The sequence below is a fragment of the Actinophytocola glycyrrhizae genome (genome assembly GCF_042653545.1).
Classification (GTDB): Bacteria; Actinomycetota; Actinomycetes; order Mycobacteriales; family Pseudonocardiaceae; genus Actinophytocola; species Actinophytocola glycyrrhizae.
Genome location: NZ_JBHSIS010000026.1, coordinates 1 through 45,440, shown reverse-complemented (window position 1 = coordinate 45,440; position 45,440 = coordinate 1). Strand labels below are relative to the sequence as shown.

The following is a 45,440-nucleotide window of genomic DNA, read 5'->3' as shown; positions in this document are numbered from 1 at the left end:
CCCAAGAGAAACTCACCCTGCTACTGTCCTAACAGAACATGGTGCGACGACCGCATGAACCCGCCACGCTTTCGGGACACTCAACGCCCTGAAAGCGCCTTTCGGGACATGACACCGCGCCCGCGCAGCGGGCGCCGGGCGCGCAGCGCCCCGCAGGCCCCGACCGCAGGGCGGGCCGCCGTGAAAGGCGCGTTCACGGCACATCCAGTGCTGTGAAAGGCACATTGACGGCATTGAGCGCCGTGAACGGCCCATTCACGGCATCCCGAATGCCGTCAACGCGCCTTTCACAGCACCAAAACCAGGGCGCCACGCCCCCGGCCCGCGAAGCGGGGCCCGCACCGAGCCCGCGAAGCGGGCCCAGGACTACGCAACCCCAACGGTGGCGCAAGCCCACCACAAAGGGACTCCCTGCCATCCCGTCGACCTGGCAACGCCCGATCACACCGCGCCAAGGGGGGCCAAAAGCCCGAATCACAACACACCAAAGCTGGCCCCCCTTGGCGCGGTGTGATAGCCCGCAGGGAGGTCGACGGGATGGCAGGCAGACCCGCCCAAACCGGAACCGAACAGCCCCTCCGCCACCCCAGAGACCTGCCCGTCCGGCGAGGACAAACAACGCGAAAAGACGCAAACCGCCCGGAACGCAACCCCCACCCGAACCCGGGGGCGTCCCGCCATGCCGGTCTACCGCCCCCCGCCGACAAAACAAGCCCCACAAGCCAATCTGTGGACAACCGAGTCGGTTGTGGACAACTGCGGTCGTACGTCAGTACCAGGACCAGAAGCCGCTCCAGGCCGACGACGAGGCCGCCGTTGGTGGACGCGACCACTAGGGTTGACCCCGTGGAGTTCGGCGATTACCTCGAAAGAACGCGGCAGCAGGCGACGGCGTTGCGGGCGGCGGCGGTGGCCGCCGGGCCGGAGGCCGAGGTGCCCACGTGTCCAGGGTGGACGGTGCACCGGCTGGTGCGGCACATCGCGCGGGTGCAGGCCCAGGTCGTGCTGGCGCTGGACGCCGACGCGGCCGGGGAGGCGCCGAGGACCGAGCGGCCGCCCGAGGACTGGGACGAGCTGCTCGCGTTCTGGGACGGGCAGGTCGACACGATGCTCACCGAGCTGGCGCGGCGTGGTTCCGGCGCGCCAGCCTGGGCGTTCGCCGGGTTCTCCGGCACGGCCTTCTGGGCGCGGCGGCAGGCGCACGAGACCGCGATCCACCGGCTCGACGCCGAGCACGCGGCGCACGGCGACGACGTGCCGCATCTCGTGTTCGACTCCGAGTTCGCGGCGGACGGTGCCGACGAGGTGCTCACGATCATGGTCGCCCGGTTCCCGGCGCAGGTCACGGGCACGGTGCTCGTGCACGCCGCGGACGCGGGCCGGGCCTGGCTCGTGACCCTCACCACCGGCGCGCCGCCGGTGGTCGGCAAGGCCACCGACATCGACACCGACGCGTCGCTGGTCGGCACCGCGGACGCGGTCTACCGTGCGCTGTGGAAGCGGCCGAGCACCGCTCTGGTCAACGGGGATCCGGCGCTCGTCGCCGCACTGCGCACTCCCTGAAAGGACGGCCATGGCCCGCCGCTACGTGATCACCTTCGGCTGCCCGGACCAGATCGGCATCGTCGCGACGATCGCGTCGTTCCTCGCCGACGCGGGCGGCACGATCGTCGCGGCCGCGTACCACACCGACCCGGACACCGGCTGGTTCTTCACCCGGCAGGAGGTGGCCGCCGACTCGCTGCCGTTCGACGCGGACGAGCTGCGGACCCGGTTCGGGGCGACGGTGGCGCCGCTGGGCGGGGAGTGGCGGATCCTCGACACCGGGGAGCGGCGCCGCGTGGTGATCCTCGTGTCGAAGGAAGGCCACTGCCTGTACGACATCCTCGGCCGGGTCGCGGCCGGGGAGCTGGACGTGGACGTGTCTGCGGTGATCGGCAACCACACCGACCTCGCGACGATCACCGAGGCGCACGGCATCCCGTTCCACCACATCCCGTTTCCCCGCGAGGACAGGGAAACGGCGTTCGCCAAGGTGTCCGAGCTGGTCGAAGCGGCGGACCCGCACGCGATCGTGCTGGCGCGGTTCATGCAGATCCTGCCCGCGCAGCTGTGCGCGCGGTGGACGGGCAGGGCGCTGAACATCCACCACAGCTTCCTGCCGTCGTTCGTCGGCGCGAAGCCCTACCACCAGGCGCACCGGCGCGGTGTGAAGCTGATCGGCGCGACCTGCCACTACGTCACCGCCGAGCTGGACGCCGGGCCGATCGTCGAGCAGGACGTGATCCGCGTCGACCACGGCGACTCGGTGCCGGACATGGTGCGCAAGGGCCGCGACATCGAGAAGGTCGTCCTGTCCCGCGGCCTGCGGTGGCACCTGGAGAACCGGATCCTGGTGCACGGCAACAAAACGGTGGTGCTGTAGGTGCTGCCGGTCGTCGACCTGACCGGGCCGGACGTGCCGGCGCGGATCGAGGCCGCCTGCCGCGACACCGGCTTCTTCTACGTCACCGGGCACGGGGTGTCGCGCCGGCTCCGCGAGTCGCTGGACGCGGCCGCGCGGACGTTCTTCTCCTTGCCGGACAACGAGAAGGACGAGATCGCGATGGTCCGCGGCGGGCGGGCGTGGCGAGGCTGGTTCCCGGTCGGCGCCGAGCTGACCGCGGGCGAGCAGGACCGCAAGGAGGGCCTGTACTTCGGCACGGAACTGCCCGCCGGGCACCCACTTCCCTTGCACGGCCCCAACCTCTTCCCCCGGCAGGTCCCGGAGCTGCGCCCGCTCGTGCTGTCCTACCTGGACGAGCTGACCCGGGTGGCCCAGGACGTGCTGCGGGGCGTGGCGGGCAGCCTCGGGCTCGCCGAGGACTACTTCGCCGCCGGGTACACCGCGAACCCGACCGTGCTGTTCCGGATCTTCCACTACCCGCCCGCCCCGGCCGGTGACCCCGGCTGGGGCGTCGGCGAGCACACGGACTACGGGCTGCTGACGTTGCTGCTGCAGGACGACAACGGTGGTCTGCAGGTTCACACGCCCGACGGGTGGCTCGACGCGCCGCCGCTGCCGGACACGTTCGTGTGCAACATCGGTGACATGCTCGAACGGCTGACCGGCGGGTGGTATCGGTCCACTCCGCACCGGGTGCGGAACACGTCCGGGAAGGACCGGCTGTCCTTCCCCTTCTTCTTCGACCCGGACTTCGGCGCCGAGGTGCCGCCGTTGCCCGACCGGGCCGCGGTCGCCGGGGACGGGCGGCGCAGGTGGGACGGCCGGTCGCCGCTCGCGTTCGACGGTACCTACGGCGACTACCTGACCGCGAAGGTCGCGAAGGTCTTCCCGCGGCTGCGTTCCGAACTGGACACGCAACCTTCCTGACCGCCGCGGCGTCTTATGTGTTGGGGGATCGAGCAACTCATCCAGGGCGGGGAGTCCGTGTGGCTCCCCGCCCGCCCATTCACCGGCTCAGCCCCAGGGTGCTCTGCCGCGGCAACAGACCCGTCTGGACGACCGCCATGGTGACCGGCATGACGAGCTGCGCGAACCGTCCCGCCCGTTCCGCGCCCAGCGCCCGGTAGGCCGGTGCCGCCAGCTCGTCGGTCATCCGTTCCACCTCGTCGCGGCCGTCGCGGCCGGCCTCGGTGGCGGTGCCGTCCTCGTTCAGCCAGCCCCGCTCGACGAGCCGCCCGGTGGCGGCGGCCCACTCGTCCTCGGACCAGCCGCGGCTGGCGAACACCTCCTTCGGTGCGGCGCCCACACCGGCGAACGACACCAGCGACTCGACCGGGTCGAGGCCCGCGGTGAGCAGCGCGGCCACGTGGCCGTCGCCCCGGACCTCGCGCAGCACCGTGACCGCGTGCCACAGCGCGAGGTGCGGCTCGTCCGGCCACGGCAGGTCGGCGTTGGCCGCGCCGAGCGGACGGCCGACCGTGCGGGCGCCGTCGACCAGCCGGTGCGCAAGGTCGACGGCCTCGCGCAGGTCCACGTCGGCGGTGAGCCTGCCCAGCGCCTCGTCGATCCCGTCGCGCCGGGCGGCGAGCACGTCGTCGGGGGTGGCGACCTGCCAGGCGGCCGGGATGTGCTCGCGGACCATGGCCGGGTCGAAGCTGTAGAACGTGGCCGCGACCAGCTCGGGGCCGACCGCGCCCAGTGGGGCCGCGCGGAGCGGGAAGTAGCTCGGCCAGCGCGCCGCGGTGTCGAAGCCCAGCTTCGCGAAGCGCGCGGACACCTCCGGTGCGTAGTAGCCGATCGCGTGCACGGGCTCGGCGAGCCGCCACAGCTGCCGGACCAAACCCAGGTCGACACTCATTCATGGCCTCCAGTCTTGTCAGTGACAAGATAGCGGCACATGTTTCCACTGGCAAGTTGGTTGCCAGGTGCCCGGCTGGACGTCAGCGGCCGAGGCCCTCGATGACTTCCGCGTTCGGGAGGGACGCCAGCGTGGCGCCGGTGATCAGGAGCTTGCTGCCGCGGACGCCGCTGCCGATGACCAGCTCCGGTGCGGCCGCGACCGCCGCGTCGACCAGCACGGGCCACTGCGCGGGCAGGCCGAGCGGGGTGATGCCGCCGTACTCCATGCGGGTCAGCTCGACCGCGGTGTCCGTGGGCGCGAACGACGCCTTCCTGACGTCGAGCCGCCTGCGCACGACCCCGTTCACGTCGGCGCGGGTGGTGGCCAGCACCAGGCACGCGGCGAACCGCTCCTCGCCTGCCCGCTTGCCGGTCACGACCACGCAGTTCGCCGACGCGGTGAGCGCCGCGCCGTACGCTTCGCAGAACGCGGCCGTGTCGGCCAGATCCGGGTCGATCGCGGCGACGCCGACGTCAGCCGGGTCGGGCAGCGCGGCGAGTGCCTTGGCGACGGGATCGGCAAGCAGACCGGGGTGCTCGACGGCCGGTTCGACGGTCAGCGACCCCGCGATGGACCACCTCACCAACGGTTCCCCCGCTGCACCTCGATCAGCCTCGGCCGCACGTCGACGAGGTACACGAGCACGGCCACCAGACCAGCGATCCAGAACATCAGGCCGATGCTCGCCGCGTCGAAGAGGATCAACGCGACGGTGCCGCCCGCCGTGATGCCGAGCCAGGCCGGTTTCGTCATCCTGTCGATCGCGGTGTACGCGTCCGGACGTTGCATCAGTGCGTGGATGAACGCGTAGACCCCGACGGGGACCGCGAGCCACTTGATGATCCAGAGGATCCACAACGCTTCTGCCGGCACGCCCCCAGACTACGTGCGGACGCCGGGATGTGACCAGCGGACCCGTTCCGCACACACGGCGCCCCCGGTGCCGTGACCGGCCGCCGGGGGCGCTGAACTGGGGTGTTACTTGGTGGACTTGGCCGAGCCGTTGGTCTTGCGGGTGGTGGCCGCCGTGCGCGGCGCGGACTTGCGCGGCGCGGTGTCGCCCGTGGCGTTGCGGGTGGCGTTGCGCACGTCCTCCGCGACCTCGCCGCCCACCTCCTCCACCGTCAGCGCGGTGTCCTCGGTGACCCGCTCCAGCGCGCTCGCGGTCTTCTCGCCGACCGCGCGGGTCCGGCGGGTGACCTTCGCGAGGACCTCCTCGGTCAGCTCGCGGGCGTCCCCGGCCACGTCGCCGACGCGCTCCTGCAGCGTGGCGATGGCCTCCTCCAGCTGGTCCATCGCCTTGCCGACACGCGGGTCGGCCTTCAGCTTCGTCAGCGCGTCCTCGCCCTGGTCGGCCAGCTTCTGGTACAGCTTCTGCGCGGCGTCGGTGTACTCGTCGACGAGCTTGCGCAGCTCGGCCGGGTCGACCCGGTCGCGAAGGCCGGCCAGGTCCCTCGGCAGCGTGTCGACGGTCCCCCTGGCCGAGGTGGTGCCCTCGCCGACCCTGGTGCGCGCCTTGTTCACGGTGTCGACCAGAGCCCTGGTGGCCAGGTCACCGGCGCCCAGCGCGGCGAGCAGCGGCGTGCGGATGCCGTCCGCGGCGGTGTTGAGGACGGCGACGGCCTGCTCGCGGGCCTTGCGCACGTCGTCGGTCTTCGGCAGCGAAACCATGGTGTTCACTCCTTGTTGTCAGGCTCAGGCTGTTCGGTGGTGGCCGTTCCCGCGGCTGCTGTCGCGGCGTTCTCGCGGCGGAACGACTCGTAGACGTCGAGCAGCACCTGCTTCTGACGTTCGGTGAGCGTCGTGTCCGCGCGCACCGCGTCGACCACCGGTCCGCCCTGCGGCAGGTCGAGGATCCCGGCCTGTACGTAGAGCGCCTCCGCCGAGATCCGCAGACCCTTGGCGATCTGCTGCAGGATTTCCGCGCTCGGTTTGCGCAAACCCCGCTCGATCTGGCTGAGGTACGGGTTGGAGACCCCGGCGAGCTTCGAGAGCTGGCGCAGCGAGATCTTCGCGTTGCTGCGCTGCTGCTTGATGTACTCGCCGATGTCCCGTCCGAGGTCGGCGACCTTGTCGATGGGGCTCTCGTTCAACTCCGGCCACCTCCTCGTGACGTCTTCGACGGTACGCCCAAGTGCTAGCAGTTGCAAGCACGCTGCTTGCGGCCGTGGCCCATGTCGCAAGTAGGGCTGGAACTGACCTACATGGCCGCTAGCGTTGCCGCCATGAGCGAAGTGAACGAGAACCAGCCGCTGGGAACGCCCACGTGGGTGGACCTGCGGGTGCCCGACGTCGCCGCGGCGAAGCACTACTACGGCACGGTCTTCGGCTGGTCCTTCGAGGACGACGAACTGGGTGCCATGTGCTTGCTGCGGGGCGTGCCGGTGGCCGGGATCCGGGAGGGCAGCGGTGGCTGGACGGTGCACCTGGCGACCGACGACTGCGACACCACCGCCAAGGCCGTCGCCGCGGCGGGCGGCACGGTCACCGAGGAGCCGCACGACGTCGGCGGCCTCGGCCGGGCCGCGCTCGTGACCGACCCGAGCGGCGCGGTGTTCGGGCTGTGGCAGGGCGCGAGGTTCCCCGGCTGCCGCCTGGTCAACGAGCCGGACACGTTGGTGCGCAACGATCTCGTGACCGGCGAACCCGGTCCGGCGCGCGCGTTCTACCCCGCGGTCTTCGGCTTCACCCTCGACGGGAACCCGGACCTGCCGGAGTTCGACTTCACGTTCCTGCGCCGCCAGGACGGCCACGAGGTCGGCGGGATCATGGGGATGCCGGGCGCGGCCTCGGCGTGGGGCACGTGCTTCGAGGTCGCCGACACCGACGCGACACTGGCACGGGCGGGCGGCGGCACGGTCGACGACACGCCCTACGGCAGGTCAGCGGTGTTCCGCGACCCGTTCGGCGTCGAGCTGTCGATCATCGCCCGGCCGTAGCCGCGCGCGGACCCACTCCTCGATCACGTCGGCGGTGCCCGCGACGGACCGGGTCGTGGTGTCCAGCAACGTCATCGGGGGCCGCGTGCGCGCCGTGCGGACCCACTCGGCGAAGTCGAGCATCTCGTCGATGCGGTCGGCGTCCCAGCCGCGCCAGGCCGGACGCGCCAGCAGCCGCGCACGCAGCACGTCCGCGTCGCACACCAGCGCCAGGTAGTGGATGTCGCCGAACAGCACGCGTTCGGGCAGCAGCTCGAACTGCGGCGGCGCGACCGTGCCGCACAGCACGACGGGACGGCCGGACTGCTGCAGGCTCGCCGCGAGCCGCAGCCAGGTCTCCCGGAAGGCGGTCGAGTCACCGGTCGGGTCGCGCAGCGCGCCGACCCACAGCAGGTCCTGCTCGACGACGACGCAGGAGTCGGCGAGCCGGTCGACCAGCAACCGGCCCACGGTGGACTTGCCCGTGCCGGAGGGACCGGTGACGGCGAACAGCGGCAGGCGCCGGTACGGCTCCCGGTGTCCACATGAGACACACACGAGAACCGTGCCGGCGCCGTCGGCCTCGACCCGCGGTTCGTCGGTCCAGCGACCGCATCCCGCGCAGATCATCGGGTTCACGGGCGGGAAACCTCAGTCGAACAGCTGCTCCAGGAAACTCTTGCGGCGGCGTTGGCCGTAGGCGCCGTGGCCACCGTGGTGACCACGGGGCGAGTCGGAGTACCCGCCGTGTCCGTAACCGCGAGGGGAGTCCGAGTAGCCGCCGCGGGCGTGACCGCGGGGTGAGTCGGAGTACCGTCCCGGCGGCGGCGCACCCTGGTAGGGCGCCGTCGGCACCCCTCCCTGGTACGGCGGGGGCGCGGCCTGTGCCGAGTACTGGCGCTCGGCGTTCAGGATGGCCTCCAGCTCACCGCGGTCGAGAAAGATCCCACGGCAGCTGTCGCACTGGTCGATGTGGATGCCTTGGCGGTCCACGGTGCGCATCGTGTTCTGGCACTTCGGGCAAATCACACGGCAACAGTAGCGACGTCACGGTTGCCGCGGCCACCTGTGGCCCGGGTCACCACCCGAATGCCGCGTGCTATGTCCGGTTCGCACATGGTTCGCGCACCGCCGCGAAACCTACCGTTCATCCATGACCAGTGGCCGCGCGCACACCCCGCCCCGCTCCCTCGCCAGGCTCGGCCCGCTCGTCCCGGGGTCGCACAAGTGACACGATGACCGGCGTGGATGTGGCGGTCAACGACGCCGTGCGCAAGCTGCTCGACCTGCTCGCCTCCGACGCGAGCGGCGAGCAGCTCGCGCACGTCCCGGTGGCGGCGCGGTCGGCCGGGCTGTCCGACGCCGAGCACCAGGAGCTGGCGCGGGCGACCGAGGTGGCGCTGCGGATCCGGCACACGCTGACCGAGCACCGCAGGCGTGAGGCCGAGCTGCGGGCGCTGTTCGACACGGCGAGCGACCTGTCGAAGCTGCGGGACCTCGACGCGGTGCTGCGCTCGATCGTGCACCGCGCGCGGATGCTGCTGCGGGTGGACCTGTCCTACCTGTCGCTCAACGACGAGGCCGCCGGGACCACCTACATGCGGGTCACGGACGGCTCGGTGTCCTCACTGCTGCCGCGGCTGCGGATCGGCCACGGCGAGGGCCTCGGCGGGCTGGTCGCGCAGACGGCCCACCCGTACGCGAGCGCGGACTACCTGTCGGACCCGAGGTTCGCGCACCGGTCGGCGATCGACGACGCGGTGTCGGCCGAACGCATGGTCGGCATCCTCGGTGTGCCGCTCATGCTGGGCAGCAAGGTGATCGGTGTGCTGTTCGCCGCCGACCGGCAGCGCCGCGAGTTCACCGCGGAGGAGGTCGCGCTGCTGGCGTCGCTCGCCGACCACGCCGCGATCGCCATCGACAACGCGCAGCTGCTGGAGGAGACCCGGCGCGCGAACGAGACGATCAGCGCGGGCAACGAGTCGATGCGCCGCGCGGAGGACGCCCACGACCGGCTGATGGAGCTGGTGCTGCGCGGCGGTGACGTCGCGGAGGTGGCGGCCGAGGTGGCCGCGGTCCTCGGCGGCGGCATCGTGTTCTTCGACGCGGCCGGTGCGGAGCTGGCGCGGGTCCCCGTGGCGGCCCCGCCGGTGGTCGGGACCGGCAACGCGGCGACCCGCTCGGGATTCGCCGCTGCGATGACGTCCGGGATGGCGTCGGCGGTGGTGTGGCCGGCGGAGGCGGTGGCCGCGTCGCGGGCCGCGGGCCGGGCGGTGCGGGTCGGCGACCAGTGGGTGTGCGCGGTGCTGGCGGGCCCGGAGCTGCTGGGCAGCCTGGTGCTGACCGGCCGGGCGGCACTCGACGAGGCGGACCGGCGGCTGTTCGAGCGGGCGTGCGTGGTGGCGGCGCTCCTGTTGCTGCTGCGGCGTTCCGTCGCCAAGGCCGAGGACGAGGTCCGCGGCGAGCTGCTCACCGACCTGCTGACCACCCCCGACCGCAACCCGGCCGCGCTGCTCGCCCGGGGGCGCCGCCTGGGCATCGACCTGGCCGCGCCGCACGCGGTGCTGATCGCGCACGTCGACGGGGTGCCCCGGCGGCGGCTGGCGATGGCGTGCGGCCGGTTCGCGACGCTCGTCGGGTTGCACGCCGAGCAGGTGGTGGCACTGGTGGCCGACGGTGACCCGTCGGAGCTGGCCGGGCGGCTGGCGACGTCGCTGAGCACGTCGGTCGAGGCGCCGGTGACGGTGGGCGCGTCGGGACCAGCCGCCGGACCGCCCGCGCTGGCGGCCGCGGCCGACGAGGCACGCCGGTGCCTCCGGTCGTTGCTGGCGCTCGGGCGGGTCGGGCACGGGGCCGCGCTGGCGGACCTCGGTTTCGTCGGCCAGCTCATCGGGGACCGGACCGACCTGGCCGGGTACGTGCGGGCCACGCTCGGCCCGGTGCTGGACTACGACCAGCGGCGCGGCACCGACCTGGTGGCGACGCTACGGGCGTACTTCGAGTGCGGCACCAACCTGACGCGGGCCAAGGACGTGCTGCACGTCCACGTGAACACGGTCGTCCAGCGGCTGGACCGGATCGCGTCGCTCCTCGGCGACGACTGGCAGGCCCCCGAACGGGCCCTCGAGATCCAGATCGCGTTGCGGCTCCACCAACTCCACGAGTAAAGCGCTCATTCGGTGCGCACTTTGCCCAGGAGCATGGCCGGCATGGACATCATCGAGGTGCGCGACATCGGCGAGTGGCGGTCATGGCTGGCGGAGCACCACGGGTCGGCACACGAGGTGTGGCTGGTCATCGGCGCCGTGCGGCACGCGGAGGCCGTCGAGCAGGCGTTGTGCTTCGGCTGGATCGACGGGCTGCGCCGCGGCCCGCGGCAACGGTTCACCCCGCGCGGGCCGAGGAGCTCGTGGAGCGCGCTCAACCGGGAGCGGGCCGCGCGGATGACCGCGCGGGGGCTGATGACCGAGCGCGGCCAGGCGGCGATCGACCGCGCGAAGGCCATGGGGCGGTGGGAAACCGACGTCATGCCCGCCGACCTGCGTGCGCTGCTGGCGGCGAACCCGGTGGCACAGGGCCATTTCGCGGCGTTCCCGCCGTCGACGCGGCGGCTGATCCTCGAGTGGATCGGCGACGCCCGGCGCGCGCAGACCCGGGCCCGCAGGCTCGCGACCACGGTCGCGATGGCCGAGGTGAACGCCCGCGCCCGCTGATCACCGGGCGGAGAGCACCTGTTCCGGCAGCCGGGTGCCGAGCACGGCGAACACCGCCGCGCCCGCGGCCGCGCACCCCGCCACCACCGCCCACGGCGCCCACACACCCGCCGCGGACAACGCCACCACCGCGGGCGCGAGCACCCCCGGCACCGTGAACGCGTACTGGAACGCCGCAAGGTGCCGCCCCCGCGACCCGGCGGGCGCCATCGCGACGGCGAGGGCGTTGGCCCTGGTGCCGAACAGGACCGCGGAGGCGGCCAGCACCAGCGCCGACCCCAGGAACCACGCCGTGCGCCAGGCGGGCGGGAGCGCCGAGGCGGCCAGGCACAGCCCGCACCACACCACGACCAGCCAGGCGGCCCTGGCCAGGGTCGTCGTGCGCGGCAGGTGGCGGGTGGCCCGCACCGCGAGCGTGGCGCAGGTGCTCGTGACCGTCGTGTGAAGCGCGAGGACCACCCCGGGCAGCCACGGCGGGGCACCCAGGTCCAGCACGTAGACGGGCAGGCCGACGAGGAAGAAGTCCGCCGACAGCGCGACGAGCCCGGTGCCCGCCACCAGCACCACGAACCGCCGGGAGATCCGGCCCCCGCGGGCGGGCGCCGCGGTGTGCGGTGCCCGGACCCCGACCGCCAGCACGAGCGCGGCGACCACGAAGCTCGCCGCGTTCACCGCCACCGCCGCGTCGAGCGCGCCCACGGTCAGCAGACCGCCCGCGGCGAGCGCCCCCAGCCCGAAGCACGCCGACCGCACCATGCCCACCACCGCGAACGGGTGGTCCTTGCGCCGCGCACCGACCACGTCGGAGATCAACGCGAACAGCGAGCTGTAGAACAACTGCTGTCCGGCGGCGAGCAGGCAGGTGGCGACCGCGACCACCACGACCCCGTCCGCGACGAGGAACCCCGTGGTCCCGGCCGCCTGCACCACCTGCGCGGCGATCACCACCGGCCGGGGCCCCAGCCGGTCCACGAGCCGCCCGGCGACCGGCGGCACGAGCAGGCCCACCACGGTCCCGACGGTGACCGTCAGCCCGGCCACGGCGAGCGGCAGCCCGACCTCCCTGGTCACGTACACCAGGACCATCGGCAGGAACAGCCCCGACCCGAAGTTGTCGGCACCCAGCGCTATCAACAGCGGCAGCACCCGGCCACGATGCCACGGGTGCCGCGTGGGTCAGCGCAACCAGTTCTCCAGTTCGGTGACGGCCTTCTGGAACTCCGGGGCCAGCGGGACGAGCCGGTCCGGGAACGCGTCCACGAGCCCGTCGGTGTGGGTGGCGTTCGCGACGCGGTGGTAGCGGTGCAGCGGGCCGCGGCCCTTGTCCCGGACCATCCGCGCGTACACGTCACCGCTCGCCGCGATCGGGAGCAGGGTGTCGAGGGTGCCCTGCAGGGTGATCAGCGGTTTGCCGATGCGGCCGGTCAGCGCGACCTTCGCGACCGCCGCCTTCACCGAAGCCGGGCGGGACGCGTAGTCGTAGTCCGCGTCGCAGTCCGGGGTTCCGCTCGCGCAGTACGGGACGCCCGCGTCGAGGTCGCCGTCGAACGACGGGTCGAACTCCTCGCGGTAGGTGCGTTGCGTGAGGTCCCAGTAGTACTGGTGGTGGAACGGCCACAGGAACTCCGACTCCGGCGCGTAGCCCGCGGCGACGAGCGCCTCGCGGGCCTGCGGCGACCCCGCCGCGTAGGCCGGGAAGTGCTTCATGGCCGGGGGCAGGAAGGTCAGCAGGTTCGGGCCGTTCGTGGTCCAGAGCGTGCCTTCCCAGTCGACGCCGCCGTCGTAGAGCCACGGCACGTTCTCCAACTGCCAGCGCACCAGGTAGCCGCCGTTGGAGATGCCCGCCACCAGTGTGCGGTCGGGGAGGCGGCCATACCGTTGCGCAGCAACGGCTTTCGCGGCGATCGTCAGCTGGGTGACGCGGGTGTTCCACTCGGCGACGGCGTCGCCGGGACGGCGGCCGTCGTGGTAGAAGGTGACGCCGGTGTTGCCCTTGTCGGTCGCGGCGAACGCGTATCCCTTGGACAGCACGAAGTCCGCGATCGCGCGGTCGTTCGCGTACTGGCGGCGCGAGCCCGGCGAGCCGGTCACGACCAGGCCGCCGTTCCACCGGTCGGGCAGCCGCAGCACGAACTGCGCGTCGTGGTTCCAGCCGTGGGTGGTGTTCGTGGTGGAGGTGTCCCGGAAGTACCCGTCGACCTGGATGCCCGGCACCCCACTCGGCTGCGGCAACGACGCCTGTGTGAGCCCCGCCCAGTCGGCGGCGACCGTGTGCCCCGACTCGACGGTGCCCGCGGTCGTCAGCTCGTCGAGGCACGACACCACCTGACGCTCCGCCATGGGCACGTGGAGCCGGGCGCAGTCCCGGGGTGCCGCCGCCGCGACGGCGGGAGCGGAGAAGGCGACCAGGGCGGTGACGGCACCGGCGACCAGGGCAGCACGCATACCGCAGAACGTAGAACCCTTCCGCGCGCACGGAAATGAGTGCGGCCACCACAAACCGGACGGCGAATGTGGTGACGACCACCCTCAACAACCAGCGACCACACATTTACCATGAGTGAGGAACGCCCGAACACAACGAGGTGGTGACGGCATGTTCCGACCAGTGTCAGTGGCCGTGGTGGCCACACTCCTGCTCACGATCGTCGGTGCGACACCGGCGGCAGCGGCCATCGAACCGGTACCGAGCTTCGGCACCAACCCCGGCAACCTGAAGATGTTCCGTTACGTGCCAACGGGTCTGCCCGCGAACAGACCCGTCGTGGTGGCGCTGCACGGCTGTACGCAGAACGCGTCCGGGTACGGCACCGGCGCCGGCTGGACGGAGCTGGCGGACCGGATGGGGTTCGCCGTGGTGCTGCCGGAACAGCAGAGCGGCAACAACTTCAACCGGTGCTTCAACTGGTTCGAGCGCGGCGACACCACCCGGGGCCAGGGTGAGGCGGAGTCGATCGCGCAGATGGTGCGGAAGACGATCGCCGACACCGGCGCGGACTCGGCGCGGGTGCACGTCACCGGGCTGTCGGCGGGTGGCGCGATGACAGCGGTCATGCTGGCGGCGTACCCGAACATGTTCGCGGGCGGCGGCGTGGTCGCGGGCATCGCCTACCGGTGCGCGGCAAGCATGATCGACGCGTTCTCGTGCATGAACCCCGGCAGGAACCAGACCCCGGCCGCGCTGGGCGACGCGGTCCGGGCGGCCTCGTCGCACAGCGGCCCGTGGCCGGTGGTCAGCATCTGGCAGGGCACCGCCGACTACACGGTGGCGCAGGCGAACGCGACCGAACTGGTCGAGCAGTGGACCAACGTGCACGGCATCCCCGCGACCCCGACCAGCACCGACACGGTCGCGGGTCACCCGCACGCCGTGTACGCGGCGAACGACAGGCCGGTCGTCGAGCGGTACACGATCACCGGCATGGGCCACGGCCAGCCGCTCGACCCCGGCGCCGGGCCCGAGCGGTGCGGCACCGCGGGCGCCTACCTGCTGGACGTCGACATCTGCGCCGCCTGGCACATGGGTGCGGCCTGGCGGCTGGCGGCATGACCGGTGCCGGGAGAGGCAGCGACGCCTCTCCCGGCACACCCCCGGCTCACTCGGTCCGCAGTGCCGACAGGCGTGTCGCGTTGCGGAGGAAGGGCATGGTCATCGCGCTCACCATGAGGCTCAGCGCGACCGCACCGGCGCACAGCAGCACGACCCCGCCCCAGTCGACGACCAGCGGATCCTCCGACAGCCGCATGACCAGTGCCGCGAGACCGAGCCCGGTGGCGAGCGCGACCACCACGCCGAGCGCGATCGGCAGCGCCACCTGCCACAGCAGCGACCGAGCCAGGACCCCGCGCGGCACCCCGCTCGCCGTGAGCATGGCGAGGGTGCGGCGGCGTTCCCGGATGTGCTCCAGCGCCAGCACCAGCAGGCTCACCCCGGCCAGCAGCAGCGTGAAGATCGACCCCGCGTACAGGCCGGTGCGGATCGCCACGTAGGTCTGCTGGTTGCTGCTGAGGTCGGGTCCGGTGTTGGACGAGTACACGTTCGTCTCGATGCGGTGCGCGGCGACCGAGTTGCGGATGCCTTCCAGCTGGTCCCCGGTCAGGCCGTCGTCGACCATCGCGTACACCGTGGTCATGTCGTCCTCGGGCAGCGTCGCGGGAGCGATCGCACCCGGGGTCACCACGATCTGCCCGTAGATGGTCGAGTTCTCCCGCCGCGAGAAGGACCGCGCGTCCGCCGGCACCGTCCACGAACCGGTGACCTCGTAGTTCCGCGGGTCCCAGTCCTGGTTCGACGTGTTCAGGTACTGGCGCTGCTCGAGCACGGTGCCCGGCCCGGGCGGTGCCTGGTACTCGTCCCGCAACAGGAACACGTCGCCGTCCGCGCAGTCGCCGAGGTGCATCAGGTCCACCGCCGCGGCGCAGTCCAGCACGACGGCGCCGAACGCGTTGTCCGTCCCGCCCGTCTCGTAGAACGACGTGTACCGCATGGTGTGCACGCTCTCCACCCCGTCGGCGGCGGCCAGGTCGTGCGACACCGTCTCCGCGAGCGCCGGGGGGCTGTACACCTCGACCGAGCCGCGTGGCTCGGCCGGGCTGCCGGGGAGCCCGACCACGCCCTCGACCGACATCAGCACGGTCTGCAGCGTGATGGCGCCCGCCAGGACGACCGCGACCCCGCCGACGACCCGCGCGGACGTGCCGCTGTCCAGCTGCAGCCTGCGGATCGCGAGCAGCCACGACGGCGGCCCGCCGGCCACCCGCCCGGCGACCCGCTCGACCAGCCACGGCAGCAGCACCGGCACACCGACCAGCAGCAGCGCCGCCCCGCCGCTCACCGCCCACGCCCACAGGTCGCTGTTGTCCGGCGCGCCGAGCTGCGTGGTCAGCAGCACGATCCCCAGCACGATCAGAGCCAGCCGCCACCACAGGCGCCTGCGCACCGGCTTGCTCTGCCGCACGACGCCCAGCGGCTCGATGATGGTGCGCCGCAACGCGAACAGCGCGGTGAGCACCGACAGCGCCGGGATCAGCAGCACGACCAGCACGGTCAGCACCGGGTCGGGCACCACGTCGGAGACGTACGCCCGCTCACCGAACAGGTCGACCCGGTCGGCGAACCGGCGGGCCACCAGGAACACCGCGAACCCCAGCACCAGCCCGGCCATCGCGCCCGTCAGCGACTCCGCGGCCGCGATCCTGCGGACCTGCCGCGAACCGGACCCGACGAGCCGCAGCGCGGAGAGCCTGCGATCCCGCTCCGCGCCCGCGATCCGGCTCGCGGAGGTCACGAAGATGAACACCGGCAGCAGCAGCACCACAGCGCCGATCAGCAGGAGCGTCAGCAACCCGGGGTTCAGTAAACCGGGGTCGGCCGCGGCGCCGAACCCGTACGCCGCGGTCACGCTTTCGACGTCCTCGATCACCGCGGCGTCGACGCCGATCCACGCCGTCAGGTCCCCCGGCAGCTCCACCAGGTCCTGGGGGAGCGTGCCGACGACCTTCTCCGGCAGCCGGGGCACCAGCAGCTCGCCCTCCGGCGACGCCAGCAGCTCGGCCAGCGCGGGCGACGCGTACATCTCGCCCGCGTCGGGCAGCGCGGGCAGCCCGGCCGGTTTCGGTGCGGCCGGCCCACTCGCCGCGACGTAGGTGATCCTGATGCCCTCGCCGCGGTACTCCGTGTACTTGCGTTCGACGTAGGTCGGGTCGACGCCGTCGACGGGCTGGTCGGACACGATGTCCGCGGCCTGCCGCGCCTCGCGTTCGGCGTGCATGGTGCCCGCCGACGCGCCGACCAGCAGCACCGCCGTCGCGATCGCGATCCCCACCGCGCTGAGCGCGAGCCTCGCCCACGAGGTCCGGCCGCCCCCGACGGCCAGCCGGACCCCGAGGACGAGGTCGCTGATCCACCCCCGGACGTTCACGCCCGTTCCTCCCCCGCTTCGAGGACGCACGGGGTGCGCCCGGAGTTGCCCGCACTCACGCGAACTCCACCTGCCTCGTGTGGCCGTCGCGCACGATGACCTCGCGGTCGGAGTACGCGGCGACGCGGGGCTCGTGGGTCACGAGGATCACGGCGGCGCCGGTGTCCTTCGCGGCCTCGGTGAGCATCCGCATCACGTGCTCGCCGTTCAGCGAGTCCAGCGCGCCGGTCGGCTCGTCCGCGAAGATCACCTTCGGCCCGGTGACCAGCGCGCGGGCGACCGCGACCCGCTGGCCCTGACCGCCGGACACCTCGCCCGGCCGCTTGGCCGCGACGTCGTCGACCTCGAGCCGGTCCAGCCAGACACGGGCCCTGGCCTCCGACTCCTTGCGCTTCATGCCGCCGAGGCGCATCGGCAGCGCCACGTTCTCGATGCAGGTCAGCTCCGGCACCAGCTGCCCGAACTGGAACACGAACCCGAACTCGGTGCGCCGCAGCGCGCTGCGCGGCTGGTCCGGCATGGCCGACAGCTCCCTGCCGTCGTAGCGCACCGTGCCGGCGTCGGGCTGGATGATGCCCGCGAGGCAGTGCAGCATCGTGGACTTGCCGGACCCGGACGGGCCCATCACGGCCACGACCTCACCGGCGCGGACCGACATGTTCGCGCCGTCGAGCGCCTTGGTCGGACCGAAGGACTTGACGACATCCGTCGCCACGAGCAGGGGCTCGGTCATGAGGTCACCTGTTTCCTTAGTTCGTCGACGCGGGCCGCGGTCAACTCCAGCCAGCGCAGGTCGGCCTCGAGGTGGAAGATCGCGTGGTCGCAGATCAGCTGGTCGGCGAGGTCACCGCCGGACTTGCGGGTGGTGAGCTCACGCATGGTGCGCAGGTGCGCGTGCCGCTGGGCGTCGAGCACGTCCTGGGCGTCGCGCCCGGACATGAGCGCGATCACGACCTTCGTGTAGAGCGTGCTCTGCAGGTACGGCTCCGGCTTCTCCGGTGTGCCGAGCCACTTGTCGACGTCGGTGACACCCTCCGCGGTGACCGCGTAGCGCCTGCGGTCCGGGCCGCTGCCCTGTTCGACCCCGCTCTCCTCGATCAGGCCGTGCTTCAGCAGCCGCGAGAGGGTCGCGTAGACCTGCCCGTAGTGCAGCGGCCGGTCGTGACCGAAGCGCTCGTCGTAGGCGCGCTTCAGGTCGTAGCCGTGTCTCGGCCCGCTTTCGAGGAGACCTAACAGAGTGTGTCCGATCGACATGGCAGCGAACTGTACACGCGGTGTATAGCCACGGTCTATACACCCGGCGAATAGCATCCTGAGCAGGCTTTCCTGTCTACAACCGGTGTTCGGCCTACAGTGGTTGCCGTGACCGACGTTGACCTGGTGGTCGACTTCCTGAACACCGTCGACCACGACGCGCACACCGACGTCCTGTCCGATCCGGACGCCTGGCGGCGCTGGCTCGCCGACCGCGGCCTTGCCGACTCGACGGCCGTTCGCGCCGTGCGCTCCGCGCTGCGGGCCGCGGTCGGCGACCCGGTCGGCTCGCCAGCCGGGGCCGCCGCCGCCGTCACCGTCGAACTGGCAGCGGACGGGGTGCCCCGGCTGGTGGCGGCCGACGTGGTCGGTGCGGTGCTCGCCGCCGCGAGCCGGCTGGCCGTGCTCGGGCAGTGGGCGCGGGTGAAGATCTGCCCTGCCGGTGACTGCCGGTGGGCCTTCTTCGACCGGTCGCGCAACCGGTCGCGCACGTGGTGCTCGATGCAGGTGTGCGGGAACCGGGAGAAGGCACGTGCCTGGCGTTCACGTGGCCAGGTCCCTCGGTGATCCGCTTCGCGGGGCCGCTCGGCGTCGGCAATGCCCTGAAAGGCGCGTTCAGGACGCTCAGCGCCCTGAACGGCCCATTCACGGCATCGGCCCTGATGACGGGTTCGTACGCCAAGCCACTTCACATGATCTTCACGGAATCAGTCGTCTAGAGGAACAGGTGGGCGATCGTGTAGATCAGCAGCCCTGCCAGTGCGCCCACGACCGTGCCGTTGATCCGGATGAACTGCAGGTCGCGGCCCACCTGCAGTTCGATCTTGCGGGAGGTCTCCTCGGCGTCCCAGCGCTGCACGGTGTCGGTGATCAGCGTGGTGATCTCGGCCCGGTAGTTGACCACCACGTACGCGGCCGCGCCCTCGACCCAGCTGTCGACCTTGTCGCGCAGCGCGTCGTCGGTGCTCAGCTTGCGGCCCAGTGCGGTCAGGCCCTCGCGTACTCGTTTGCGCAGCTCGCTGGAGGGGTCCTCGGCCGCGTCGAGCAGCAGGCGCTTGGCCGTCGTCCACGCCGAGCCGATCACGTTCTGCACCTCGCGGTGTGCCAGCACCTGCTGCTTCACGGCCTCGGCGCGTTCCATGGTCTCCGGGTCGGTCTGCAGGTCGGCGGCGAACTCGGCGAGGAACTTGTCGACCGCGAGCCGCATCGGGTGGTTCGGGTCGGTCTTGACCAGCCACGCGAACGACAGCACCTCGCCGTACACCTTGTCGGCGACCATCGAGTCGACGAACTTCGGTGACCAGGTCGGGGCCCGGTCCGACACCACGCGCAGCACGGAGGAGTGGTTGTTCTTCACCCACTCGTAGGCGCGGTCGCAGACCAGGTCGACGAGCTTGTGGTGCGAACCGTCCTCGAACACGCCGGCCAGCAGCTTGCCAAGCGGCGGCCCCCACGGCACCGCGACCACGCGCTTGACCACGGCCTGCTCCATGACCTCCTGCACGTCCTCGTCGCGCAGCACGGCGACCGCGCCGCGCACCACGGTCGCCAGTTCGGCGGTCACGCGTTCCGCGTTGTCCGGCTGGGCCACCCACGCGCCCAGCCGCGCCGCGATGCCGACGCGCCGCAGTCGTTCGCGCACGACCTGCTCGGACAGGAAGTTCGCGCCGACGAAGTCGCCGAGGCTGTTACCGATCGCGTCCTTGCGGGTCGGGATGATCGCCGTGTGCGGGATCCTGATCCCCAGCGGGTGCCGGAACAGCGCCGTGACCGCGAACCAGTCGGCCAGCGCGCCGACCATGCCCGCCTCGGCGGCGGCCTTCACGTAGCCGGTCCACGCCGGCTCACCCGGCCACAGTGACATCACCACGAACAGCACGGCCGCGCCGAGCAGGAACGACAGCGCGACGAGCTTCATCCTGCGCAGCGCGCGCCGCTTCTCCTCCTCGTTCGGGATGGGGGCCGCGATGTTCTTGCTCTCGGTCAGTTGCCGCACCTCCCCATTGTCCGTGAGGATGGCTGACCGTGCGTCGTCCTCCTCTCGTATCCCGCCTGACCCCGTTCACGTCGACGATCTTCGCGGAGATGACCGCGCTCGCGACCAGGACCGGGGCGGTGAACCTCGGGCAGGGCTTCCCCGACACGGACGGCCCGGCCCGCATGCTCGAGGAGGCCAGGAACGCGATCTCGGCCGGCGTGAACCAGTACCCGCCCGGCCCCGGCCGCCCGGAGCTGCGGGCCGCGATCGCCGCGCAGCGGGCCGCGTACGGGATCGAGTTCGACCCGGACACCGAGGTCCTGGTGACCGTGGGCGCCACGGAGGCCGTCGCGGCGGCTCTGCTGGCACTGACAGAACCGGGTGACGAGGTCATCCTGTTCGAGCCCTACTACGACTCGTACGCGGCTTCTGTCGCGATGGCGGGAGCGACCCGCAAGGTCGTCTCACTGGTCGACGGCGAGCGGTTCTCCGTCGACCTCGACGCCGTGCGGGCCGCGATCACCCCGGACACGCGAGCGATTCTCGTGAACTCGCCACACAATCCGACCGGCACCGTGTTCACGCGCGCGGAACTGGCCGGGATCGCGGCGCTCTGCGTCGAGTACGACCTGATCGCGATCACCGACGAGGTGTACGAGTCGCTGACCTACGACCTCGGCTCGGGAGGGGTGCCGCACCTGCCGCTGTGCACGTTCCCCGGCATGGCGGAACGCACGGTGACGATCTCGTCGGCCGGGAAGATGTTCAACTGCACCGGCTGGAAGATCGGCTGGGTGTGCGCGCCGAAGGAGCTGGTGTCCGCGGTCCGCGCGGCCAAGCAGTTCCTGACCTTCGTGGGCGGCGCACCGTTCCAGCCCGCCGTCGCCTACGCGCTGAACCACGAGTCCGCGTGGGTGACCGCGCTGCGCGACGACCTCGCCGTGAAGCGGGACCGGCTCTCGGAAGGGCTGGCGGCGGCCGGTTTCGGCGTGCGGCCGAGCGCGGGCACCTACTTCGTGTGCGCGGACGTGCGGCCGCTTGGTTTCGCCGACGGCGCGGAACTGTGCAGGCAGCTGCCGGAACGCATCGGCGTGGCCGCGGTGCCGGTGCAGGTGTTCACCGACACACCCGACGCGTGGAAGCACATCGTCCGCTTCGCCTTCTGCAAGAAGGACGACGTGCTGGACGCCGCGATCGAACGGCTGCACAAGCTGGCCTGACGGGAACGACGACCGCTTCACGAAGCTTGCCCTGAAAGGCGCGTTCAGGGCGCTGGGTGCCCTGAACGCGCCTTTCAGGGCATCGACCACGCCGTCTACGCGTCCGGGCGATGACGCTGCGTTGCCCGGAAATCTCGTCTCTCGCCCGAAATGGGTAGGGCCCGTGGTGGTGGCCACAAAGGATCACCTCATGTGATCAACATTGCCCCATCCGGCCGATACGGTGCGCTTTCCCGGTCTTTCCGGGTGGAACTCGCGCGGCTAGGGTGCACATTGTCGGTGTGGTGCTAGATAGTGTGCACTGTCGGCACGGGCACTCTGCCGGCTGACTCGCGTTGACGGACGGTGGTGGTCGCGGTGGAGCTTGTTCGCCTGCTGCGCCGCGGGCTGCTCGTCGCCGCGATCGCGGCCGCGGGGTGGCTGATCGGTGCCGTGTTCGCCGGTTCGGCAAGTGCGGACACCGGGCCCGGCAGCCGGCCACCGACCCAGCCGCCGACCCAGCAGCAGCCTTCCGGCGACCTGCTCGGCGGTCTGCTCGGCGGCGTCACGAACACGCTCACCGGCCTGACCGACTCGGTCGCCGACTTCACCAGGCCGGTCGTCGACCTCACCAGGCCGGTGGTCGACACGACCACGGACTTGCTGACGCCGGCCACCCAGCCGGTGCGGGAGCCCGACGTCGACGTGCCGGAGCAACTGCCCGGTGCGGGCTTGGCGGGCGACTGGGCGGGCGGCTGGAGCGGCTTGAACGGGACGGACCGCGCCGACGCGGCGCCCGCCCCGGTGCCGGTGCCAGTACCCGCGGCGGCCCCTGTCGCGCCGGTGCCGCGGCAGGCCACCGCCCCGGCGCCGGTTCAGGTCACGCGGGCGGCACCCACGCCGGAGGCCGCGCCCGCCCCGCAGCGGGCGGCGCCCCGCGGCGTCGTCAGGAACGACACCGGCCACCAGGCGGGCACGGGCTCCACGCCGGAGCCCGCGAAGGCGCCAACGGGCCCGGGGACCCCGGGGACGTCGGCGTCCGCCGCCCACGACAACTCGGGTGGTGCCCGCGGTGCGGCAGGCGCCCCTGCCGCGCACGCCACCCCGGCCCACCCGGCCGACGCCGGGTTCACCACTCGCAGCCGCGCGGTGAACGCCGCGGGCCGTGACGTCGGTTTACCGGTCGCCACACCTGACTGAATGGGCACCGGACACCGGACACCTGTGTCTCCAGCCCAGAACGACCTTTGACGTGGCCCATCCGGCCAACCAGCTGGCCCGAACGACTTCTCCGGCGGTCCCCGAACCGCACAAGCTACCCGACCTGCCGACCGCGCCCGGTCAGGTCGGGACCTGGCCCCGGCGCCGCGATGCCCCCGCGGCGCCGGGGCTCCCCCTCTGGCAGCTCGTCCGGCCGGCGCAACGAGGGGCTGTGCCGGCCGGCCCCTGCCGAGCACCAGAGGCGAACAGTGCGCTGGATGGCTTCCGCCCGGCCGATCGGCCGAAGCGGGCTAGGCCATCCAGCGCACTGCTTTCTACCCTGTATACAGTCCTCCGGTCCAGTCATGTGACCGGAATGGACCCGTTCTCCGCCATCGGGGCACGACTTTCAGCCACTGAGGCGGCGGCGGCCGCGAGTCGGCGCACCGCTTCGGTCAGCACGTCGACCGGTTGGGTGTAGGGCACCCGCAGGTAGCGCTCGAGTCCCCCGTGCGGGGTGAAGAACGAGCCGGGGGCGACCCGCACCCCGAAGTTCAGCGCCGTCGCCGCGATCCGGGTGCTGACCGGCGCGGGCAGTCGGCACCACAGGCTCAGTCCGCCGCCCGGCACGTCGAACGTCCAGTCCGGGCAGTGCTCCCGCAGCAGCCCGGCCAGCGCGTCGCGGCGTTCGACCAGCATGCGGCGGCGGTCGAGCAGCGGCTCGCGTGGGTGTTCGAGCAGCTCGCTCAGCACGAGCTGCTCGAACACCGGCGAGCCGAGGTCGAGACCGCGGCGGGCGACGGTGAGCCTGCTGATGATCTCCGCGGGCGCGCGCACCCAGCCGAGCCGCAGCCCGCCCCAGTAGGACTTGCCCGCCGAGCCCGCGGCCAGCACCACGTCACCGAACGCGCCGAACGGCGCGACCGGCTCGTCGGTGAAGTCCAGGTCGACGCTGGTCTCGTCCACGACGACCGGGGTGCGGGCGCGGCGGAACATGGCGCCGAGGGCCCTGCGGCCCGCCTCGTCGAGGCGGGCGCCGGTCGGGTTCTGGAAGTCGACGATCAGGTAGGCGAGCCGGGGCGCGGCCTGGCGGAGGGTGGCCTCGATGCCGTCGAAGTCCCAGCCGCCCACTTCTGTCATGGCGACCGGCACGGGGATGGTGTGCGCGCCGCGGATGGCGTCGATCGCGTTCGGGTAGGTCGGCTGCTCGATCAGGACCCGGTCGCCGGGCCCGGTGAACAGGCGCAGCGCGATGGCGAGCGCGATGTGCGCGCCGTTGGTGACGAGGATCTGCTCCGGCGTGGTGGACAGGCCTCGTGCGGTGTACCGGTCGGCGAGGCGGGCCCGCAGGTCGGGCATGCCCTGTTCGTAGTAGCCGTGCGAGCACAGCTCGGCGGCGAGGCGGGGGACGGCGGCCTCGGTGGCGGCCGCGATCCCGGCGATGGCCGGTGGCACGGCCCGCGCGAGGTCGATGTTCTCCTGGTCCGCCTCCGGTTCGCCGCCGCCGCCGGCAGCGGGGATCGCGGTCCACGACCCGGCACCGCGGCGGCTGACCACGAGCCCGTCGGCCTTCAGCCGTTCCCAGGCGGTGGCGATCATGGTGCGGCTGACGTCGAGCGCCGCGGCCAGCTCGCGCTCCGGCGGGAGGGCGGTGCCAGCGGGGACGCGGCCGTCGAGGATGAGGAGCCGGAGCCCGGCGGCCAGGTCCACGGCGCCGTGCCGCGAGCCGTGGCGGCGCCAGTTGCCGAGCAGGTGTGCCAGACGTCTCGCGTTCACCAGGCCAATTTATGGTGATTGGTTATTGATGACAAGCCAATGCGTTGTCGAGCATGGCCACATGTCGACGATGGATCTTTTGCCGGTGCCGGTCACCACCTCGCCGGTGCGGCGCCTGCCCCAACTGCTCGGCGGGCTGGTCCTGTACGGCGCGAGCATGGGCCTGATGATCAGGTCCGGACTGGGCCTGGACCCGTGGGACGTGCTGCACGAGGCGCTCGCCGAGCGGACGGGTCTCACGTTCGGCACGGTCACCGCGATCGTCGGCGCGCTGGTGCTGCTGTGCTGGATCCCGCTGCGGCAGCGCCCCGGGGTCGGGACGGTGGCGAACATCCTGGTGATCGCGGCGGCGGTGGACCTCACGCTCGCCGTGCTCACGCCCCCGTCGGCACTGGCGCCGAGGATCGTGCTGATGGTGGCCGGGGTGGTGCTGAACGGCCTCGCGTCGGCGGCCTACATCGGTGTCCGCCTCGGCCCTGGACCACGCGACGGGCTGATGACCGGCCTGAACGCGCGGGCGGGCTGGTCGATCCGGATCGTGCGCACCGCGATCGAGCTGACCGTGCTCACGGCGGGCTGGCTCCTCGGCGGCACGGCCGGTGTGGGCACGGTGCTGTACGCGCTGGCGATCGGCCCGCTCGTGCAGGCGTTCCTGCCGTACGTGACATGGCGCGGGCGGGCGTGAGCAGACCGCCTACGTGAAGTTCACGACCACCAGCGCCTGGTCGTCGTGTGGTTTGGCGCGGGGCCAGCGGGTGCCGCGGGGGTCGTCGAGCTCCGCGGCGCGGACCCGGTCCAGCACGGCCTCCGGGCCCTGCGCCGCGGCCAGGTCCCGAACCGCCGTCCAGTCCGGGAACACCTGGTAGGTCTCGACGCCGCACGAGACGCCGTCGCTGGCCATCAGGACCGTGGTCACCGCCGCCCGTGGCCAGGTCGCGCGTTGCGCGTAGTGGGCCGCGTCCGGATCGGCCTCCGCGACCCAGAAGCCGTCCTCGGTGTTGCGTCTGCGGCTCATGGAGGTGGCGGCGGCGCGCAGTGCGACCAGGTGGTCGTCGCCGTAGCCCGCGCCGGCGGCGAGCCGGTCGCGGTAGCCCGCGCCTCTCGGCATCGACGCGAGCCTGCCGTCGATCAGCGGGGCCGGGCCGTCCGCGGTGAACGCGACGATGGGGCTGTCGGCCAGGACCAGGCCCTCGACGACGCGGTCGTTCCAGCGCAGCACCGCCACCGTGCTCGACGGGGACTCGCCGGGTATCAGACCGTTGTCCCTGGCCAGGGCCTTGATCGCGGCGGCGAGCAGGTCGGCGAGGTCGGCGTCGGGATAGCCGACGAGCCTGCCGGACAGCTCACCGGCCAGTCGCGTCGCGTACCAGCCGCCGGTGGGCAGGTCGGGGTCGAGGGTGGTCGCGCCGTCGAGCAGCACCACCGCGTTCGGCAGCACGGCGACCACGTCCTCGCTGGGGCGGACCGCGCCGTCGAGCCCGACGCCGGGCCGTTCCGCCACCTCGATGCGGGGCATCATGATCAACATGATAGATGTCAACGAGAGTTGACACCTGCCGAAATGTCAACCTACGTTGACGTCATGACCGAAGCGACACACCTCGCCGCCGCCGCGGGCGACCGGGACCCCCGGGTCGGCCTCCGGGCGGTCGCGGCACTGCGCAAGCTCCTCGAACGACTGGAGGCGGTGCAGGTCCGCAACGCGCGGACGAAGGGATGGTCGTGGCAGGAGATCGCCGCCGAGCTGGGCGTTTCCCGCCAGGCGGTGCACAAGAAGCACGGGAGGGCCTGACATGTTCAACCGGTTCACCGACGTCGCGCGGCGGGTCGTGCGCGACGCGGCGGAGCGGGTGACCGCTCCCGCACGCGAGCGGTGCCCCGAAAGGCGCTTTCAGGGCGTTGAGCGTCCCGAACGCGCCTTTCAGGGCACCGGCCCGAGCCGCTAGCGGCGGCCGAGGCCGTTCCACTCGAAACCGGCGCGGCGCAGCACGTCCGGGTCGAGCAGGTTGCGGGTGTCGACGACCACGGGGCGGTTGACGACGGCGGCGAGCTTGGCCCAGTCGAGGCCGCGGAACTCGGGCCACTCGGTGAGCACGATCAGCGCGTCGACGCCCTCCGCGGCGCGGTACGGGTCGTCGACGACGGTGATGCCGTCCAGGTCGGAGCGAGGGTCGCCGGAGCGCAGCGCCGGGTCGTATGCGGTGAGCTTCGCGCCTGCCTGGCGCAGCAGCGCGGACACGGCGAGCGCGGGGCTGTCACGCAGGTCGTCGGTGCCCGCCTTGAACGTGAGACCGAGCACACCGAGCCGCACCTTCGACAGCGAGCCGCCGCGCTTGCCGGTCACGGCGATGCGGACCTTCTCGACCATGCGCTGGCGCTGGCGGTTGTTGGTGTCGATGGTGGCGCGGATGAGCCGGAACTCGAAGTCGGCGGCGTCGGCGAGCTGCAGCATCGCCGAGGTGTCCTTCGGCAGGCACGAGCCGCCCCAGCCGGGGCCGGGGTTCAGGAACGCCTGGCCGATGCGCTTGTCGTAGCCCATGCCCTCGGTGACGTCGGAGATGTCCGCGCCGAGCCGGTCGCACAGCTCGGCGACGGCGTTCACGTAGGACAGCTTCATCGCGAGGTAGCAGTTCGCCGCGTACTTCACCAGCTCGGCGGACGCGGCGTCGGTCAGCACGGTCGGGGCGCCCAGGCGCGCGTACAGCGCCGCGACCTTCTCCGCCGCGTCCTGCTTGTCGCAGCCGACGACGATGCGGTCGGGGTGCAGGAAGTCGTGGACGGCGGAGCCCTCGCGCAGGAACTCGGGGTTGGACACGACGGCGATGTCGTCGCGTTCGAGCAGCTCGGCGGTGCGTTCCGCGGTGCCGACGGGCACGGTCGACTTGTTGACCACGACCGCCCCGGGCGGCAGCAGCGGCGCGACCTCCTCCAGCACCGACTCGACGACGGACAGGTCGGCGACGCCGCCCACCCCCATCGGTGTCGGCACGCACAGGAACACGACCTCGCTGCCGTCGACCGCGGCGGCCGCACCGAGCACGAACGAAAGGCGCCCGGCCGCGAGGCCCTCGGCGACCAGGTCGGCGAGGCCCGGTTCGAGGATGTCGACCTCGCCGTTCGTGAGCCGCTTGATCTTCTCCGCGTCGACGTCGGCGCACACCACGTGGTGTCCGAGCGACGCGAGACACGCGCCGGTCGTCAGCCCGACATACCCGGTTCCCACCACCGCAATCCGTCGTACGAACACGGGCCGGACTCCCCTCCTGATCCCTGACACGTCGAGAAGAACGCTACATGCGTCGTAACGGGAGCCCCCCGACGGCCGACTCACTGTCTGAACCGGTGCGGATGTCGGGGCCCCCGCACGTGTGCAGATTCCCCAACGGAGGAACGCGTGGTGACCTCACGCCTCTTTTGTGCTGCCTCCAGACGGACGGACGGCCGATGAGGATCAGTGTTTTCGGACTCGGCTACGTCGGCTGCGTGTCCGCCGCGTGCCTCGCCTCCCAGGGCAACGACGTCGTCGGCGTCGACGTCAACCCCACGAAGGTCGACCTCGTCATGGGCGGGCACGCGCCCGTGGTGGAGGAGCGGATCGGCGAGCTGACCGCGGAGGTGGTGGCGACCGGCCTGCTCCGCGCGACCACCGACGTCGCCGACGCGGTCGCGAACAGTGACGTGTCGCTCGTCTGCGTCGGCACGCCCTCGGCGCCGAACGGCAGCCTGTCCACCGTCTACCTTGAGCGGGTCGCCGAGCAGATCGGTGAGGCGATCGCCGGCCGCGACACCCGCCACACCGTGGTGTTCCGCAGCACGATGCTGCCCGGCACCTGCCTGAACCTGCTGGTGCCGATCCTGGAGAAGGCGTCCGGCAGGACCGCGGGCGTGGACTTCGGCGTCGCGGTCAACCCGGAGTTCCTGCGGGAGGGCTCCAGCGTCCGCGACTTCTTCGACCCGCCGAAGACGGTGATCGGCGAGCTGGACGCCGCGAGCGGGGACGTGGTCGCCGCCCTGTACGACGGGCTGCCCGGTGAGGTGTTCCGGGTGCCGATCCCGGTCGCGGAGATCACCAAGTACGCGGACAACTCCTTCCACGCGCTCAAGATCGGCTTCGCGAACGAGCTCGGCGCGATCTGCGGGGCGCTCGGCCTGGACTCGCACGCGGTGATGGACGTGTTCGTCGCCGACCGCAAGCTCAACATCAGCCCCGCCTACCTGCGGCCGGGGTTCGCGTTCGGCGGGTCGTGCCTGCCAAAGGACCTGCGCGGCCTGGTGCACGCCGCGCACCGCGCCGACGTGTCCGTGCCGATCCTCTCGCACGTGCTCGCCTCCAACGAGGAGCACCTGAAGCGCTCGTTCGACCTGGTCGCCCGCACCGGCAAGCGCAGGATCGGCCTGTTCGGCCTCTCGTTCAAGCCGGGCACCGACGACCTGCGGGAGAGCCCGATGGTGGAGCTGGCGGAGCGCCTGCTCGGCAAGGGCTACGACCTGAAGATCTACGACGCGAACGTGAGCATGTCCCGCCTGCTCGGCGCGAACCGCGAGTACATCGAGCAGCGCCTTCCGCACCTCGGCCAGCTGCTGGCCACCGACGTCGACGAGGTGCTCGCCCACGCGGACGTGTGCCTGGTCGCGACGAACGACCCTCGGGTGCTGGCCGCGCTGCCGCCCGGCAGCGACCGGACGGTCATCGACCTGGTCCGCCTGCCGGACACGGAAGCACGCCGGAACGACAAGGGGTATGTCGGCCTTGCCTGGTAAAGCTCTGATCCTCGTAGAGAACCTTTCCGTGCCCTTCGACCGCCGGGTCTGGCAGGAGTCCCAGACGCTGCGGGACGCGGGCTGGGACGTGCACGTCATCTGTCCACAGGGGACGAAACGGGACCGGGAGCCCTACGTCGAGCTGGACGGGGTGAAGATCCACCGCTACCCGCTGACGGCGGCGACCGGCGGCCCGCGCGGCTACGTCAGGGAGTACGGCGCGGCGCTGTGGCACACCATGCGGCTGGCCAGGAAGATCGGCAAGGCCGGAAAGATCGACGTCGTCCACGCCTGCAACCCGCCGGACCTGCTGTACCTGGTCGCGAAGGTGTTGAAGCGCACGGGCACGCGGTTCGTGTTCGACCAGCACGACCTGTGCCCGGAGCTGTACCTGTCGCGGTTCGCCGGGCGGGGGCAGGACTTCCTCTACCGCGCGGTGTGCCGCCTGGAGCGGGCCACCTACCGCGCGGCGGACGTGGTGATCTCGACCAACGAGAGCTACCGCGACGCGGCGATCACCCGCGGGAACATCCCGCCGGACCGGGTGTTCGTGGTCCGCAGCGCACCGGTGATCGAGCGGTTCAGGCAGGTCGACCCGGAGCCGGAGCTGAAGAAGGGCAAGCCGCACCTGCTGTGCTACCTGGGTGTGATGGGCCCGCAGGACGGCGTGGACTACGCGCTGCGCTCACTTGAGCTGCTGCGCAGGGAACGCGACGACTGGCACGCCGTGTTCGTCGGCGCGGGCGACACGTTCGACGACATGGTGGCGCTCGCGAGGACGCTGAAGCTCGACGACGTCGTCGAGTTCACCGGCCGGATCCCGGACGAGGACCTGGTGCGGTACCTGTCGACCGCGGACGTGTGCCTGTCACCGGACCCGCACAACCCGCTGAACGACGTGTCGACGATGAACAAGGTCATGGAGTACATGGCCATGTCCCGGCCGATCGTGTCGTTCGAGCTGACCGAGGCGCGGGTGTCGGCGGGCGACGCCGCCGTATACGCGCCGGCCAACGACGAGCAGGAGTTCGCGCGGCTCACCGCCCGCCTCCTCGACGACCCCGAGGAGCGCGCCCGCATGGGCAAGCTCGGCAAGGAACGCGTCGAGGGCCCGCTCGCGTGGAGCAACTCGCAGAAGGCACTGCTCGCCGCGTACGACGCTGCGATCTCCGCAACATCTTGACCAAGAGTAACCGTCGGGGTGTAACCAAAGCCGACCCGGCCGCGACGGGACTCGTGCGGCGTCCTGCCCCGCTCAGGTGCCGATATACCTCGGAAGGGGGCCCGACGCGATGCGACACGACGTCTCCGACGCCGCCGACACGGCACGGCTCGCCATCATCTGGCAGGTACTCCGCCAGAGGTGGCGATTACTCACCGTGATCACACTGTTGGGTGCGCTGGTCGGTGCCGGTGCCTCGCTGGTGCTCTCACCGGGCTACGAGACGTCCGCGAACGTGCTGCTGCAGGGCCCCAGGGACCCCGACGAGCTGATGACCGAGGCGCAGGTGGCGCACAGTTCGGTGGTGCTGGACCGGACGGCCGCCGCGCTGGACTGGGGGCGGTCCGGCACGGACCTCGCCGACGACGTGGCCGCGGCGGTCGCCGAGGGCAACATCATCGAGATCACCGCGGTGGCCGACAGCCCGGAACGCGCGCAGCAGCTCGCCGACCGGGCCGCGCAGGAGTACGTGACGTTCTCCACACAGCTGATGGCGAACTCGGCGGACACGTCGGCTCAGGTGTCGCAGGAGCAGCAGCAGTCGCTGCGCCAGCAGATCATCGAGACCAACCAGAAGATCTCCGACCTGCACAACGCCGCCGGTCAGGGCCAGACGATCGACAGTGTCGGGGTGCGCACGGGGCTGGAGTCGCTGCGGACCGCGCTGTCGCAGGCGGTGGCCAAGCTCGACGAGCTGGACACCGTGTCGAGCGCGTCGAAGATCGTCGTGATGGGCCCGGCGGAGCGTCCGCCCGGCCCTGCCGCGCCCTCGATGACGCACCTGGCCGCCGGTGGCGCGGTGGTGTTCCTGGTGCTCGGGGTGTTCGCCCACCTGTTCGCGGTCCGCGCGGACCGGCGGCTGCGGGACGAACAGCAGATCACGGCCGCGCTGGGCACGACCGCCGTCGGCGGCGTCGACGTGCCCGACGCGGCAGCCGCGACCGAGGTGCCCGCGCCAAGGTCGGTGCGGGACCGGCTGGTCGCGCTGGTCGTCCCGGAACGGCAGTGGTACACCCCGGAGCTGCCCTCGGCCCCGGACGAGGCCGCGCTCGACATCCGCTACCGCCGCGCGCTGACGCGGCTGCGTGAGCACCTGCCGCCGGGCCCCGGCCGGGTGCTGGTCGTGGTCGCGAAGGACGACCCGGCCGCGCGCCGGGCCGCGGACCGGCTCGGCGACGTCGCCGCCGCCGGGTTCCGGCTGTCGTTGCGGGTGACCGAGGTGGACGCGGACCGGCCGACGGTGCCGGACGACGCGGTGCCCGGCGTGCTGGTGGTCGTCACCGCGGGCACCCGCACCGGCTGGCAGCTGGTGCGCATCGCCGAGGCCTGCGCCGACGCGGGACACGGCGTGCTCGGCGCGCTGGTCACCCACCGGGCCCGCCCGTTCGAGCGGGCCCCCGACCAGCCGGCCGAGCCGGCTCTGGCAGGTGCACCGTGACCACGAACCCGGACAGCACACCCCAGGCACCCCAGCACCTGCTGGACTTCGCGCGGCTGTGGACGGCGATCCGCCGCGGGCGGCGGCTGTGGATCGGCTTCGCGCTGGTCGGGTTCCTCGCGGGCGGGCTGCTCGCGGTGCTGCTGCCGCCGACGCCGAGCGCGGTCACCAGGATCCTGGTGACCCACGAGCAGGACGGCCCGTCCGACGGTGGCAGCCTGATCCGCACCGACGTGGCGCTGATGAGCACGACCCGGATCGCGGCGGACGCGCTGGAGCGGCTGAAGGTGACCGAGCGGCCGGAGGAGTTCCTGAAGACGATCACGGTCACCGGTCTCACCAACAACGTGCTCGAGGTGACGGTCGAGGCGCCGACCGGCGCGGAGGCGGCCCGGCGGGCGAAGGCCCTGGCTGAGGCGTTCATCGCCGACCACGTCGGCCGCATCCAGTCGGCCGCGGCGGCGGAGGCGAAGGCGCTGACCGACCAGCGCGGGCAGGTGCAGGCCGAGCTGGACGAGGTCAACGGGCAGATCTCGGGTGCGGAGGCGGCGGCCGCCGCGTCGCAGGACAACGAGAACGGCGAGAACGGCGAGGAAGCCGCGCCGCCCCCGGCGAACGCCGCGACGCTGGACACGCTGTACGCGCGGCGTGCCGAGCTGACCGACCAGATCAGCCAGCTCACGCAGCAGGCGCAGGAGGCCGGGCTCGGCGCGCCACGGGTGGTGGCGGGCACGCAGGTCGTGGACGCGCCGCGCCCGGTGCGGACGTCGCTGAAGCTCACCGGCGCGACGAACGCGGGCATCGGGCTGGTGTTCGGCCTGGTCCTGGGGGTCGCGCTGGCCGCGGTGACCGGCGTGGTGCGGGACAAGCCGGTGCTGCGCCGAGACATCGCGGAGCACCTCGGCGCGTCGGTGATCGCGCAGCTGCCCGGCGGCAGGCGCGGACCGCTGCGGAACAGGAAGGCCGGACAGGAACACGCCAGGGTCGCCGAGACGCTGCTCCGGCTGGTGCGGGACGGCGCGGGCCCGGTGTCGGCGCTGGAGCTGGGCGCGCCGAAGGTGGCGGCCTCGCTGGCCGCCGCTGTCGACGCCGAGCTGGCCGACGGCGAGGCGGGGCTGCGCACCGGGTCGGTCGCCCCCGGCGCGTCGTGGACCGGCCTGCCGCACCTCGGTGCCGAGACGTTGCTGGTGGTGCGGGCCGGGTACGCGAGCACGGCGTGGCTGCACACGGTCGCGAGGCAGCTCGCGGACCTGGGCATCCCGGTCGTGGGCATCGTGCTCGTCGACCCGGACCCGCGCGACCGGACCGACGGCACCCTGTGGGACGGCCTGCACACCGCGCTGCGCGGGCGGGCGAAACACGCGGCGAGGACCACCAACGGCACGAACGGGTCGAACGGGTCGAACGGCGCGGACCTGCCGACGAAACGGCTGGCCCCGGCCACGGCTTCCGGGACCTCCGGGACCTCCGTGCACGACCTGCCGACGAAGAAGTTCGCGCCGGTACGCAGGACACCGGGCTGAGGGGGCATACCTATGTGTGGCATCGCGGGCAGTTACCGGTGGCCCGACGGCGGTCCGCTGACCGACCGGCTGACGAAGATGCTGGCGCACCGCGGCCCGGACGGTTCCGGGCGCTGGTCCGGCCGCGCCGGTGACGGCGAGGTCCACCTCGGGCACCGGCGGCTGTCGATCATCGACCTGACCGAGACGGGCGCGCAGCCGATGGCGGCCGAGGGCCTCGTCCTGACCTACAACGGCGAGCTGTACAACGCGCCCGCGCTGCGCCGTGAGCTGGAGTCGGCAGGCGACCGGTTCCGCGGCACGTCGGACACCGAGGTGCTGCTGCGGGCGTGGCGGCGCTGGGGTGTGGACTGCCTGCCCCGGCTGCGCGGGATGTTCGCGTTCGCCGTGTTCGACGAGCGGACCGGGGAGCTGACGCTGGTCCGCGACCAGCTGGGCATCAAGCCGCTGTTCTACGTGCGGCGCGGTGGCGGGCTGGTGTTCGCGTCGGAGCTGAAGGCCCTCGCGACCGAGCTCGGCGACCTGACGGTGGACGACACGGCGCTCGTGGCGTCGCTGCTGTACTACTGGGTGCCGGACAGCCGCTGCGCGTACCGGGAGGCGGAGAAGCTGCCGCCGGGCACCTGGCTGCGGGTCAAACCCGGTGGTGGCACCGAAAGCGGCACGTACTGGTCGCTGCGCGAGGTCGCCGACGAGGCCCAGCACACCGCCGGTGTGGACCTGGCGGCGGTGGTCGAGGAGTCGACGAAGGCGCACCTGCTCTCGGACGTGCCGGTCGCGACGTTCCTGTCCGGCGGTTTGGACTCCAGCTACCTGACCGCGCTCGCCGCCCGCCACCAGCCGGGGATCTCCGCGTACACCATCGGTTTCCGCGCGGCGGACGCGAAGTTCGAGGCGATGCCCGACGACCTGCGGTACGCGCGGGTCGTCGCGGAGCGCTTCGGCGTGGACCTGCACGAGATCGAGATCGCGCCTCGGGTGCTCGACCTGCTGCCGAAGATGACCTACCACCTCGACGAGCCGATCGGCGACCCGGCGGCCATCAACACCTACCTCATCTGCACCGCGGCCCGCGAGGCCGGGGTGAAGGTGATGCTGTCCGGCATGGGTGCCGACGAGCTGTTCGCCGGCTACCGCAAGCACCTGGCGAACAAGCTGGCGCTGGGCTACCAGCGGGTCCCCGGCGCGGTGCGGCGGCCGGTGCGCTCCATCGTGGACAGACTGCCGGTGGCCTCGGCGCGCCGCGGCTACCGGTCGGTGCGGTTCGCGAAGCGGTTCCTGTCGTTCGCGGACCTGCCGGAGGAGACCGCGTTCCGCCGCAGCTACACCATGTACGACCGCGCGGAGCTGGCGGCGCTGGTGAGCCCGGACCTGTCCGGCGCGGTCGACGACGTCCTGACCGAGCACGCGGACACCTACCACGACAACACGCTGACCGACTTCGTGAACCGCATGTGCCTCGCCGACTCGCGGCTGTTCTTGCCCGGCCTGAACCTCGCGTACACGGACCGGTCGAGCATGGCCGCGTCGACCGAGGTGCGGGTGCCGTTCGTGGACGTCGAGGTGGTGAAGGCCGCGTTCGCGATCCCCGGCAACCGCAAGATCGTGCGCAGGCAGGGGAAGGTGGCGCTGAAGAAGGCCGCCGAACACCTCCTGCCGAACGAGATCGTGTACCGGCCCAAGGGGTTGTTCTCCGCGCCGCTGCGCGCGTGGATGAGCCGCGACCTCGCCCCGCTGGTCCGCGAGGTCATCGAGGACGGCCTGCTGGTGCGCAACGGTTTCCTCCGCCGCGACGCCCTGCGGCGGCTGGCCGAGGAGGACGCCTCCGGTCAGCAGGACAGGTCCAAGCACCTCTGGCACGTGCTGACGCTCGAACACTGGTACCGCGCCGCTTTGTCGGCTGAGTAAAGGAAACGTCTTGAAGCAGGTTGTGCAGAACTACAGGAGTGGCGAGCTGGCGCTGCTCGACGTGCCGGAGCCGGCGTGCAAGCCGGGCGGGGTGCTGGTGTCGACCCGGTACTCGCTGATCTCCACCGGCACCGAGCTGATGAAGGTCAGCGAGGCGAGCAAGTCGTTGCTCGGCAAGGCGAAGGCGCGGCCCGACCAGGTCGCGAAGGTGATGCAGAGCGTCGCCACCAACGGTCTCGCCGCCACCTACCGCAAGGTGACCAGCAAGCTCGACTCCTACACCCCGCTCGGCTACTCGCTGTGCGGCGTGGTGACGGCCGTCGGCGACGGGATCACCGACGTGTCGGTCGGTTCGCTGGTCGCGTGCGCCGGGAACGAGCACGCGCTGCACGCCGAGCTGAACTGGGTGCCGAAGAACCTGTATGCGCCGGTGCCCTCGGCGTTGTCGCCCCGGCACGCCGCGTTCGGCACGGTCGGGTCGATCGCGATGCAGGGCGTGCGGCGGGGTGAGCCGCAGCTCGGTGACGTCGCGCTGGTGATCGGGCTCGGGCTGATCGGGCAGCTGGTGGTGCAGCTGCTGGTCGCGTCGGGTGTGACGGTCGTGGGCGTCGACCCGGACCCGGCGCGGTGCGCGCTGGCGGAGTCGGCCGGGGCGGCGCTGTGCGCGGCCCCCGGGTCGGACACGGTCGAGATGGCGGTCGCGACGCTGACCGGCGGGCACGGCGTGGACCAGGTGTACCTGGCCGCCGGTGGCTCGACGAACCAGCCGGTGGAGCTGGCCGCGCAGCTGGCGCGCGACCGCGGCACGGTGGTCGACATCGGCAAGTGCAGCCTGAACCTGCCGTGGAACGCGTACTACGAGAAGGAGCTCGACGTCCGGTTCTCCCGGTCGTACGGGCCGGGTCGGTACGATCCGTCGTACGAGCTGGAGGGGCGGGACTACCCGATCGGGTACGTCCGCTGGACCGAGCGCCGCAACCTGGAGTGCTTCCTCGACCTCGCGGCCCGCGCCAAGATCGACATGTCGCCGCTGGTCACGCACGTGGCCCTGTTCGAAGACGCGGTGGAGACCTACCGTTCGCTCAACGACGGCGAGCTGAAGGCAGTGGCCGTCCTGTTCGAGTACCCGCGGGCGGAGACCCCGGAACTGTCGGTGCCCGCTGATAGCGTGGAAATCGGGGGGCCCCCTGCCGAGCCGATGGGACTCTCGCACGACGAGGGTGCCGCACCGGGCTTGACAGAACGGACCGGGACCGAGCCGGACAAGACCGAGCCGAACGGGACAGCGCAGAACAGCGCCGAGCAGAACGGGACACCGCGGAACGGCGCCGAGCGGAACGGGCACCGGGCGGTCGCCGTCCGGAAGAGCACGGTCCGGGTCGGGTTCATCGGGGCCGGGAACTACGCCTCGTCGATGCTGCTGCCCCACCTCGCCGAGAACGAGCGCGTCGACCTGCACCGCGTGGTCACCACCGCCGCCCTCTCCGGGGCCAACGCCAAGCGCAAGTTCGGGTTCCGGCACGCCTCCACCGAGCTGGACGACCTGCTCGGCGACGACACCGTCGACGCCGTCTTCGTGGTCACGCGGCACAGTTCGCACGCGAGCCTGACCAACCGCGCGCTGCGCGCGGGCAAGGCCGTGTTCGTCGAGAAGCCGCTCGCACTGTCCGAGGCGGAGCTGGACAGCGTGCGCGCCACCATCGAGGAGACCGGGAACGACCGGCTCCAGGTCGGGTTCAACCGGCGGTTCGCGCCGCTGCTCAACGAGACGCGCCGCCAGTTCGGGCGGCGGGTCGGGCCGGCGTCGGTCCGGTACCTCGTCAACGCGGGCGGGCTCGACGGCGGCAGCTGGTACACCCACGACGCCGAGGGCAGCCGGTTCGCCGGTGAGGGCGGGCACTTCATCGACACCGTGTCGTGGCTGCTGGCCGACGACCCGGTCACCGTCTACGCCACCGCCACCCCCGGCCACACCGACCTGCAGGTGGTGCTGACCTACCCGGACGGCTCGACCGCCGCGGTCACCTACACCACCACCGGGTCGGCGCAGTTCCAGAAGGAGACCATCGACTTCACCGCCGACGGCAAGGTGCTGCGCTTCGACGACTTCACCCGCGCGGCCGTGTACGCGCGCAGGAAGTGGGTCAGCTCCCGGCTCCCCAAGGCGCGGGACAAGGGGCAGGCAGCGGAGCTGCGCGAGTTCGTCGACGCCGTCGCGGAAGGCCGGCCCATGCCGGTGCCGTTCGGCTCGCTCGCCGCCACCACCAGCGCCACCCTCGCCGTCGAGACCAGCCTCGCCACCGGCGGGCCCGTGCACCTCCGCGAGCTGACACCATGAGACCGACCTGGTACCTGCGCCGTCTGTCCCGCATGGGGCCCCGTGAAGTGGCCGCCAGGGCCGTGGTCGCCGCGCGGGTGCACCGGTGGCGGCGGTTCCTCGACGACGCCGGCTCGATGAACGCGGTGTGGCTGCCCGGCCGCCGGTTCATCCCCGTCCTGCCCGACCAGGCACTCGCCTCGGTCACCCCGGCCGCCAGGGCGCGGCTGGTCGCCACCGCCGACGAGCTGATGGCCGGGCGCGCCACCTACTTCGGGTTCACCAGGAACGACATGGTCGCACCCGACTGGTCGTGGGACCCCAGGACCGGCAGGCGGGCGCCGACCGACCGGTACGCGTTCGACATCCCCTACCGCGACGAGCAGGCCGTCGGCGACATCAAGCAGCTGTGGGAGCCATCGCGCCACCAGCACCTCACGGTGCTGGCCGCCGCCTACGCCCTCACCGGCGAGGAGCGGTACGCGGAGCGGGTCGCCGAGCACCTGCGTTCGTGGTGGGCCGACAACCCGCCGCTGCGCGGGGTGCACTGGGTGAGCGGCATCGAGCTGGGCATCCGGCTGATCTCGTGGGTGTGGGTGCGCAGGCTGCTCGACCGCTGGTCCGGTGCCGCCGAACTGTTCGAGGACAACCCCGCCGCGCTGCACCAGATCTGGCACCACCAGCGGTGGCTCGCCGCGCTCGGCAGCCACGGCTCGTCGGCGAACAACCACGTCGTCGCCGAGACCGCCGGGCAGCTCGTCGCCGCGTGCGCGTTCGACTGGTTCCCCGAGTCGCCGTCGTGGCGGTCGGCCGCGCTGCGGCAGTTCGACGAGCACCTGCACCGCAACACGTTCGCGTCCGGGCTCAACCGGGAGCTGGCCACCGAGTACCACGGGCTCGTGCTGGAGCTGGGGCTCGCGGCGGCCGCCGAGGCGGACGCGGCCGGGGTGCGGGTGCCGGACACGACGTGGCTGGTGCTGATGCGCATGTGCGACACGCTCGCCGCGATCGTCGACGTCAGGCTCAACCCGCCCCGCCAGGGTGACGCCGACGACGGGCACGGCCTCGTCGTCGACGGTGCCGGCGGGCACCGCTGGGCGAGCCTCCTGCACACCGGTGACCAGTTGTTCGGCAGGCAGGGCTGGTGGCCGGTGGTGCCCGTCGACGACGTCCGCACCCCGCTCGTCACGGCGCTGTCCAACGGCGCCCGCAACGACGCGGTCCGGCCGGGCACCCGGCCCGACCACCTCGCCGACGCCGGCATGACGATCCTGCGCACCGGCGAGGACGACCGCGGCGAGGTCTGGTGCCGCTGCGACGGTGGCCCGCACGGGTTCCTGTCGATCGCGGCGCACGCGCACGCCGACGCGCTGGCGGTCGAGGTGCGCCACGACGGCGTCGACATCCTCGCCGACCCCGGCACCTACTGCTACCACGGGCAACCGGAGTGGCGCGCCTACTTCCGGTCCACCATCGGGCACAACACGCTCGAACTCGGCGGCCGGGACCAGTCGCAGTCCGGGGGCCCGTTCATGTGGACCCGCCACGCCAAGGGTGACGTGCTCGCCGCCGACCCCGGCAAGGGCGGCGTGGCGACGTGGACCGCCGAGCACGACGGCTACACCCGGGGCCGGGAACCGGCCGTGCACCGCAGGACCGTGCGGCTCGACCGGCGGGACCTGCGGCTCGAGATCCACGACGAGGTGCGGTCGGCCACCGCGCACGCCTGCCGCATGGCCTACCACCTCGGCCCCCGGGTGTCGGCGGTGCTGGACGAGAGCACGGCGCTGCTGTCCTGGGACGAGCGGACCGCGGTGCTCGAACTGCCGGAGGACCTGGTGTGGACCGTGCACCGGGGTGCGGAGGAGCCGCCGCTGGGCTGGTACTCCGCCGACTTCGGCCGCCGCGAACCCGCCACCACGCTCGTCGGCACGGGCCGGGCGGGCGGCGGCACGTCCGCTCCGTTCGTCACCGTGCTCCGCTTCCCCTGCTGACCGTCGGAGGTTCCCCTGTGCGCACCACTCGGTCGACCCGTTGGGCGCTGGTGTGCGCACTGGCCGCCACGCTGACGTCCTGCACCAGCAGCGCGGCACCGGCCCCTGGCCCGACGTCGGCGCCGGACAGGCTCGCCGCCGTGTGCGGGCACACGAAACCCGGTCCCGCCTCGGCACCCGACGGGGCGATCACCGTGGACCCCGGGGTCGACGCCGACCTGTCCGCCAAGACCGAGGCGAACCCGCCGGGCACCACGTTCTGGCTCGCGCGCGGCGTTCACACGCTCGGCGACGGGGAGTTCGGTTCGGTCGAACCGAAGGACGGCAACACCTACCTCGGCGCGCCCGGCGCGGTCCTGGACGGCAGGGGCGTCAACAAGTACGCGTTCGTGTTCCACGCGACCGACGTGACGATCCGCGGGCTCACGATCCGCCGGTTCGCCGCGCCGCCCAACGAGGGCGTGGTGAACCACGACTCCGGCGACGGCTGGGTCATCGAGGACAACACGGTCGAGGACAACGACGGCGCGGCGCTCATGGCCGGTGCCCGCCAGGTGGTGCGCGGGAACTGCCTGCGGAACAACGGGCAGTACGCCATCAACGCCTACAAGGACGGCGAGCTGACCGACCTCGTGATCGAGGGCAACGAGATCACCGGCAACAACACCGACGACTGGGAAGCCAGGATCCCGGGTTGCGGCTGCACCGGCGGTGTCAAGTTCTGGGCGGTCGACGGCGCCGACATCCGGGGCAACTGGGTGCACGACAACCGGGGCGCCGGGCTGTGGGCGGACACGAACAACAACGACTTCCTCATCGAGGGCAACGTCATCGAGGGCAACGACGGCCCAGCGATCTTCTACGAGATCAGCTACAACGCGGTGATCCGGGACAACACGCTGCGGCGCAACAACATCGTCGAGGGCCGCGAGTTCGCCGACGGCGGCGACAACTTCCCGTCCGCCGCGATCTACCTGTCCGAGGCCGGTGGCGACCCCCGGGTCCCGGCCCGCACCGACAAGATCGACATCTACGACAACGTGCTGACCGACAACTGGTCGGGCGTCACCCTCTGGGAGAACGCCGACCGGTTCTGCAACAGCGCGGCGAACACGTCCGGTGGCTGCACGCGGCTGGTTTCGGACATGGCGAAGTGCGCGCCGCCGACGATCACCAAGGACCCGCTGTACGACGACTGCCGCTGGAAGACCCAGCGGGTGGACATCCACGACAACCAGTTCTCCGTGGACCCCCGCAAGGTCGGCTGCAAGACGTTGTGCGCGCGGATGGCGGTCATCTCCAACTACGGCACCTTCCCGGACTGGTCGCCCTACCAGGCCGACGTCGTGCAGCAGGCGATCACGTTCGCCCAGGACAACACCTGGCACGACAACCACTACACCGGCCCGTGGACCTTCATGGCGAAGGACACCGGCCAGGTGATCAACCCGGCGCAGTGGCAGTCCGCGCCCTACTCACAGGACGAGAACAGCACGTTCGTGCAGGCGGGCGGCTGAGGGAGAGACATGAGCGAGACCATGGACGAAGTGGCGGTGCGGACGTTCTGGAACGCGCACCCGTGCGGTGACCACATCGTCGGCGGGCTGCGGCACGAGTTCGCCGACGACTACGAGCGGTTCTTCGGCGCCTACGACCGCTGGCGCTACGACCAGGAGGGCCACATCCCCGCCTGCCTCGACCGCTTCGACTGGCAGGACAAGAAGGTCCTGGAGATCGGGCTGGGCCAGGGCGCGGAGTCCGAGCAGCTGATCCGCCGCGGCGCCCGCTGGTCCGGCCTCGACCTGACCGCCGAGTCCGTCGCCAGGGTCGGTGCCCGGCTCGCACTGCGCGACCTGCCGCACGACGACCTCAAGCAGGGCTCCGCGCTCGCGATCCCGTACCCCGACAGCAGCTTCGACCACGTGTTCAGCCACGGCGTGCTGCACCACATCCCCGACATCGCCACCGCACAGGCCGAGATCCACCGCGTGCTGAAGCCCGGCGGCACGCTCGTCGCGATGCTGTACGCGCGGCGGTCGCTGAACTACCAGGTCAGCATCCGGGTCGTGCGCCGCGCGGTGCTGGCGGCCGCGTACCCGTTCCGCGGCCTCGTGCGCGGCGACGGACTGCTCCGCAGGCACCTCGACAACGCGGCCAGGACCGGGCTGCGCGACTACCTCGCGCTGGACACGTTCACACACCGCAACACCGACGGCCCGGAGAACCCGTTCGCCCGCGTGTACTCGCTCGCCGACGTGGCCCGTGACTTCCCCTCGTTCGAGATCGTCGACTCCTTCCAGGAGTACATGCACGCGCCGCCGCTCCCGGTGCGCAGGCTGCCGTTGTCCCACCGCCTCGGCTGGCACCTGTGGGTCACCCTGAAGGCACGCCCGTGACCCTGGCCCTCACGCGGACCTTCCTGCCCGAGCGGACGGCACCACGTCTGCTCGGCGCGGTGTGGGCGCTGCTCGTGATCAACACCCTCGGCTCGCAGGGTGCGGACACGATCATCCCCATCCCGCGGCCGGTGGCGCAGATGGTCACGATGGGGGCCGTCGTCGCCGCGTTCCTGCTGGCGCTGCTGCTGAACCCGAGGGTGCGGCTGCGGCCCAGCGCCTACCTGCTGCTGCTCACGCTCCTCCTCGCGGTCAGCATCGCGTCGAGCGCCCGGCTGGAGTCCGGGTTCGGCGCGTTGTTCCGCTGCTTCCGGTTCGCCGTGTTCGTGGGCACGCTGTGGCTCGTCTCCCACTGGTGGGACGACTGGCTTTCCCTGCTGCGCCACCACATCCGCGCGTTCGCCGCGGTGCTTGCCACGGTGGTGCTCGGCCTCGTGGTCTCGCCGGGGATGGCGCTGCCCGACGTGTACGGGGGCCGGATCGTTGGCGCGGTCTGGCCGCTGACGCCACCGCAGATCGGCCTGTACTCGGCGACGATGACCGGGTTGGTGATCCTCCTCTGGCTGGGCCACCGGACCACCCGGTCGAGCCTGTTGTGGCTCGCGGTGCCGGGGATCGCGTTGCTGTTGCTGAGCCACACGAGGACCGCGTTGCTCGGGCTGGTCGGCGGGCTGGTGGTGGCGCTGCTGGCGCTGGTGTCCACGTCGTCCCGGGCCAGGAAGGTGTTCACCCGTGCGGTGCTGGTCGCCGGGATCGGCGCGGTGGTCGCCGGGCCCGCGGTGCAGGCGTGGTTCCGCCGCGGCCAGGACGACCTGACCTCCCTCACCGGCCGCGAGAAGGTGTGGGACGCGCTGCTGGCCGCGCCCCGCTCGCTGGACGATCGGCTACTGGGGATCGGGCTGACGAACAAGTCGTTCGACGGGTTGCCCATCGACTCCAGCTGGCTCACGGTGTACTGGGAGCAGGGGTACCTCGGGCTCGTGATCGTGGGCGCGTTCCTGGTGACGCTGCTGGCGGTCGCGTGCCTGCGGCCGCCGTCGCTGACGCGGTCCATCGCGCTGTTCCTCATCTTCTACTGCGTCATCGCCTCCTACACCGAGGCCGGGCTCGGCGACGCCTCGCCGTACCTGCTGAACCTCACGCTCGCCGCCGCGCTGTTGACCAGGACGAAGGAGAGCACGTGAGTGATCCACTGCGGGTGCTCGTGGTGCACAACCGGTACCGCACCGAGCAGCCGAGCGGCGAGGACAACGTCGTCGACCAGGAGGTCGCGTTGTTGCGGGCCGCCGGGCACGACGTGGACCGGTTCGAGCGGCGCAGCGACGACATCGCCGGGATGTCCCTGCCGGACAAGGCGCTGGTGCCGCTTCGGGTGCCGTGGAACCCCGCCGCGCGGGCCGCGATGGCCGAGCGGTTGCGGGTCGCGCGGCCGGATGTCGTGCACGTCCACAACACGTTCCCGCTCCTTTCTCCCTCGGTGCTGGCCGCGTGCCGGGACGCGGGGGTGCCGGTGGTGGCGACGCTGCACAACTACACGCAGGTGTGCCCGTCCGGCACGCTCTACCGGGACGGCGCGACCTGCACCGCCTGTGTGGGGAAGTTGCCGCTGCCCGCGCTGCGGCACGGGTGTTATCGCGGTTCCACGGTCGCGACCGTGCCGTTGGCGGTGAACCTGCTCGCGAACCGGCGGCGGTGGTGGTCGGGTGTCTCGCGGTTCCTCTGCATCTCCGACGCGCAACGCCGCACGCTCGTCGCGAACGGGATGCCGCCCGGCCTGTTGACGGTCAAGTACAACTTCGTCGAGGACACGGCCCTTCGCCGAGTCGGCGGTGGTGAGCACCTCCTCTATCTGGGGCGGCTCACCGAAGAGAAGGGTGTCCGGCTGTTGATGGCCGCCTGGGACCTCGTCGCCAGGGCGGGTGGGCTGGGGGTGCCGCTCGTGATCGCGGGGGCGGGACCGCTCGCCGACGAGGTGGCCGCGTGGGCCAGGGGCCGCGTGGACGTGACGTTCGCCGGGCTGCGGGACAAGGCTTCGAGCCGCGTGCTGGTCTCCCGGGCGGTCGCCGTGGTGGTGCCGTCGCGGTGGCTGGAGACGTTCGGGCTGGTGGTGGTGGAGGCCATGGCCGCCGGGGTGCCCTCGGTGGTCGCCGGGCACAGCTCGCTCGCCGAGCTGGTGGACGACGGGGTGACCGGGCTGACCCACACCCCGGGCGACGCGGCGTCGCTCGCGTCGGCGCTCGGGCAGATCGTGCGGGCACCGACGTCGCTCGGCCGCGCCGCACGGGCCCGGTACGAGGCGGAGTTCACGCCGGCGGCCGGGTTGGCGAACCTTGTCGCGCAGTACGGCCGTGTCGTGGAGGAGAGCCGCCGTGACGCGCCGACTGTGCGGTGAGTCCCACTACTCGGCCGCGCTGCTCGCGGTGGCCGGGTACGGGTTGCCCGGCGGCACGCGGGCGTTCCCGTCGGCGCCGCTACCGGACCCGGAGTGGGACGCGCTTCTCGTTGCCGCCAAGGCGCACCGGGTGCTGGGTCCGTTGCGGGCCGCGGTGGACGCCGGGGCGCTGCCGGTGACCGGTGCGCAGCGTCAGCAGGCGCGCGGCGCGCACCGGGCGGTGCTGTTGCGGGTGCTGTCGCTGGAGCGGCACCTGGTGGCGTTGCACGACATGCTCGACGTGCTCGACGTCGAGTGCCGGGTGCTGAAGGGCAGTGCCCACGCGCACCTGGACTATCCGGAGCCCGCGCTGCGGTCCTTCATCGACCTGGACCTCCTGTTCCGCCCCGAGGACTTCGGGCGGGCGGTGTCCGTGCTCTCCGCCGCCGGGTTCACCCGCATCCTGGCCGAACCGAGACCGGGGTTCGACCGGCGGTTCGACAAGGGCACCACGTTGCGGGGCAAGGGGTTCGAGATCGACCTGCACCGCACGTTCGTACTGGGGCCGTGGGGCGTGCGGGTGAACATCGACGACCTGTGGGACTCCGGCGAGGAGTTCACCGTCGGGGGCCGGACACTGGTGGCGCTGTCCGCGCCGAACCGGTTCCTGCACGCGTGTTACCACGCGGCGCTGGGCGACTGGCCGCTGCGACTGGGGTCGCTGCGTGATGTCGCGCAACTGTTGCCCACGTCCCTGGACGTACTGGGCCGGGCACGCGCGTGGGGTGTGCAGGCGGTCGTGGCCGCCGCCGTCGCCGACGCGACTCGGTTGCTGGGACTGCCCGCCGTGGTGCCGTTGCAGTCGTGGGCCGGTGGTTATGCACCCACGCGGCGGGAGTCGCGCTGGCTGGGACTGCACACGCGGGCCGAGAAGACGTTCGCCGCGCAGGCGGTCGCCACGTTGCCGGTGTTGCCCGGCGTGCGGGACAAGGCCGCGTACCTGCGTGCGCTGATCCTTCCCGACGCCCGGTACACGGCCGGACGGCACTCGTCGGTGCTGTCGCGAGTCCGGTTCGGGGTGCGGGAGGCGTTGCGGGGCCGAGGACAGGGGTGAGCGCCCCGCAGGTGGCCGGTGCCCTGAAAGGCGCGTTCAGTCGTCGGTGTCCTCTGGCGAGGACGTCCTGCTGGGGGTGAAAATCTTGTCT

General features: G+C 72.0%; 41 protein-coding genes. 25 read left to right on the top strand and 16 right to left on the bottom strand.

Annotated elements, in window-relative coordinates; translation table 11 throughout:
- Positions 1 to 846 precede the first annotated feature (846 nt).
- Genes ACFPCV_RS36945 through ACFPCV_RS36935 form a run of 3 tightly spaced genes read left to right on the top strand, consistent with a single transcriptional unit; the run spans position 847 to position 3,373 of the window.
- Positions 847 to 1,563: a maleylpyruvate isomerase N-terminal domain-containing protein gene (locus ACFPCV_RS36945; RefSeq protein ID WP_378061999.1), complete on the top strand. Its 717-nt coding sequence runs from the start codon at positions 847 to 849 to the stop codon at positions 1,561 to 1,563.
- Positions 1,564 to 1,573: 10 nt separating this feature from the next.
- Entirely contained in the window at positions 1,574 to 2,425 is an 852-nt protein-coding gene (purU, locus tag ACFPCV_RS36940) for a formyltetrahydrofolate deformylase (protein ID WP_378061997.1), read from the top strand.
- Positions 2,426 to 3,373 carry an isopenicillin N synthase family dioxygenase gene (locus tag ACFPCV_RS36935; RefSeq protein ID WP_378061995.1) on the top strand — a complete coding sequence of 316 codons (948 nt, stop codon included), beginning with the start codon at positions 2,426 to 2,428 and terminating at the stop codon, positions 3,371 to 3,373.
- A gap of 79 nt (positions 3,374 to 3,452) precedes the next feature.
- Here ACFPCV_RS36935 and ACFPCV_RS36930 read toward each other — a convergent pair whose 3' ends face one another.
- The 5 genes from ACFPCV_RS36930 to ACFPCV_RS36910 all read right to left on the bottom strand — a co-directional run bounded on the left by ACFPCV_RS36930 (position 3,453) and on the right by ACFPCV_RS36910 (position 6,439).
- Positions 3,453 to 4,304 carry an SCO6745 family protein gene (locus ACFPCV_RS36930; protein ID WP_378061993.1) on the bottom strand — a complete coding sequence of 284 codons (852 nt, stop codon included), beginning with the start codon at positions 4,302 to 4,304 and terminating at the stop codon, positions 3,453 to 3,455.
- 82 nt (positions 4,305 to 4,386) lie between these two features.
- Positions 4,387 to 4,932, bottom strand: coding sequence for a YbaK/EbsC family protein (locus ACFPCV_RS36925; protein WP_378061992.1), 546 nt, complete (start codon positions 4,930 to 4,932; stop codon positions 4,387 to 4,389).
- Positions 4,926 to 5,219 (bottom strand): DUF2516 family protein, encoded by a 294-nt coding sequence (locus ACFPCV_RS36920; protein WP_378061991.1) that lies wholly within the window; start codon positions 5,217 to 5,219, stop codon positions 4,926 to 4,928. Before ACFPCV_RS36920 ends, ACFPCV_RS36925 begins: the two co-directional genes overlap by 7 nt.
- Before the next feature lie 105 nt (positions 5,220 to 5,324).
- Complete coding sequence (locus ACFPCV_RS36915; protein WP_378061990.1) at positions 5,325 to 6,017, bottom strand: hypothetical protein; 693 nt, start codon at positions 6,015 to 6,017, stop codon at positions 5,325 to 5,327.
- 5 nt (positions 6,018 to 6,022) lie between these two features.
- Positions 6,023 to 6,439 carry a helix-turn-helix domain-containing protein gene (locus tag ACFPCV_RS36910; protein ID WP_378061988.1) on the bottom strand — a complete coding sequence of 139 codons (417 nt, stop codon included), beginning with the start codon at positions 6,437 to 6,439 and terminating at the stop codon, positions 6,023 to 6,025.
- 132 nt (positions 6,440 to 6,571) lie between these two features.
- Here ACFPCV_RS36910 and ACFPCV_RS36905 point away from each other — a divergent pair, with 132 nt between their 5' ends.
- Positions 6,572 to 7,285 carry a VOC family protein gene (locus ACFPCV_RS36905; protein WP_378061987.1) on the top strand — a complete coding sequence of 238 codons (714 nt, stop codon included), beginning with the start codon at positions 6,572 to 6,574 and terminating at the stop codon, positions 7,283 to 7,285.
- Here ACFPCV_RS36905 and ACFPCV_RS36900 read toward each other — a convergent pair.
- Both ACFPCV_RS36900 and ACFPCV_RS36895 read right to left on the bottom strand, forming a co-directional pair.
- The gene (locus ACFPCV_RS36900; protein ID WP_378062007.1) at positions 7,229 to 7,894 is read right to left on the bottom strand and encodes a P-loop nucleotide/nucleoside kinase family protein; all 666 of its coding nucleotides are present in this window, start codon (positions 7,892 to 7,894) and stop codon (positions 7,229 to 7,231) included. The genes ACFPCV_RS36905 and ACFPCV_RS36900 overlap by 57 nt on opposite strands.
- Positions 7,895 to 7,915: 21 nt before the next feature.
- Positions 7,916 to 8,293 carry a TFIIB-type zinc ribbon-containing protein gene (locus ACFPCV_RS36895; RefSeq protein ID WP_378061985.1) on the bottom strand — a complete coding sequence of 126 codons (378 nt, stop codon included), beginning with the start codon at positions 8,291 to 8,293 and terminating at the stop codon, positions 7,916 to 7,918.
- A 206-nt stretch (positions 8,294 to 8,499) separates the two neighbouring features.
- Here ACFPCV_RS36895 and ACFPCV_RS36890 point away from each other — a divergent pair, with 206 nt between their 5' ends.
- Both ACFPCV_RS36890 and ACFPCV_RS36885 read left to right on the top strand, forming a co-directional pair.
- On the top strand, positions 8,500 to 10,431 hold the full coding sequence (locus ACFPCV_RS36890) for a helix-turn-helix domain-containing protein (RefSeq protein WP_378061983.1): 1,932 nt from the start codon (positions 8,500 to 8,502) through the stop codon (positions 10,429 to 10,431).
- Between the two features lie 42 nt (positions 10,432 to 10,473).
- Entirely contained in the window at positions 10,474 to 10,977 is a 504-nt protein-coding gene (locus ACFPCV_RS36885; RefSeq protein ID WP_378061982.1) for a YdeI/OmpD-associated family protein, read from the top strand.
- On the opposite strand, the gene ACFPCV_RS36880 is transcribed toward ACFPCV_RS36885, so the two are convergent.
- Together ACFPCV_RS36880 and ACFPCV_RS36875 are read right to left on the bottom strand one after the other, a co-directional pair.
- The gene (locus ACFPCV_RS36880; protein ID WP_378061981.1) at positions 10,978 to 12,123 is read right to left on the bottom strand and encodes an MFS transporter; all 1,146 of its coding nucleotides are present in this window, start codon (positions 12,121 to 12,123) and stop codon (positions 10,978 to 10,980) included.
- A gap of 30 nt (positions 12,124 to 12,153) precedes the next feature.
- A complete protein-coding gene (locus tag ACFPCV_RS36875) occupies positions 12,154 to 13,422 on the bottom strand; it encodes a 3-hydroxybutyrate oligomer hydrolase family protein (RefSeq protein ID WP_378061980.1) in 1,269 nt (422 codons plus the stop codon).
- Positions 13,423 to 13,573: 151 nt separating this feature from the next.
- Here ACFPCV_RS36875 and ACFPCV_RS36870 point away from each other — a divergent pair, with 151 nt between their 5' ends.
- Positions 13,574 to 14,527 (top strand): extracellular catalytic domain type 1 short-chain-length polyhydroxyalkanoate depolymerase, encoded by a 954-nt coding sequence (locus ACFPCV_RS36870; protein WP_378061979.1) that lies wholly within the window; start codon positions 13,574 to 13,576, stop codon positions 14,525 to 14,527.
- Between the two features lie 46 nt (positions 14,528 to 14,573).
- Here the strand turns inward: ACFPCV_RS36870 and ACFPCV_RS36865 are convergent, their stop codons facing one another.
- Genes ACFPCV_RS36865 through ACFPCV_RS36855 form a run of 3 tightly spaced genes read right to left on the bottom strand, consistent with a single transcriptional unit; the run spans position 14,574 to position 18,152 of the window.
- The gene (locus ACFPCV_RS36865) at positions 14,574 to 16,898 is read right to left on the bottom strand and encodes an FtsX-like permease family protein (protein WP_378061978.1); all 2,325 of its coding nucleotides are present in this window, start codon (positions 16,896 to 16,898) and stop codon (positions 14,574 to 14,576) included.
- A 55-nt stretch (positions 16,899 to 16,953) separates the two neighbouring features.
- Positions 16,954 to 17,631, bottom strand: coding sequence for an ABC transporter ATP-binding protein (locus tag ACFPCV_RS36860; RefSeq protein ID WP_378061977.1), 678 nt, complete (start codon positions 17,629 to 17,631; stop codon positions 16,954 to 16,956).
- Positions 17,628 to 18,152, bottom strand: a complete 525-nt coding sequence (locus ACFPCV_RS36855) for a PadR family transcriptional regulator (RefSeq protein ID WP_378061976.1) — start codon at positions 18,150 to 18,152, stop codon at positions 17,628 to 17,630. Before ACFPCV_RS36855 ends, ACFPCV_RS36860 begins: the two co-directional genes overlap by 4 nt.
- 108 nt (positions 18,153 to 18,260) lie before the next feature.
- Between ACFPCV_RS36855 and ACFPCV_RS36850 the strand changes: the two genes are divergently transcribed.
- Complete coding sequence (locus ACFPCV_RS36850) at positions 18,261 to 18,719, top strand: CGNR zinc finger domain-containing protein (protein ID WP_378061975.1); 459 nt, start codon at positions 18,261 to 18,263, stop codon at positions 18,717 to 18,719.
- On the top strand, positions 18,716 to 18,871 hold the full coding sequence (locus tag ACFPCV_RS36845) for a hypothetical protein (RefSeq protein ID WP_378061974.1): 156 nt from the start codon (positions 18,716 to 18,718) through the stop codon (positions 18,869 to 18,871). The genes ACFPCV_RS36850 and ACFPCV_RS36845 overlap by 4 nt, the downstream gene beginning before the upstream one ends.
- Here the strand turns inward: ACFPCV_RS36845 and ACFPCV_RS36840 are convergent.
- The gene (locus ACFPCV_RS36840) at positions 18,868 to 20,148 is read right to left on the bottom strand and encodes a DUF445 domain-containing protein (protein WP_378061973.1); all 1,281 of its coding nucleotides are present in this window, start codon (positions 20,146 to 20,148) and stop codon (positions 18,868 to 18,870) included. The two genes, ACFPCV_RS36845 and ACFPCV_RS36840, sit on opposite strands and share 4 nt — an antisense overlap.
- Before the next feature lie 29 nt (positions 20,149 to 20,177).
- Between ACFPCV_RS36840 and ACFPCV_RS36835 the strand changes: the two genes are divergently transcribed.
- Both ACFPCV_RS36835 and ACFPCV_RS36830 read left to right on the top strand, forming a co-directional pair.
- The gene (locus ACFPCV_RS36835) at positions 20,178 to 21,350 is read left to right on the top strand and encodes a pyridoxal phosphate-dependent aminotransferase (RefSeq protein WP_378061972.1); all 1,173 of its coding nucleotides are present in this window, start codon (positions 20,178 to 20,180) and stop codon (positions 21,348 to 21,350) included.
- 357 nt (positions 21,351 to 21,707) lie between these two features.
- Positions 21,708 to 22,529 (top strand): hypothetical protein, encoded by an 822-nt coding sequence (locus ACFPCV_RS36830; protein ID WP_378061971.1) that lies wholly within the window; start codon positions 21,708 to 21,710, stop codon positions 22,527 to 22,529.
- Between the two features lie 363 nt (positions 22,530 to 22,892).
- Here the strand turns inward: ACFPCV_RS36830 and yczR are convergent, their stop codons facing one another.
- Positions 22,893 to 24,305, bottom strand: coding sequence for a MocR-like transcription factor YczR (gene yczR, locus ACFPCV_RS36825; protein WP_378061970.1), 1,413 nt, complete (start codon positions 24,303 to 24,305; stop codon positions 22,893 to 22,895).
- A 70-nt stretch (positions 24,306 to 24,375) separates the two neighbouring features.
- Here yczR and yczE point away from each other — a divergent pair, with 70 nt between their 5' ends.
- Positions 24,376 to 24,990, top strand: a complete 615-nt coding sequence (gene yczE, locus ACFPCV_RS36820; protein WP_378061969.1) for a membrane protein YczE — start codon at positions 24,376 to 24,378, stop codon at positions 24,988 to 24,990.
- A 9-nt stretch (positions 24,991 to 24,999) separates the two neighbouring features.
- On the opposite strand, the gene ACFPCV_RS36815 is transcribed toward yczE, so the two are convergent.
- Positions 25,000 to 25,821, bottom strand: a complete 822-nt coding sequence (locus tag ACFPCV_RS36815; protein WP_378062005.1) for a hypothetical protein — start codon at positions 25,819 to 25,821, stop codon at positions 25,000 to 25,002.
- Between the two features lie 66 nt (positions 25,822 to 25,887).
- Between ACFPCV_RS36815 and ACFPCV_RS36810 the strand changes: the two genes are divergently transcribed.
- Positions 25,888 to 26,097, top strand: a complete 210-nt coding sequence (locus ACFPCV_RS36810) for a helix-turn-helix domain-containing protein (protein WP_378061967.1) — start codon at positions 25,888 to 25,890, stop codon at positions 26,095 to 26,097.
- 150 nt (positions 26,098 to 26,247) lie between these two features.
- On the opposite strand, the gene ACFPCV_RS36805 is transcribed toward ACFPCV_RS36810, so the two are convergent.
- Positions 26,248 to 27,552, bottom strand: coding sequence for a UDP-glucose dehydrogenase family protein (locus ACFPCV_RS36805; protein WP_378061966.1), 1,305 nt, complete (start codon positions 27,550 to 27,552; stop codon positions 26,248 to 26,250).
- A gap of 197 nt (positions 27,553 to 27,749) precedes the next feature.
- Here ACFPCV_RS36805 and ACFPCV_RS36800 point away from each other — a divergent pair, with 197 nt between their 5' ends.
- From ACFPCV_RS36800 to ACFPCV_RS36745, 12 genes are all read left to right on the top strand, one after another.
- A complete protein-coding gene (locus tag ACFPCV_RS36800) occupies positions 27,750 to 29,066 on the top strand; it encodes a nucleotide sugar dehydrogenase (RefSeq protein ID WP_378061965.1) in 1,317 nt (438 codons plus the stop codon).
- Positions 29,047 to 30,249: a glycosyltransferase family 4 protein gene (locus ACFPCV_RS36795; protein WP_378061963.1), complete on the top strand. Its 1,203-nt coding sequence runs from the start codon at positions 29,047 to 29,049 to the stop codon at positions 30,247 to 30,249. The genes ACFPCV_RS36800 and ACFPCV_RS36795 overlap by 20 nt, the downstream gene beginning before the upstream one ends.
- Before the next feature lie 109 nt (positions 30,250 to 30,358).
- Positions 30,359 to 31,726, top strand: a complete 1,368-nt coding sequence (locus tag ACFPCV_RS36790; RefSeq protein WP_378061961.1) for a YveK family protein — start codon at positions 30,359 to 30,361, stop codon at positions 31,724 to 31,726.
- A complete protein-coding gene (locus tag ACFPCV_RS36785; protein WP_378061960.1) occupies positions 31,723 to 33,249 on the top strand; it encodes a Wzz/FepE/Etk N-terminal domain-containing protein in 1,527 nt (508 codons plus the stop codon). Before ACFPCV_RS36790 ends, ACFPCV_RS36785 begins: the two co-directional genes overlap by 4 nt.
- Positions 33,250 to 33,261: 12 nt before the next feature.
- Entirely contained in the window at positions 33,262 to 35,157 is a 1,896-nt protein-coding gene (gene asnB, locus ACFPCV_RS36780; RefSeq protein ID WP_378061958.1) for an asparagine synthase (glutamine-hydrolyzing), read from the top strand.
- A 10-nt stretch (positions 35,158 to 35,167) separates the two neighbouring features.
- Entirely contained in the window at positions 35,168 to 37,495 is a 2,328-nt protein-coding gene (locus tag ACFPCV_RS36775) for a bi-domain-containing oxidoreductase (RefSeq protein ID WP_378061956.1), read from the top strand.
- Entirely contained in the window at positions 37,492 to 39,468 is a 1,977-nt protein-coding gene (locus tag ACFPCV_RS36770; protein ID WP_378061954.1) for an alginate lyase family protein, read from the top strand. Before ACFPCV_RS36775 ends, ACFPCV_RS36770 begins: the two co-directional genes overlap by 4 nt.
- Positions 39,469 to 39,485: 17 nt before the next feature.
- The gene (locus tag ACFPCV_RS36765; RefSeq protein WP_378061952.1) at positions 39,486 to 40,985 is read left to right on the top strand and encodes a right-handed parallel beta-helix repeat-containing protein; all 1,500 of its coding nucleotides are present in this window, start codon (positions 39,486 to 39,488) and stop codon (positions 40,983 to 40,985) included.
- A gap of 9 nt (positions 40,986 to 40,994) precedes the next feature.
- Complete coding sequence (locus ACFPCV_RS36760) at positions 40,995 to 41,864, top strand: class I SAM-dependent methyltransferase (protein ID WP_378061950.1); 870 nt, start codon at positions 40,995 to 40,997, stop codon at positions 41,862 to 41,864.
- A gap of 2 nt (positions 41,865 to 41,866) precedes the next feature.
- Entirely contained in the window at positions 41,867 to 43,048 is a 1,182-nt protein-coding gene (locus ACFPCV_RS36755) for an O-antigen ligase domain-containing protein (protein ID WP_378062003.1), read from the top strand.
- 8 nt (positions 43,049 to 43,056) lie between these two features.
- Entirely contained in the window at positions 43,057 to 44,256 is a 1,200-nt protein-coding gene (locus ACFPCV_RS36750; RefSeq protein WP_378062001.1) for a glycosyltransferase, read from the top strand.
- Entirely contained in the window at positions 44,234 to 45,349 is a 1,116-nt protein-coding gene (locus tag ACFPCV_RS36745) for a nucleotidyltransferase family protein (RefSeq protein ID WP_378061948.1), read from the top strand. The genes ACFPCV_RS36750 and ACFPCV_RS36745 overlap by 23 nt, the downstream gene beginning before the upstream one ends.
- Positions 45,350 to 45,440: the final 91 nt, after the last annotated feature.

Excerpts from the sequence above, each read along its gene's own strand:
- purU (WP_378061997.1), top strand. The coding sequence starts at position 1,574 with ATGGCCCGCCGCTACGTGATCACCTTCGGCTGCCCGGACCAGATCGGC.
- ACFPCV_RS36930 (WP_378061993.1), bottom strand. The coding sequence starts at position 4,304 with ATGAGTGTCGACCTGGGTTTGGTCCGGCAGCTGTGGCGGCTCGCCGAG.
- ACFPCV_RS36915 (WP_378061990.1), bottom strand. The coding sequence starts at position 6,017 with ATGGTTTCGCTGCCGAAGACCGACGACGTGCGCAAGGCCCGCGAGCAG.
- ACFPCV_RS36905 (WP_378061987.1), top strand. The coding sequence starts at position 6,572 with ATGAGCGAAGTGAACGAGAACCAGCCGCTGGGAACGCCCACGTGGGTG.
- ACFPCV_RS36900 (WP_378062007.1), bottom strand. The coding sequence starts at position 7,894 with ATGATCTGCGCGGGATGCGGTCGCTGGACCGACGAACCGCGGGTCGAG.
- ACFPCV_RS36890 (WP_378061983.1), top strand. The coding sequence starts at position 8,500 with ATGACCGGCGTGGATGTGGCGGTCAACGACGCCGTGCGCAAGCTGCTC.
- ACFPCV_RS36885 (WP_378061982.1), top strand. The coding sequence starts at position 10,474 with ATGGACATCATCGAGGTGCGCGACATCGGCGAGTGGCGGTCATGGCTG.
- ACFPCV_RS36875 (WP_378061980.1), bottom strand. The coding sequence starts at position 13,422 with ATGCGTGCTGCCCTGGTCGCCGGTGCCGTCACCGCCCTGGTCGCCTTC.
- ACFPCV_RS36870 (WP_378061979.1), top strand. The coding sequence starts at position 13,574 with ATGTTCCGACCAGTGTCAGTGGCCGTGGTGGCCACACTCCTGCTCACG.
- ACFPCV_RS36860 (WP_378061977.1), bottom strand. The coding sequence starts at position 17,631 with ATGACCGAGCCCCTGCTCGTGGCGACGGATGTCGTCAAGTCCTTCGGT.
- ACFPCV_RS36855 (WP_378061976.1), bottom strand. The coding sequence starts at position 18,152 with ATGTCGATCGGACACACTCTGTTAGGTCTCCTCGAAAGCGGGCCGAGA.
- yczE (WP_378061969.1), top strand. The coding sequence starts at position 24,376 with ATGGATCTTTTGCCGGTGCCGGTCACCACCTCGCCGGTGCGGCGCCTG.
- ACFPCV_RS36815 (WP_378062005.1), bottom strand. The coding sequence starts at position 25,821 with ATGCCCCGCATCGAGGTGGCGGAACGGCCCGGCGTCGGGCTCGACGGC.
- ACFPCV_RS36810 (WP_378061967.1), top strand. The coding sequence starts at position 25,888 with ATGACCGAAGCGACACACCTCGCCGCCGCCGCGGGCGACCGGGACCCC.
- ACFPCV_RS36800 (WP_378061965.1), top strand. The coding sequence starts at position 27,750 with ATGAGGATCAGTGTTTTCGGACTCGGCTACGTCGGCTGCGTGTCCGCC.
- ACFPCV_RS36795 (WP_378061963.1), top strand. The coding sequence starts at position 29,047 with ATGTCGGCCTTGCCTGGTAAAGCTCTGATCCTCGTAGAGAACCTTTCC.
- ACFPCV_RS36790 (WP_378061961.1), top strand. The coding sequence starts at position 30,359 with ATGCGACACGACGTCTCCGACGCCGCCGACACGGCACGGCTCGCCATC.
- asnB (WP_378061958.1), top strand. The coding sequence starts at position 33,262 with ATGTGTGGCATCGCGGGCAGTTACCGGTGGCCCGACGGCGGTCCGCTG.
- ACFPCV_RS36770 (WP_378061954.1), top strand. The coding sequence starts at position 37,492 with ATGAGACCGACCTGGTACCTGCGCCGTCTGTCCCGCATGGGGCCCCGT.
- ACFPCV_RS36760 (WP_378061950.1), top strand. The coding sequence starts at position 40,995 with ATGAGCGAGACCATGGACGAAGTGGCGGTGCGGACGTTCTGGAACGCG.